General features: G+C 72.5%; 49 protein-coding genes, 3 tRNA genes and 2 riboswitches. Of the genes, 22 read left to right on the top strand and 30 right to left on the bottom strand.

Annotation, left to right across the window (positions count from 1 at the left end; all coding sequences use genetic code 11):
• Positions 1 to 526: 526 nt before the first annotated feature.
• Both RB146_09860 and RB146_09855 read right to left on the bottom strand, forming a co-directional pair.
• On the bottom strand, positions 527 to 1,069 hold the full coding sequence (locus RB146_09860) for a DinB family protein (GenBank protein MDQ7829281.1): 543 nt from the start codon (positions 1,067 to 1,069) through the stop codon (positions 527 to 529).
• Positions 1,070 to 1,226: 157 nt separating this feature from the next.
• A tRNA-His gene (locus RB146_09855) sits at positions 1,227 to 1,304 on the bottom strand.
• 63 nt (positions 1,305 to 1,367) lie between these two features.
• Here RB146_09855 and hisC point away from each other — a divergent pair.
• The 6 genes from hisC to RB146_09825 all read left to right on the top strand — a co-directional run bounded on the left by hisC (position 1,368) and on the right by RB146_09825 (position 8,378).
• Entirely contained in the window at positions 1,368 to 2,519 is a 1,152-nt protein-coding gene (gene hisC, locus RB146_09850) for a histidinol-phosphate transaminase (protein MDQ7829280.1), read from the top strand.
• A 79-nt stretch (positions 2,520 to 2,598) separates the two neighbouring features.
• Positions 2,599 to 3,831 carry an ABC transporter substrate-binding protein gene (locus tag RB146_09845; protein ID MDQ7829279.1) on the top strand — a complete coding sequence of 411 codons (1,233 nt, stop codon included), beginning with the start codon at positions 2,599 to 2,601 and terminating at the stop codon, positions 3,829 to 3,831.
• Between the two features lie 26 nt (positions 3,832 to 3,857).
• A complete protein-coding gene (locus RB146_09840; GenBank protein ID MDQ7829278.1) occupies positions 3,858 to 5,024 on the top strand; it encodes a hypothetical protein in 1,167 nt (388 codons plus the stop codon).
• Between the two features lie 33 nt (positions 5,025 to 5,057).
• Positions 5,058 to 5,948: a branched-chain amino acid ABC transporter permease gene (locus RB146_09835; GenBank protein ID MDQ7829277.1), complete on the top strand. Its 891-nt coding sequence runs from the start codon at positions 5,058 to 5,060 to the stop codon at positions 5,946 to 5,948.
• Complete coding sequence (locus RB146_09830) at positions 5,945 to 6,901, top strand: branched-chain amino acid ABC transporter permease (protein MDQ7829276.1); 957 nt, start codon at positions 5,945 to 5,947, stop codon at positions 6,899 to 6,901. The genes RB146_09835 and RB146_09830 overlap by 4 nt, the downstream gene beginning before the upstream one ends.
• Positions 6,894 to 8,378 (top strand): ATP-binding cassette domain-containing protein, encoded by a 1,485-nt coding sequence (locus RB146_09825; protein ID MDQ7829275.1) that lies wholly within the window; start codon positions 6,894 to 6,896, stop codon positions 8,376 to 8,378. The genes RB146_09830 and RB146_09825 overlap by 8 nt, the downstream gene beginning before the upstream one ends.
• A gap of 46 nt (positions 8,379 to 8,424) precedes the next feature.
• Here RB146_09825 and RB146_09820 read toward each other — a convergent pair whose 3' ends face one another.
• The 15 genes from RB146_09820 to RB146_09750 form a co-directional block, all read right to left on the bottom strand.
• Positions 8,425 to 9,672, bottom strand: coding sequence for a Zn-dependent hydrolase (locus RB146_09820; protein ID MDQ7829274.1), 1,248 nt, complete (start codon positions 9,670 to 9,672; stop codon positions 8,425 to 8,427).
• A gap of 148 nt (positions 9,673 to 9,820) precedes the next feature.
• Positions 9,821 to 9,897 (bottom strand) — tRNA-Arg (locus RB146_09815).
• A gap of 89 nt (positions 9,898 to 9,986) precedes the next feature.
• A complete protein-coding gene (locus RB146_09810) occupies positions 9,987 to 11,333 on the bottom strand; it encodes a S41 family peptidase (protein MDQ7829273.1) in 1,347 nt (448 codons plus the stop codon).
• A 3-nt stretch (positions 11,334 to 11,336) separates the two neighbouring features.
• Positions 11,337 to 12,320 (bottom strand): VWA domain-containing protein, encoded by a 984-nt coding sequence (locus RB146_09805; GenBank protein ID MDQ7829272.1) that lies wholly within the window; start codon positions 12,318 to 12,320, stop codon positions 11,337 to 11,339.
• Complete coding sequence (locus RB146_09800; protein ID MDQ7829271.1) at positions 12,317 to 13,417, bottom strand: VWA domain-containing protein; 1,101 nt, start codon at positions 13,415 to 13,417, stop codon at positions 12,317 to 12,319. The genes RB146_09805 and RB146_09800 overlap by 4 nt, the downstream gene beginning before the upstream one ends.
• Before the next feature lie 12 nt (positions 13,418 to 13,429).
• Positions 13,430 to 14,326: a DUF58 domain-containing protein gene (locus RB146_09795; protein ID MDQ7829270.1), complete on the bottom strand. Its 897-nt coding sequence runs from the start codon at positions 14,324 to 14,326 to the stop codon at positions 13,430 to 13,432.
• Positions 14,327 to 14,336: 10 nt separating this feature from the next.
• A complete protein-coding gene (locus tag RB146_09790) occupies positions 14,337 to 15,335 on the bottom strand; it encodes an AAA family ATPase (protein ID MDQ7829269.1) in 999 nt (332 codons plus the stop codon).
• 203 nt (positions 15,336 to 15,538) lie between these two features.
• Positions 15,539 to 15,985, bottom strand: coding sequence for a GspH/FimT family pseudopilin (locus tag RB146_09785; protein MDQ7829268.1), 447 nt, complete (start codon positions 15,983 to 15,985; stop codon positions 15,539 to 15,541).
• 1 nt (position 15,986) lies between these two features.
• Positions 15,987 to 18,077 carry a DUF4900 domain-containing protein gene (locus tag RB146_09780; GenBank protein ID MDQ7829267.1) on the bottom strand — a complete coding sequence of 697 codons (2,091 nt, stop codon included), beginning with the start codon at positions 18,075 to 18,077 and terminating at the stop codon, positions 15,987 to 15,989.
• Positions 18,077 to 18,694 carry a prepilin-type N-terminal cleavage/methylation domain-containing protein gene (locus RB146_09775; protein ID MDQ7829266.1) on the bottom strand — a complete coding sequence of 206 codons (618 nt, stop codon included), beginning with the start codon at positions 18,692 to 18,694 and terminating at the stop codon, positions 18,077 to 18,079. The genes RB146_09780 and RB146_09775 overlap by 1 nt, the downstream gene beginning before the upstream one ends.
• 15 nt (positions 18,695 to 18,709) lie before the next feature.
• The gene (locus RB146_09770) at positions 18,710 to 19,165 is read right to left on the bottom strand and encodes a prepilin-type N-terminal cleavage/methylation domain-containing protein (GenBank protein ID MDQ7829265.1); all 456 of its coding nucleotides are present in this window, start codon (positions 19,163 to 19,165) and stop codon (positions 18,710 to 18,712) included.
• Positions 19,166 to 19,291: 126 nt separating this feature from the next.
• Positions 19,292 to 19,624 carry a hypothetical protein gene (locus RB146_09765; GenBank protein MDQ7829264.1) on the bottom strand — a complete coding sequence of 111 codons (333 nt, stop codon included), beginning with the start codon at positions 19,622 to 19,624 and terminating at the stop codon, positions 19,292 to 19,294.
• A 57-nt stretch (positions 19,625 to 19,681) separates the two neighbouring features.
• On the bottom strand, positions 19,682 to 21,667 hold the full coding sequence (locus RB146_09760) for a DUF4900 domain-containing protein (GenBank protein MDQ7829263.1): 1,986 nt from the start codon (positions 21,665 to 21,667) through the stop codon (positions 19,682 to 19,684).
• Positions 21,668 to 21,716: 49 nt separating this feature from the next.
• Positions 21,717 to 22,331: a prepilin-type N-terminal cleavage/methylation domain-containing protein gene (locus RB146_09755; protein MDQ7829262.1), complete on the bottom strand. Its 615-nt coding sequence runs from the start codon at positions 22,329 to 22,331 to the stop codon at positions 21,717 to 21,719.
• A complete protein-coding gene (locus tag RB146_09750) occupies positions 22,321 to 22,749 on the bottom strand; it encodes a prepilin-type N-terminal cleavage/methylation domain-containing protein (GenBank protein ID MDQ7829261.1) in 429 nt (142 codons plus the stop codon). The genes RB146_09755 and RB146_09750 overlap by 11 nt, the downstream gene beginning before the upstream one ends.
• A 66-nt stretch (positions 22,750 to 22,815) precedes the next feature.
• Positions 22,816 to 22,908: riboswitch (cyclic di-GMP riboswitch) on the bottom strand.
• 191 nt (positions 22,909 to 23,099) lie between these two features.
• Here RB146_09750 and RB146_09745 point away from each other — a divergent pair.
• From RB146_09745 to RB146_09730, 4 genes are all read left to right on the top strand, one after another.
• Positions 23,100 to 24,341 (top strand): DUF1116 domain-containing protein, encoded by a 1,242-nt coding sequence (locus RB146_09745; GenBank protein ID MDQ7829260.1) that lies wholly within the window; start codon positions 23,100 to 23,102, stop codon positions 24,339 to 24,341.
• A gap of 32 nt (positions 24,342 to 24,373) precedes the next feature.
• Entirely contained in the window at positions 24,374 to 24,733 is a 360-nt protein-coding gene (locus RB146_09740; protein ID MDQ7829259.1) for a VOC family protein, read from the top strand.
• Between the two features lie 90 nt (positions 24,734 to 24,823).
• Positions 24,824 to 25,651, top strand: coding sequence for a cyclase family protein (locus RB146_09735; GenBank protein MDQ7829258.1), 828 nt, complete (start codon positions 24,824 to 24,826; stop codon positions 25,649 to 25,651).
• 147 nt (positions 25,652 to 25,798) lie between these two features.
• The gene (locus tag RB146_09730) at positions 25,799 to 27,589 is read left to right on the top strand and encodes an SLC13 family permease (protein MDQ7829257.1); all 1,791 of its coding nucleotides are present in this window, start codon (positions 25,799 to 25,801) and stop codon (positions 27,587 to 27,589) included.
• 19 nt (positions 27,590 to 27,608) lie between these two features.
• Here RB146_09730 and RB146_09725 read toward each other — a convergent pair whose 3' ends face one another.
• The 5 genes from RB146_09725 to RB146_09705 all read right to left on the bottom strand — a co-directional run bounded on the left by RB146_09725 (position 27,609) and on the right by RB146_09705 (position 31,441).
• A complete protein-coding gene (locus RB146_09725; GenBank protein ID MDQ7829256.1) occupies positions 27,609 to 28,049 on the bottom strand; it encodes a DUF86 domain-containing protein in 441 nt (146 codons plus the stop codon).
• Complete coding sequence (locus tag RB146_09720) at positions 28,039 to 28,479, bottom strand: nucleotidyltransferase domain-containing protein (GenBank protein ID MDQ7829255.1); 441 nt, start codon at positions 28,477 to 28,479, stop codon at positions 28,039 to 28,041. The genes RB146_09725 and RB146_09720 overlap by 11 nt, the downstream gene beginning before the upstream one ends.
• 56 nt (positions 28,480 to 28,535) lie before the next feature.
• The gene (locus RB146_09715) at positions 28,536 to 29,744 is read right to left on the bottom strand and encodes a VLRF1 family aeRF1-type release factor (GenBank protein MDQ7829254.1); all 1,209 of its coding nucleotides are present in this window, start codon (positions 29,742 to 29,744) and stop codon (positions 28,536 to 28,538) included.
• 227 nt (positions 29,745 to 29,971) lie between these two features.
• Positions 29,972 to 30,973, bottom strand: a complete 1,002-nt coding sequence (locus tag RB146_09710; protein MDQ7829253.1) for a plastocyanin/azurin family copper-binding protein — start codon at positions 30,971 to 30,973, stop codon at positions 29,972 to 29,974.
• A gap of 105 nt (positions 30,974 to 31,078) precedes the next feature.
• Positions 31,079 to 31,441, bottom strand: coding sequence for a cupredoxin domain-containing protein (locus RB146_09705; protein ID MDQ7829252.1), 363 nt, complete (start codon positions 31,439 to 31,441; stop codon positions 31,079 to 31,081).
• A gap of 341 nt (positions 31,442 to 31,782) precedes the next feature.
• On the opposite strand from RB146_09705, the gene RB146_09700 reads away from it, so the two are divergent.
• The 4 genes from RB146_09700 to RB146_09685 all read left to right on the top strand — a co-directional run bounded on the left by RB146_09700 (position 31,783) and on the right by RB146_09685 (position 35,814).
• Entirely contained in the window at positions 31,783 to 32,616 is an 834-nt protein-coding gene (locus RB146_09700) for a cyclase family protein (protein MDQ7829251.1), read from the top strand.
• Between the two features lie 85 nt (positions 32,617 to 32,701).
• The gene (locus RB146_09695) at positions 32,702 to 33,862 is read left to right on the top strand and encodes an NEW3 domain-containing protein (protein ID MDQ7829250.1); all 1,161 of its coding nucleotides are present in this window, start codon (positions 32,702 to 32,704) and stop codon (positions 33,860 to 33,862) included.
• A gap of 10 nt (positions 33,863 to 33,872) precedes the next feature.
• The gene (locus RB146_09690; protein MDQ7829249.1) at positions 33,873 to 34,832 is read left to right on the top strand and encodes an ABC transporter ATP-binding protein; all 960 of its coding nucleotides are present in this window, start codon (positions 33,873 to 33,875) and stop codon (positions 34,830 to 34,832) included.
• Positions 34,816 to 35,814, top strand: a complete 999-nt coding sequence (locus tag RB146_09685) for an ABC transporter permease (GenBank protein MDQ7829248.1) — start codon at positions 34,816 to 34,818, stop codon at positions 35,812 to 35,814. The genes RB146_09690 and RB146_09685 overlap by 17 nt, the downstream gene beginning before the upstream one ends.
• A 186-nt stretch (positions 35,815 to 36,000) precedes the next feature.
• Here the strand turns inward: RB146_09685 and thrC are convergent, their stop codons facing one another.
• The 6 genes from thrC to RB146_09655 form a co-directional block, all read right to left on the bottom strand.
• The gene (gene thrC / locus RB146_09680) at positions 36,001 to 37,056 is read right to left on the bottom strand and encodes a threonine synthase (GenBank protein MDQ7829247.1); all 1,056 of its coding nucleotides are present in this window, start codon (positions 37,054 to 37,056) and stop codon (positions 36,001 to 36,003) included.
• Between the two features lie 152 nt (positions 37,057 to 37,208).
• Positions 37,209 to 37,358: a hypothetical protein gene (locus RB146_09675; GenBank protein ID MDQ7829246.1), complete on the bottom strand. Its 150-nt coding sequence runs from the start codon at positions 37,356 to 37,358 to the stop codon at positions 37,209 to 37,211.
• Positions 37,359 to 37,395: 37 nt separating this feature from the next.
• Positions 37,396 to 37,474, bottom strand: a riboswitch (cyclic di-GMP riboswitch).
• 67 nt (positions 37,475 to 37,541) lie between these two features.
• Positions 37,542 to 38,177, bottom strand: coding sequence for a protein-L-isoaspartate(D-aspartate) O-methyltransferase (locus RB146_09670; protein MDQ7829245.1), 636 nt, complete (start codon positions 38,175 to 38,177; stop codon positions 37,542 to 37,544).
• A gap of 24 nt (positions 38,178 to 38,201) precedes the next feature.
• Positions 38,202 to 38,278 (bottom strand) — tRNA-Pro (locus tag RB146_09665).
• A gap of 91 nt (positions 38,279 to 38,369) precedes the next feature.
• Entirely contained in the window at positions 38,370 to 39,299 is a 930-nt protein-coding gene (locus tag RB146_09660) for a hypothetical protein (protein MDQ7829244.1), read from the bottom strand.
• 194 nt (positions 39,300 to 39,493) lie between these two features.
• A complete protein-coding gene (locus tag RB146_09655; GenBank protein ID MDQ7829243.1) occupies positions 39,494 to 40,051 on the bottom strand; it encodes a hypothetical protein in 558 nt (185 codons plus the stop codon).
• Between the two features lie 48 nt (positions 40,052 to 40,099).
• On the opposite strand from RB146_09655, the gene RB146_09650 reads away from it, so the two are divergent.
• The 3 genes from RB146_09650 to RB146_09640 all read left to right on the top strand — a co-directional run bounded on the left by RB146_09650 (position 40,100) and on the right by RB146_09640 (position 42,531).
• Positions 40,100 to 41,734, top strand: coding sequence for a DUF885 domain-containing protein (locus RB146_09650; protein ID MDQ7829242.1), 1,635 nt, complete (start codon positions 40,100 to 40,102; stop codon positions 41,732 to 41,734).
• A gap of 96 nt (positions 41,735 to 41,830) precedes the next feature.
• Positions 41,831 to 42,295 (top strand): LLM class flavin-dependent oxidoreductase, encoded by a 465-nt coding sequence (locus RB146_09645; GenBank protein MDQ7829241.1) that lies wholly within the window; start codon positions 41,831 to 41,833, stop codon positions 42,293 to 42,295.
• Between the two features lie 11 nt (positions 42,296 to 42,306).
• Positions 42,307 to 42,531: a hypothetical protein gene (locus RB146_09640; protein MDQ7829240.1), complete on the top strand. Its 225-nt coding sequence runs from the start codon at positions 42,307 to 42,309 to the stop codon at positions 42,529 to 42,531.
• Here the strand turns inward: RB146_09640 and RB146_09635 are convergent.
• The gene (locus tag RB146_09635) at positions 42,528 to 43,352 is read right to left on the bottom strand and encodes a hypothetical protein (GenBank protein ID MDQ7829239.1); all 825 of its coding nucleotides are present in this window, start codon (positions 43,350 to 43,352) and stop codon (positions 42,528 to 42,530) included. The two genes, RB146_09640 and RB146_09635, sit on opposite strands and share 4 nt — an antisense overlap.
• A 510-nt stretch (positions 43,353 to 43,862) precedes the next feature.
• On the opposite strand from RB146_09635, the gene RB146_09630 reads away from it, so the two are divergent.
• Complete coding sequence (locus RB146_09630; GenBank protein ID MDQ7829238.1) at positions 43,863 to 44,714, top strand: Ku protein; 852 nt, start codon at positions 43,863 to 43,865, stop codon at positions 44,712 to 44,714.
• Between the two features lie 111 nt (positions 44,715 to 44,825).
• Here RB146_09630 and RB146_09625 read toward each other — a convergent pair whose 3' ends face one another.
• Entirely contained in the window at positions 44,826 to 44,966 is a 141-nt protein-coding gene (locus RB146_09625) for a hypothetical protein (GenBank protein ID MDQ7829237.1), read from the bottom strand.
• 112 nt (positions 44,967 to 45,078) lie between these two features.
• Between RB146_09625 and RB146_09620 the strand changes: the two genes are divergently transcribed.
• The 4 genes from RB146_09620 to RB146_09605 form a co-directional block, all read left to right on the top strand.
• Complete coding sequence (locus tag RB146_09620) at positions 45,079 to 46,707, top strand: NAD(P)/FAD-dependent oxidoreductase (GenBank protein ID MDQ7829236.1); 1,629 nt, start codon at positions 45,079 to 45,081, stop codon at positions 46,705 to 46,707.
• A gap of 169 nt (positions 46,708 to 46,876) precedes the next feature.
• The gene (locus RB146_09615; GenBank protein MDQ7829235.1) at positions 46,877 to 48,124 is read left to right on the top strand and encodes a sulfite oxidase; all 1,248 of its coding nucleotides are present in this window, start codon (positions 46,877 to 46,879) and stop codon (positions 48,122 to 48,124) included.
• A complete protein-coding gene (locus RB146_09610; GenBank protein ID MDQ7829234.1) occupies positions 48,124 to 48,510 on the top strand; it encodes a plastocyanin/azurin family copper-binding protein in 387 nt (128 codons plus the stop codon). Before RB146_09615 ends, RB146_09610 begins: the two co-directional genes overlap by 1 nt.
• 6 nt (positions 48,511 to 48,516) lie before the next feature.
• The coding region (locus tag RB146_09605; GenBank protein ID MDQ7829233.1) for a DUF72 domain-containing protein at positions 48,517 to 49,073 on the top strand (557 nt) is incomplete at its 3' end.

Below are 49,073 nucleotides of genomic sequence, written 5' to 3'. Positions count from 1 at the left end.
GGCAGATGACCGGCCACGGGCCTCCGTGGTCGTGCAGGGTAGGTCGTGCCAGGGGATGAACCCTGCTGGCCGGGGCCTCTCCTGTCTAGGGTTCTCTATTGTCTATGGTTCTCTATCGTTCCGGGTACTTCTCTTGAATTCTGGACCGGGCCCCTGAACTCCTCTCCCCGCCTCCCCCGCTTCCGGCAGGCCCTCTGCCCTCCCGACTTCATGCCTCCTGCAGCTCCCGCCTGAGCTCCCCGAGCATCTCCTCCAGGACCTGGACGAGGCGGCGCCGCTGGGCTCTCTCGGTGGCGCGCTCCACTGCTCCTTGCCGGCGCGGCGTTTGTTCACCGCGCAGGTGAACTCCCGGCCACCATGGTGGCCGTGCGGATACGTATTTCCCCGCAGGGAGCGTCGGAACGGTGATGCGGGCGGAGATCGCTCCGCCACGGATCGTGCGGACAGGGGCCAGGGCCGTCGCCTGTCCTGGCCCGGGCTGAGTCCATGCCGGGACTGCCCGCGGTCTCCGACGCCGACGGGACGCTCAGGGACGCTCGCCCGGTGTCCCCTCACGCCATCCCGATCCCACCCATCGGACCCCCGTGCCCGTGTCGAGTCTCAACCGGAGTCCCAGTTGCGCGGCATGGTGGTGGATATGGCGGATGTTGTAGACATGCCGCTCCGCCCGGGTGAACGGCCCGCCCAAGCTGTCAGCGGCGCCGAGACTTTCCGCCGTCTCCGCGGCCAGGACCTCACCCACCTTGCACCGGCAGGCGTCCCAGTAGGTGAGGAGCACGGCCCGGCTGTACGGGCGCGGGGGGACCTCGAACGGCTCGACCTCTACGGGAAGGTCGGCGAAGAGGGGGGCGAGCTGGCGGTGAAAGGGCTGCCGTCGGAAGGCGGCCTCGTCGTCGCGCCCGAGGTAGAGGTCGGTGAAGTAGAGTGTGTGGAAGACCACCTGCGAGAAGGTATGGTTCACCACGGGCGCGTCCCAGGCGGTGTCGGGGCAGGCGTCCACGGCGGCCTTGAGCGTGCTCAGGGCCGCTCCGTACTGGTTGACCAGCAGGGTCCTGAGTACCTCGAGCACGTGGGTCTCCTCCCGCTGAGCGTGTTGACGTCCCGGTGGCGCAACCTCGCTCACCGTCGGTCGGCGAGGGTCTGGGGGCGCGGTGTGAGGGTTGGACCACTTCCCTAAACCGTTGGAGGCAGGACCGGATCCTGGTGGACCGCGAAAGGATGCGCTCTGGGGTGACCGACGGGATTCGAACCCGCGACCTCCTGGGCCACAGCCAGGCGCTCTAACCGGACTGAGCTACGGCCACCGCACTCGCCATCCATTCTAGCACGGCCTCTCGCACCCCCGCTGACGCCCCCACCGAAATTGCATGGCGACCCCACAAGGAAGCGGCCGGATCGGGGCGAACCCCATCTTCGCCGGGGCGGCGATGGATCCCCATGCCAGGGCCGTGCTCAAAGACATCCCCGCGTACGTGTCGGGGGAGCGTTTCCCTGTCCGCGCGGAGGGCTCAGCCTCCCTGGTGTACCTGGCGTCCAACGAGAACCCTCTGGGCCCTTCCCCGCTGGCCCTGGAGGCGTCAGCCCACGCGAGCTCGAAGTGGGCCCGCTACCCCGACGACGACTGTGCTGAGCTGCGGGAGGCGCTGGCCGCACGGCACGGAGTCTCTGCCGCGCACGTGGTCGTGGGGGCAGGCAGTGCTGCGTTGCTCAAGCTCCTGGCAGAGGCGTACCTGGACGCCGGCCGGACGGCGGTGTACGCGTGGCCCAGCTTCCCCATGTACCCGGCGACCGCACGGCTGCAGGAGGCGGTGGAGGTCCGGGTCCCCCTGGACGGCGGCGGCCGTCATGACCTGGCCCGGATGGCCGAGGCAGCCAGGGGCGCGAGCCTGGTGATGGTGTGCAATCCCAACAACCCCACCGGGACTTACGTGTCGGAGGCGGAGCTTGGGGCGTTCCTGGACCGAGTGCCGGAGGACGCCCTGGTGGTGCTGGACGAAGCGTACGCGGAGTTCGCCCGGGCTGCGGCACCGGACTACCCGGACGGCGTGCGCTGGGTCCGCGACGGTCGACGGGTGGCTGTGCTGCACAGCTTCTCCAAGGTGTACGGGCTCGCGGGCCTGCGGGTCGGGTACCTCGTGGCACCTCCGGAGGTCGTGGAGGCCGTGGTGCGGGTGCGGGAGCCCTTCCAGGTCTCCTCCCCTGCACAGGCGGCGGCCCTCGCGGCCCTGGGGGACCAGAACCACGTGGCGCGCACCCTGCAGGTGGTGGCGGAGGGACGGACCCGGCTGCACCAGCTGGCCGAACGGCTCCACCTGCGCACCTACCCGAGCGTGGCGAACTTCGTCTGGCTCGACGTGGGTCGGCCCGCGGATCAGGTGGGGCGCGACCTCCTGCGCCGTGGGGTCGTCGTCCGGCCGGGGCCCCCAGGGGCCACGTGGATCCGGGTCTCCGTGGGCACCCCTGTGGAGGTCGACCGGTTCGAGACGGCCCTGCGTGACGTGATACCCGCGGGGGGCTGAGGCCGGCAGGCCCGTGCTCCCTCCGTGCAGAACTACCGAGCACTGCAGAGAACGCAACGTCGAAAGGGGGCTGGGCGACATGCGCCGTAGGGCGTGGGTGCTGGTAACCGTGGGCGCGCTGGCGGCGGCAGCTGTAGCCGGTGCCAGCGCAGCCCCCGCAGTGCGCCTGGACCGCAACATCAAGGTGGGGATCGTGGACACCTACAGCGGCCCGGCCGCGGTGTTCGCTAACGACGCCCTCAACGGGTTCAAGCTGGCCCTGCAGGAGATCAACCGGGACGGGATCCACGGCGCCCGCATCGAGTTCGTCACCCGGGACGAGAAGTTCAGCCCGGAGATCGGGCTGAGCATGGCGCGGGAGCTGGTCCTGCAGGAGCGGGTGGACCTCCTCGCCGGGATTCTGAGCAGTTCCACCGCCCTCGCGGTGTCCGTCTTCGCACGGGAGCAACGCGTGCCCCTCTTCGTGTGGATCGCCAAGAGCGAGGACATCACGGGGGCCAAGGGCCACCGGTACGTGTTCAGCACCACGGAGAACACTGCCATGGCGGGCAAGGCCCTGGCGGAAGGTGTGGCCCGGAAGGGCTACACCAGATTCTGGATCGGTGCCGAGGACTACGAGTACGGCCAGCAGATCACGCGATCCTTCGTGCGCTTCATGAAGCGGAAGAACCCGGAGGTACAGCTCCTGGGCCAGACCTGGTGGAGGCTGGGCGAGCCAGACCTGGTTCCCTACCTGACCCAGATCCTGCAGGCGCGGCCGCAGGCGGTGTTCTTCGGGACGGGTGGAGGGGGCATGGCCAACGTGCTCCGCACCATGAAGGTGATCGGGTTCGCGGAGCGGATCCCCGCCGCCATCCACACCGCCATCGATGCCACGGTGCTGCGACCGCTGGGCGCCGCAGCCCCGGAAGGCGTGATGGGAACCACGGACTACCTGTTCTACTACCCGGACACCCCCGCGAACCGGAAGTTCGTGCAGGACTTCCAGGCTGCCTACGGTACCCCGCCCGGGTTCCCGGCCTTCCACGGCTACGTCACCGCTCACCTCATCGCGGAAGCCTACCGCCGGGCCCGGTCTCTGGACCGCGAACGGTTCGTGGACGCCCTGGAAAACTTGCGGATCCCCAGCCCCGTGGGAGAGGTGGAGATGCGCGCTTGTGATCACCAAGTGGTCCTCCCCATGATCTTCGGGGTGACCCGACGCGACCCCCGCTTTCCCTTTCTGGTGGGAGGTGACCTCGTCACGGTTCCGCCCAGCGACGTGATGCCCACCTGCGAGGACATCGAGCGATCGCGGCGGCAGGCACGCTAGCGCCCGCCCGTCCGGGGAAGTCCGGCATGGCAGACTGGGCGGAGGAGGCGCTGGAACGCTGTCTGGACCGGGTCGAGTCCACAGCGGCTGCGGTGGGAGATCGGTTTCCCTACTACGCCGACCCGGACACGGGCGAATGGCTCTCCACCGAGGAGAGCGAGTGGTGTGGGGGCCACTGGGTGTGCGCCCTGTGGTACGCCGCGCTCCACCGTGGGCGGGAGGACCTCCGGACGTTGGGCCTGCGGCTGACCGAAGAGCTGCTGACGTACCAGGACCAGGACGACATGTTCCGGTCTGCGCTGTACTACTTTTCCTGCGCGCGGGGGTACCAGCTGTTCGGCGACGAGGCCCTGCGTCAGCACGCCCTCCGGGTGGCCCCCAAGGTTGCGGGCATGTACAACCCCCGTGCCCGTCAGTCCCCGGTGGGCCACCAGGTGCGCGTGCGGGGCGCCTCCGACGCAGGAGGCGGGCAGACGCGCTGGGGTACACACGGGAGTTTCATCACGGCGGTGGACAACATCTACATCAACCTGCTGCTGCCCTGGTGGGCCTGGAGGGAAACCGGGGAGGCCTGGTACCGGGACCTGTGCGCGGCCCACGCGGACCGCACCGTGGAGTGGTTCATGCGTCCGGATGGATCCACGTGGGAATTCATCGACTTCCACCCGGAGACCGGCGCCCCCCAGGGCCGGTGGACCTTGCTCGGCTACAGTGCCGACTCCACGTGGGCCCGCGGGCAGGCTTGGTTCATCCATGGCCTCGTCCTGGCGTATCTGCACACGCGCTGGTCGCGCTACCTGGAGGCCCTGGAGCAGGCAGTGGGCTTCCTCATGGCCCACCGGGCCCCCACGGGCGTGCCCTGGTGGGACCTCACAGACCCCAACATTCCCGCGTGCCCGGTGGACACCTCGGCCGCTGTCGTGGCGGCCGCGGGATTGGTGGAACTGGCAAGGGTCCTGGACGAGGAGGCCCGGCTGCGCCCGCTGGCGCGGGCGGGGGTCGAGCTGGCGCGCTGTGTGGTCCAGGGCTACCTGACCCCCTTGGGACGCGGGGATCCCAGGCCACCCGGCATGGTGCTCGCCGGCTGCTTCAACCGGAACGCCGGGGTGGCCCCCGAGCACGAGCTGTTGTGGGGAGACTTCTACTTGCTCGAGACCCTGCTGAGTCTCAGGTCGACGGGATATAGAGGCTAGACCTTGCCGGGCTGAGGCGTCGGCGAGGGCGGGGTGGTTGCGGGCGTGGATCTGCCTGCTGTCCTTGGCCAGGTTCTCGTGGGTCTCAGCCGGGCGATGATCCTGTTCATCGTCTCGGCGGGGCTCACCCTGATCCTGGGCGTCCTGCGGGTGCCCAACGTGTTCCACGGGTCTCTGTACATGCTGGGCGCCTTCGTGGCGTGGACGGTGGCCGAGGCCGTCGGCGCCCACCCCGCGGGCCTGTGGCTGGCCCTGGCCGCCGCCCCCCTGGTCACCGCGGCCGTGGGCCTGGTCCTGGAGCGGCTCCTGCTCTCGCGGCTGTACCACCGCGAGCACCTCATGCTCATCCTGTTCACCTTCGGGGTGATGCTGATCCTCAATGACGCGGTGAAGCTGCTGTGGGGACCCACCTACCGGTCCCTGGTGCCGCCACCGTCGCTGCAGGGCGCGGTGACCGTCCTGGGGGTCGCCCTGCCCACGTTCAACCTGGTGCTGCTGGCTGCCGGGCCGCTGGTGGGTCTGGGCCTGTGGCTGTTCACCCACCGCACCCGGGCGGGCAGGGTTGCCAGGGCCGCCGCGACCGACCGGGACATGGTGGCGGTGCTGGGCGTGGACGTGAACCGGGTCTTCGGGATGGCCTTCGCCCTGGGCTGCTTCCTGGCCGGCCTGGGCGGGGCGTTGGTGGCGCCCACCACCAGCATCATGCTGGGCATGGACCACAGCTTGCTCATCGACAGCTTCCTCATCGTGATCGTGGGCGGCCTGGGCAACCTGTGGGGCGCCCTGGCGGGTTCCCTGCTATTCGGGGTCACCCAGTCTGTGGGCCTGCTGGTCTGGCCGCAGTTCGCCGTGGCGTTCCCCTACGCGGTCACCGCGGCGGTGCTGCTGGTGCGGCCCACAGGCCTGTTGCGGTCCGCGTGGTGAGCGGCCGGATCCTCCTGGGGCTCGCATTGGCCGCGTTGGCGGCGGCTCCCGCGATCCTGCCGCCCTTCTTCCTGTACCTGCTGGCCCTGGTGCTGGTGACGGGGTTGCTGGCCACCAGTCTGAACCTGGTGCTCGGTTACGGGGGGCTGTACCAGTTCCACCACGGCGTGTTCTACGGGATCGGCGCATACACCGCCGCGGTGGGGATCACGCGCCTGGGCTGGCCCGTATGGCTGGCCTTCCTTTCGGGTCCGCTGGCCGCAGGGGTAGCGGGGCTCGTGATCGGCTTCTTCTGCGTGCGGCTGTCGCGCCTGTACTTCGGCATGCTGCAGCTGTCCCTCGGGTCCTTCGTGTGGATCGTGGCCCTGCGGTGGTACCCCGTCACGGGCGGAGACAACGGGATCCACGGGATCCCCCTGCCGCCCGTCCTGCAGACCCTTCCGGGCGCGTACGCCCTGGTGGCCGGGGGCGTGGCCGCCTCCCTGGGCGCCCTGTGGGCTGTGGTGCGGTCGCCCTTCGGGCTCACCCTGCAGGCCATCCGCGACAACCCGCAGCGGTCCGAGGTGATGGGCGTGGACGTGCGAATCCACCAGCTGGCGGCCATCGTGCTGGCGGCCTTCTTCGCGGGCGTAGCGGGGGTGCTGTACGTGGCCCTGGAGCGGTCCGTGTTCCCCAGCATGCTGTTCTGGGTCCTGTCCCTGGAGATCCTGGTGATGTGCCTGCTGGGCGGGTGGTTCACCTTCTCCGGGCCCCTGGTGGGCGCGGCGGTGGTGGTGGGGCTGCGGACCCTGTTGGGACGCCACACGGAGTACTGGACGCTCGCGCTGGGCATGCTGCTCATCCTCCTCATCTTCTTCCTCCCCGAGGGCATCATGGGCCACCTGCAGCAACGGTGGACCGCGCACCGGACCCCCTCCGCCCGGCCGGCGACCGCGGGAAACGTCCGTGGCTGAACTGCTCCGCGTCGACGACCTGCACCGCTCCTTCCAGAGGTTTCCCGCGGTGCGCGGGGCCTCCCTGTCCGTGCACGCGGGCGAGGTGGTGGCGGTCATCGGGCCCAACGGCGCGGGCAAGACCACCCTCTTCAACCTCGTCACGGGAGTCCTGCGGCCGGATCGGGGCCGGGTGGTGTTCGGCGGGGTGGACGTGACCCGCTGGCCCGCCCACCGCCGGTGCCGCGCCGGTGTAGGGCGCACCTTTCAGATCGCCAACGTGTTCTCGCGGCTGTCGGTGTTCGAGAACGTGCACGCCGCGTGCCTGGCCCACGCCCGCAAGGGCTTTGAGCTGGTCCGGCCCGCGAGCCGGTTCGCGGTGGACCAGACCCGGGAAATCCTGGAGGTGACGGGCCTGCACGGCCAATCGCACCGGCTGGCGGGGACCCTGTCCCACGGGGACCAGCGCATCCTGGAAATCGCCCTGGCCCTGGCCAGCCGACCGCGGCTGCTGGTGCTGGACGAGCCCACCGCGGGGATGTCCCCTGAGGAGACCGCCTCCACCCTGCAGCTCATCACCCGCCTGAACCGGGAACGGGGGCTTTCGGTCCTGTTCTGCGAGCACGACATGGAGGTGGTGTTCTCCACCGCCCACCGCGTGGTGGTCATGCACCAGGGACGGACCATCGCTGCCGGGTCCCCCGACCAGGTCCGGGCCGACCCGGAGGTGCAGCGAGCCTACCTGGGTGGCGAGGAGGCCGAGGCCCCGGCGGTCCGCTCCGAGACCGCGGGCAGGGCAGGCAAACCCCTGCTCCAGGCGGAGGGGCTACACACCTACTACGGGTTGAGCCACGTGCTGTTCGACGTCTCGTTGCAGGTGCGGGAGGGCGAGGCGGTCTTCCTGCTGGGCCGCAACGGCGCGGGGAAGAGCACCACCCTGAAGAGCGTGGTGGGGCTGGTGCCGCCCCGGCGCGGGGCCGTCCGCTACCGGGACCGGGACGTGGTGGGGCTGCCGCCCCACACGGTGGCCCGCCTGGGCGCGGGGTACGTGCCCGACGACCGGCGCATCTTCCCCGACCTGACGGTGTGGGAGAACCTGGAGGTGGCCGCCCGCGGCCAGGGGTACTGGACTTTCGACCGCGTCTTCGAGCTGTTCCCGGTCCTGCGGGAGAAGCGGCACCACCGGGGCAGCCACCTCTCGGGGGGCGAGCAGAAGATGCTGGCCATCGCCCGTGCGCTGGTGGGCAATCCGGACCTCCTCCTGCTGGACGAGCCCATGGAGGGGCTTGCGCCGCGGCTGGTCCGGGTCCTGGAGGATCGCATCCGCCAGCTCAAAGCCACCGGCCTCACCGTGCTGCTGGCCGAACAGAACGTGGGGGCGGCGCTGCGGCTCGCGGACCGCGGCTACGTCATCGACGATGGCCGGATCCGGTTCGAGGGCACCGTGGAGGCCCTGCAGGCGAACCACGAGGTGCGACGGCGCTACCTGCTGTTGTGAGGCGCGCGTCCACCACAGCGATGTCCGCCACGATGTGGTCACCGCCCTACAGCCCGCTCCCGGCCAGGTCCAGCACCAGGTCCAGCAACACCTGCGCCCCCTGGGCCGCGCTCCTCCAGGTGACGAACTCGTCCTCAGCGTGGCTCACGCCGCCCCGACAGGGGACGAAGATCATGGCGGTGGGTCCGAGGTCCGCCATGTACTTGGCATCGTGGCCGGCACCGGAGGTCAGGCGCAGGACAGGGAGCCCGCGCCGCCGGGCCGCGGCCTCGACCCGTTCCACCACCGCGGAGGGAAACCGCGTCGGCTCGGTGAACTGGAGCCGCTCGTGGTGGACCGTGTATCCCCGCGCGGCCAGGGCCTCGGTGCCGGTGTGGAAGGCTGTGGCGGCCGCCTCCAGCGTCTCCCGGTCCGGCGCGCGCAGGTCCAGGGTGAAGGTGACCTGTTCGGGGATGACGTTCACCGCCCCGGGGAGGACCGTCAACGCCCCGACTGTCGCCCGCACGTCCCGACCGAACTCGTCGGGTAGCCGGGCGGCGGCGAGCACCCGCTCGGCTGCGGCCAGGAGCGCGTCGCACCGCCGGTCCATGGGCGTGGTCCCGGCGTGGCCGGCGCGGCCGGTGAGGGTGTAGCGGGACCAGACGATGCCGTCGATCCCCTCCACCGCGCCGATGGCCGCACCGGCGTCCTCCAGCCGGGGGCCCTGTTCGATGTGCAGCTCCAGGTAGGCGGCGAAGCGGCTCACCCGGGCCGCGGGCTCCCCGCGGTAGCCGATCCGCTCCAGGGCTTCGCCGAAGGTCACGCCGGTGGCGTCAGTGCGGCTGTCTGCGAAGGCCCGGTCGAACCGCCCGGCCACGACACCGCTGCCGAGCATGCCGGGCTGGAAGCGCACGCCCTCCTCGTTGGTCCAGTTGACCACCACCAGCGGGCGGGCGGTGCGCACGCCGGCGTCCTGGAGGCTACGGACCACCTCGAGCGCGGCCGCCACGCCGAGCGCCCCGTCGAACCGCCCGCCGCGGATCACCGTGTCGAGGTGGGAGCCGAAGAGGACCGGGTCGGCCTGCGGAGTGGTCCCGGGACGGTGGCCGTACAGGTTGCCCACGTCGTCGACGCGGACGGCCAGCCCGGCATCCGCCATCCAGGCGGCCAGCAGGTCGCGCGCGGCCCGGTCCTCGTCCGACAGTGCTAGGCGCGTGACGCCGCCCCCGGCTGTCGCCCCGATCTCGGCCAGGCGCTCCAGCGTCTGCCGCAGCCGGGCCTCGTTCACCTGGATGTCCCTGGCGTCTGCCCGCATCCGGTCCACGCCCCCTCCCTCCCACTTGGTCGGATGATCAGAACCCCGCCGCGCGGCGGCCGGGCCTTTGCTGGGGTCACAGGGCCGCCACGGGACGACCGACACGCGAAGGCCCCGACCCGGCGTCGCGGGTCAGGGCCTCGGCGCCTGGCGGGCCCGGAGGGACTCGAACCCCCACGTGACGACTTAGAAGGTCGTGGCTCTATCCGATTGAGCTACGGGCCCGCACCACTGCCTTCAGTATACCGGACGCGCCGACCACGTGGTCGGCACCCTGGACGTCCTGCCGGGCCCCGACGGCTCCGCCGGGTCCGTCAGGCCGCCGCCTGCATGCCCAAGGCTCGGGCGCCGAGCAGCTGCAGGGCGGCGAGCAGCGCCCGGTCATCGTCTGAGCCGATGGCCCCGCCCGCCGCCTCGGCCTCGATGCCCGGCTGGATCCCCATGCCATCCACCAGCGTGCCGTGGGGGGTGAGGTAGCGGGCCACGCTGAGGCGCAGCACGGAGCCGCCCGGGAGGCGACGCGTCACCTGCACCGTCCCTTTGCCGAACGTCCGCACCCCGACCACGGGCGCGCCCGCGTCCTGCAGCGCTCCCGCCACCATCTCTGCGGCGCTGGCGCTCTCCCGGTCCACCAGCACCACCACCGGCCCCGACCAGCGCACCGGCATGGGCACAGCCGGGTAGCGGGCGCGGTCGCCCCGCCGGTCCACCAGCGTCGTGACCAGCGCGCCGGGGGCGAGGAAGAGGCTGGCCACGCGGACCGCCTCCTCCACGTACCCGCCCGGGTTGCCGCGCAGGTCCAGGATCACGCCGGTGAGCGGGGCGCGCATGAGCTCGGCCAGGACCGCGGCGGCCTCCTCGCCGGCCCCCTGCTCGAACTCCCGCAGGCGCATGTACCCAACCGTCTCGATGCGCCGGTAGGTGGTGAGCGTCACCCCGATGAGCTCGCGCACCAGCGTGACCACGACATCGTGGCCGCCCCGGCGCAGGCGGATGGTCACGGTGGTCCCCGGCAGGCCCCGCAGCCGGCGCACCACGTCCTGGGGCGGCATGCCCACGGTGGAGCGCCCGTCCACCTCCATGACGATGTCCCCGCGGCGCACCCCTGCCCGCTGGGCCGGTCCGCCCTCGGTCACCTGCGTCACCACCGGCGGGTGGACGGTCAAGTCGAGCACAACCCCGACGCCACCGTAGCCCGCCGGCTGCACCTGGCGGCCGGTGGTGGGATGGAGTAGCCGGGTGAAGGGGTCCTCCAGAGCGCGGATCATCCCCTCGATGGCCGCATGGCCGGCGTCCAGCGCCAGCGCCGGCGTCCCGAGCCGCATCCCCACACGGGCGACCGCCTCGCGTACCGCGGGCAGGTCCCGGCTCTCCACCCCAGAGAGCGTGACGGCGATGTACGCCATCCCCCGGTCGCGCAGGAAGAGGTTGAGCCCGTTCACCGCCGCCTGGAGGAGGTCACGCGGGGGCAGGATCCGGAGGTGCTGGCGGCTCAGGATGAGGTAGGCGGCCTCGAAGGCCTGGGCCCCCAGGTCCAGCGTCTGTGCCCACGCCGGGGGGGCGGGCTCGACGGGCGTCTGGGCCCGGACCGCGGGAGCCGGTCCGGCGAGGGTCAGGGCGACCAGGAGGGCGAGCGCCTGAGCCAGGGCCCCGCCGGCCATGGGTCAGGCGACCCGGTGCACGCTGAGGAAGGAGAGCACGAGGGCGCCGAGCAGCAGCAGACCCGCTGCGGCCGCGCCCAGGCCCGTCACCTCGGTCGGCCGCCGCTCCCACCCGATGGACCGGCCCAGGCTGCGGTAGACGCGCCGCAACTCGCCGACCGTCGTGGTCCGGTAGTAGGCGCCGCCGGTGATCTCGGCCATCTCCTTCAGCGTCGCCTCGTCCAGCCGCACCCAGATGCTGCGCCCGCCCAGCGTGAGGAAGGTCCCCTCCGGCGTCCCCACGCCCACCGTGTAGACCTTCACCTGCTGGTCGCGGGCGATGCGGGCGGCCTCGTGGGGTAAGACTCCCCGGTTGCTCTGCCCGTCCGACAGGAGCACTACCGTGGCGGGCGGCAGGGGGCGCGCCGGCGGCGGCGGAGGCTGGGAGAGGTCGGCGGGGCGCTCGCGTCCCGGCAGCGCCCAGACCGCTTCGAGCAGCCCGTCCCCGATGGCGGTGGCGAATTCGGTGGCCAGCATGCCGATGGCGTCGAGCACGCGGCCGTGGTCGGTCGTGGGCGGGACGATCAGGGTGGCGTAGGAGCTGAACGTCACCAGTCCGACGCGCAGGCCGTGCGGCAGCGTCCGGACGAACTCCTGCGCCGCCGCCTTGGCCGCCTCCATGCGGTTGGGCGGCAGGTCCTGCGCCAGCATGGAGCGGCTGACGTCGATGGAGAGCATCACCACCGTCCGAGTGGAGGGGACCGGCATGGGGGCCACCGGCCGCGCCACAGCGAGGATGACCGCGGCCAGGGCGGCCAGGAAGAGGGCCGCCGGGAAGTGCCGGCGCCAGCGGACGCCGCGTGCCGCCGCGGCCGCCAGGGTCGCCCCGCCGGCGAAGGTCACCGGATGGCGGGGGGGACGTCGCAGCCACCACACGTACCCGGCCGCCAGCGCGGGGACGAGGCACAGCCCCCACAGCATGCTCGGCCACAGGAAGGTCACGGTCACGGCAGCCGCCGGAACCACCACAGCGAGAGGAGCCCGCCGGCCAGCATCAGCGCGCCCGCCGTCCCGCTGAGCAGGGAGGTGATCTCCGTGCGCCGACGCTCCCAGCCGATCGACCGTCCGAGCTGGCGGGCGATCCGGCGCAGCGCCTCCCGGTCGGTGGCGGCGAAGTATTCGCCTCCCGTGGCCTGGGCCACCTGCTGGAGCAGCGTCGGGTCGAAGGGGACGAAGACGAGCCGTCCCTGGTGGGTCATCACCGTGCCGCCGGGTTGGCCCATCCCCACGGCGAAGATCTTCACCCGCGCCTCACTGGCCAGGGCGGCGGCGGCGCGCGGATCGGCGCCCAGGTTGCTCACCCCGTCCGAGAAGATGACGATGGCCGCCGGGGGCAGCTCGCTCACGTCGGGTGGCGGGCCGGACGGCGTGGGCGCCGGCCCGGGGGCGCCGGGAGCGGGCGCGCCGGGGGCTGGGACGCCAAAGGGCCCGGGGGCGCCCGGCGCGCCGGGCGCCGACTGCGGTCCCGGGCCACGGAGCTGGCGCAGCCGGTCGCCCAGGAAGCGCTCGCGCAGGGGCAGGACGCGCAGAGCCTCGGCGATGGCCGACCCCACCGCCGTGGCCTGGCGGGGCCGCAGCTCGCGCAGCGCCTCCTCGAAGGCCTGCCGGTCGGTGGTCGGCGGGACCAGCACCGTGCCGTAGTCGCTGAAGGCCACCAGGCCCACGAGCGTGCTGCCGGGGATGGCGCGCACGAGCGTGCGGGCCGCCTCCCGCGCCGCCTCCAGGCGCGTCGGCTTGACATCCTCGGCCATCATACTCCCGCTGGTGTCGATGGCGATGACCAGCGCGGCGCGGTTCACCGGCAGCGGGATGGCGGCGCTGGGCCGCGCCATCGCCACCACGAGGAAGAGGACGGCCAGGAAGTAGCAGGCCATGGGCAGGTGGCGCCGCCACGCCGCAGCCGGCCGGAAGAGAGCCGGCAGCAGGTGGAGGTCGGCCAGGCGCTGCTGGACGGTGCGCTGGCGGCGACCCATCCAGGCGTAGCCCCACGCGAGGAGCGGCAGGGCCACCAGCCCCCACAGCATCATCGGCCAGCCGAAGTCCATGCGCCTCCCCCGCTAGCGGCGCGCCACCAGGCCGCGGCGCCGGCGCCGCGTCACGAAGCGCACCAGCGGCTCGACCAGGGAACCCGCCGTCGACAGTTCCAGCACGTCCACCCCCGCCCGTCGGAACGTCTCGCGAAGGCGGGCCTGCTGCGCCGCCACCAGCGCCTCGTAGGCGGCGCGCACCCGCCGGTCGGAGGTGTCCACCCAGAGCTGCTGCCCCGTCTCGGGGTCGCGCACCGGCAGCAGGCCCACGTCGGGCAGGACCTCTTCCGCGGGGTCGCGCACCCACACGGCGATGAGGTCGTGGCGGCGCGCGAGCTCGGCCAGGGCCCGTTCCCAGCCGGGGGCCGAGAGGAAGTCGCTGACGACGAAGACCAGGTGCCGCCGCCGCAGGAGGCGCCCGGCCTCCCGCAGCACGCGCCCCAGGTCGGTGAGCCCGCCGTCCCCCTCGGCGGCCCGTCGCAGCACGTGCAGGATGCGCAGGGCCTGCACCCGCCCGGTGCGCGGCGGGACGACCGGCAGCCGCCCCGGGAAGGCCATGGCGCCCACCTTGTCGCCGTGGCGCGTGATGATGTAGGCGGCCACGGCGGCAAACTCCACCGCGGTCTCCCGCTTCAGGTGGCGCCGCGTGCCGAAGCGCATCGAGGGCGAGAGGTCCACGAGCAGCCACGCCGTCAGCTCCCGCTCCTCGCGGTACTGGCGGACGAAGAGGCGGTGCATCCGGGCGGTGACGTTCCAGTCGATGCGCTTGACCTCGTCCCCCGGCTGGTACTCGCGCACCTCGGCCAGGTCGAGGCTGGGCCCGTAGAAGAGCCCCGTGTAGTCCCCGAAGAGGAAACCGTCCAGGCGCCGGACGACGGTGAACTCCAGCCGGCGCAGGACCCGCTCGGGGGCCTCCAGGACGCTCACGGCCGGGCCCTCAGGCGGGCGCGGCGGGCGGCGCCACCTCGCCGGGCCGGGCCTCGTAGGGGTCGCCGATGTGCACGCGAGGCGGCGCCACGGCGTCGAGGACGCGCTCCACCAGCCGGTCGGGCCCGACCTCGTCGGCCAGCGCCTCGTAGGAGAGGACGAAGCGGTGCCGCAGCACCTCGGGGGCCAGGTCGCGGACGTCCTCGGGCATGACGTACTCGCGCCCGCGCAGCAGCGCCAGGGCCCTGGCGCCCAGGATGAGGTTCACCGAGGCCCGCGGGCTGGCCCCGTAAGCGATGTAGCGCTCCAGGTCGCCCAGCCCGTACTCCTGCGGGCGCCGGGTGGCGTTGGCCAGGGTCACCGCGTACTCCATCACCTTGGGGTCGACGTAGATGCGGTCGCAGACCTGCTGCATCTGGAGCAGGTCTGCGGCGCGGACCACCGGGCTGATCTCCGGCAGGCTGGCCGTAACCCGCTCCACCACCCCCATCTCCTCGTGGAAGGACGGGTAGCTGATGACGACCTTGAACATGAAGCGGTCCACCTGCGCCTCGGGAAGCGGGTAGGTCCCCTCGCTCTCGATGGGGTTCTGGGTGGCCATGACCAGGAAGGGGTCGGGCAGGCGGAAGGTCTGCTTGCCGATGGTCACCTGCCGCTCCTGCATCGCCTCGAGCAGGGCCGACTGCACCTTGGCCGGGGCCCGGTTGATCTCGTCGGCCAGGACGAAGTTGGCGAAGACCGGGCCCAGCTCCACCTCGAAGGAGCCGGTGTGCTGGTTGTAGATCCGGGTCCCGATGAGGTCGGCGGGGACCAGGTCCGGGGTGAACTGGATCCGCTTGAACTGGCAATCGATGGCCGCCGCCGTCGTCTTGATGGCCAGCGTCTTGGCCAGCCCCGGGACCCCCTCGATGAGCACGTGCCCGCGCGCCAGCAGGGCGACGAGGATGCGCTCCAGCATGAGGTCCTGACCGACGATGACCCGCTTGATCTCGTAGAGCACCCGGCGCATCGTCGCCGAGGCCTGCTGCACCGTGCTGAGGGAGACGTCCACGGGAAGCCCTCCTGGAAGTTTGCCTACATCTAATCACTACCCCGAACGAGGGTCAACGACGCCCCTTGGACGGGGCGGCGCGGGTGGGAGTTCCGCGGCCCGATCCGGGAACCACCCGGGGTCGGCCCGGCCTCAGGAGGCCGTGCAGGGTCGGCCCGGCCTCAGGGGGTCGCGTAGGTGATGCCGCCGCGCAGGGTGACGGTGACCGTGCCGGTGCCGGTGCTGTTCTGGACGGTGAGGGTGTAGGCCGAGGCCGGCTGCCCAAACGGCTGGAAGACCACGGTGGTCGAGGCGGTGGGGGTCACCCCGTCGGGCAGGGTGGCGTTCTCGACGAAGGCGCCATCCGCCGAGGTGATCTGGTACGCCCGCGACCCCGCCGTGAGCGTGACGGTGTACTGCCGGCGTTCCATCTTCGCGCGCTCCTGGGCCTGCCGCAGGTCGGTGGCCAGCTGAGCCGTCCCGTAGCGCAGCCGCTGCTGGGCCCGGTAGCCGTTCCAGTGGGTCAGCGACAGGCCCAGCAGCACCGCCACGATGACGGTGGTGGCCACGAGCTCCAGAACCCCGAGCCCCGCCTCGTCCCACGTCTGCCGCCCGCGCGCCCTGGCCATCTCAGGGCTGGGCCTCGCGCCACACCGGCCGCACGCCCGCCAGCGGCTGGCCGCCGGGGAGGACCTCGAAGAGACTGGTCGTGGGGAAGTAGGGCGGCGCCAGGCCGCGGCTCATGCGCCGGTCGTACCGGAAGTCGCGGGCATAGCCGCTGACCTGCAGGCCGGTGCGAGGGTTGAAGGTACCGAAGGGCCCGTAGTACTCGGTGATGAAGCCGCCCAGGATGTGCGCCGTGCCGCGCGGCGTCCCCAGGTTGTAGTCCTCTACGAAGACCGAGCTGTTCCAGGCGTCGCCGGGGGTGCCGGCCATCATCACCCCGTGCAGCTCGATGTCCGGCGGGGCCGTCACCCGCACCTGGATGTCGCTGTTGGCGGTGTACAGCCCCAGGACGTTGAGGGGGTTGTCGGCGGGGTCGGTGGGGTTGGGCGGGTCCTCGTAGCGCAGGTGGTCGGTGATGTCGATGCGGCCGGCGGCCACGATGGTGGTCTGCTCCTTCTCCTCGAGCGTCCCACCGAGTCCGAGGATGTTCCCCTCCACGTAGATGATGGTCGCGTTGTTGTAGGCGCTGCCGCCTGCCTGCCACCCCCTGGGCACGCCGCTGAAGGTGCGGGTCTGGGGCGCGGGCCAGCTGGTGTTCGTCACTGTGGTGACGTTGGCGTCCCGGTCCACGGTCACCGTGACGGTCTGGCCGGGCGCCTGGAGGGTGTAGACGGCCAGGTTGTTCGACGGTCCCCCGATCCCCAGCGTCAGGCTGGTCAGGTCGCCCTGCACGTAGATCCCCCCGGCCAGCGACTCCCCGGGGTCGGAGACGCCGTCGCCGTCGGCGTCCGTCACGGGGACGTAGACCCCGGGCGGGATCGGCAGCGTGTTGTCCGCCAACTCGGGGACGGCGGCGCGGATCTGGGCGTTTGTCACCGGCGAGGTGTCGGTGGGGGCGCGGCCGATGGAGACCCCCTTCTGGCTGTAGGGGTTGGGAGGCATGGGGATGGCGGCGACCCCGCGGGTGAAGTTGGCGGCCGGGTTGTCGTTGTCGTCGGCGATGTTCCCCGGGGTGCAGTCGGGCAGGACCGGCGCGTCGCGGCGGTTGCCGCCCACGACGTTCTCGTTGGCCTGGAGCCGGCGCGGGCTCCCGTTGTTGTTGAACCAGGCGTAGGTGCTCACGCTCGTGAGCGTGGTCGAGGTGATGCGCGCCGGGTCACACGGGCTGCCGCTGTCGGGCGTTCCGAACTTGGGGAAGAAGGCGAACCGGAACTCACCGTTGGTGTGCACCGGGCCGTCGAAGCTCGTCTGGCTGGTGAACCAGATGTCCTGGCCCGCCGGGGTGGTGTGGATGTGGGTGAAGAGGGCGTAGCGGGCGAAGTTCTGCCGTCGGATGCGCATGCTGAAGTCCCCGGCCAGCGTCACCCGCCGCCGCGCCCGCGGCGGCACCATCCCGTCGCTGGTGATGGCGTAGGAGTAGATGAACTCGAACTCGTCGGCGGCCAGGCGGTGGACGTAGCAGCTCCCGCCGCCGCTGCAGGAGGGGTGCGGGGCCAGCCGGCGCGTCAGGGTGACGGTAGCGGTGTAGCTGCCGTTCCCCAGCGGGTTGGCCGGGGCCGGCACCCCCACCTGGAGCTTCCGATAGGTCTGGGGCACCCCCCAGTTCACCACGAAGGTCACGCTGTTCGTGCTGGGGGTGGCGTTCAGCGTGTAGCGCTGGCCGTCCAGCACCAGGTAGTCGAGGATGCGGAAACTGTTCTGGGCGGCGGGGTCCCCGGCAGCGTACCAGCTGTTGAGCAGAGGGACATCCACCGAGGGGTGGACCTGGACGACTCCCAGCGGGTCGGCGCCGGTGAGGACCATCAGCGCCGCCCGGGCGGCGAACCCGCCCCCCTCGGCCAGCGCCAGGGCCTGGGCACCCAGCGTGCGCGCCGCACTCAAGCCGACCTCTTTGCCGCTCAGGTAGAGGACCAGGGCGCTCAGCAGGGCGATGACCAGGATGACGGCCAGCACGGAGAGCATGGCCAGGCCGCGCTGGTCCCCGACCAGGGCGCGCCGGGCGCCGGCCGAACCGAGGCCGCAGCGGCGGGGCCCTGCGGGGCGGGCAGGGCGCATCAGCGCGCCCTCAGGGCGGCATCGCCGGCGAAGGTGCGCATCACCCCGTTGCGCGTCGTGCTGATGGTGATGCGCACGCGGCTGATGGCCGTCACGTCGGGCGGCGTCGAGCCCAGCGCGTCGCCGGCGGCGTTGAAGTACTCGAAGGTGACCCCGGCGCTGCCGTCCTCGCGCACGACCCCGTAGGCCAGGACCTCCGGGGCCCCGGGCACCGCCGGGCCCGAGGCGTCCGGGTCCTCCTGGCGGGTGAGCGTCCGGGCGGTGGCGTCGTAGGCGAAGGTCACCGTGTAGGGGCTGGAGGCGGAGAAGGGCGTGTTCTGGGGGACGAAGAGCGTCACCGCCGTCCCCGAGGCCGCAGTGACGGCCTGGGCCCAGCGGATCTCGTCGATCACGGAATCGAGCCCGCTGCGCACCTGCGACTGGACCTGCAGGAAGTCATTGGTGGTGCGGGCCGACCGGTGCCCGGAGGTCACGAACCCGTAGATGCCGGCCAGGGCGATCCCCAGGATCGCCATGGCGGCCACTGTCTCGAGCAGGGTGAACCCCCGCTCACTCCGGGGCCATCCCCCGGGCGTGGCGGGGTTCCCGGTCGTCGAGGGCCCGGTGCCGGACATCATGAGCCTTCCCCCCTCCTACTGGTCGTCGAGCACCGTCGTCAGGGTGACGAAGGGCGTGACGTCGGTCGGCCGGTAGACCTCCACCGTGGCGGTGATGAGCCGGAAGTTCGGGTTCTGGTTCACCACCACCGCGGCCTCGAAGGTGTGCGGCGTCGGGTTGACCACGCCCACGTACGGCGCCGGGAGCGGCAGCGGGGTCCGGGGGAGCGGGGCCATGTTCACCATCTCGTAGGGGTTCGCGCTGGCCCGAATCTGCTCCATGATCTGCATGGCCAGGGTCGTCGCCGCCACCCGCTCGTTGGAGCGACCGGCGTGGGCCAGGCCGGCCATGAAGGCCTGGAGGATGAAGATCGCCGCGGCCGCGAGGAGCGAGAGCGAGACCACGACTTCGACGAAGGTGAATCCCCGCTGGTCACTCCGGCCGCGCGCGGCCGTGGCGGCCACCTCCCATGACGCCGTCTGGTCAACCATCGGGGCATACCCGCCTCCGGTCGTCCTTAGACCTGGGCCTGAAGGGCAGGGCGTGGGCGGACAAGGTCCCGGGCGACCGCCGGGAGGTTGCCGGGCAGACCTGGAGAGGTTCGGGCCGAGCGGGGGTCAGGCGGCCGGGCGGGCCCGGGCCGGCGAGAAGCGCCACCGCCCGAGGACCCCGGCCAGGAGCATGATTCCGGCCATGACCAGGAGGCCGGGCTCCAGGCGCCCGCGATAGAGCGGCAGAGCCAGGAGGACCCCCAGCGCGAGGATGAGGCCGACCCGCCAGGCCAGGCGGGTGAGCTCGGCGGCGACGACGGCGGTCAGCTCCGCCTCCGTCTCCCGCCGGGGGCCCGGGGCGGTCTCCCGCCGCACGAGCAGCCGGCGCCGGCAGTTCCGGCAGACGAGCGCGCCCGGGGGGTTCTCGTAGCCACAGGCCTCGCAGGTGAGGACGGCCATCGGGGACGACTCTACCCACCGCGCCCGCGGGCGTCAACGGCCGATCCCAGGGCGAGCTCAGGGGGCGGCCTCGCGCCAGGCCGGCCGCACGTTGGCCAGCCGCTCGCTCCCCTCCCCGATCTCGAAGCGGCCGGTCGTGGGAAAGTAGGGCGGCGCGAACCCGCGCAGCATCCGGCGGTCGAAGCGGAAGTCCCGCCCGTAGCCGGTCACGGGGTTGCCGGTCACGGGGTCGAAGGTGCCGAACGCCCCGTAGTACTCCTCGATGATCCCCCCTAGCAGGCGCACGGTGCCGCGCGGCGACCCGGCGTTGTAGTTCTGGACGTGGACCGAGCTGTTGTACCCATCGGCCGGGTTGCCGGCCATGAAGACCCCGTGCAGCACCAGGTCGTCCGGGGCGGCCGTCGTGATGCGGATGTCACTGCCCGCCGAGTAGAGCCCAAGGACGTTCAGCGGGTTGTCGGCCGGATTGGCCGGATCGGGGGGGTCTTCGTAGCGCAGGTGGTCGGTGATGTCGATGCGCCCGGCTGCCACGATGGTCGTCTGCTCGTGCTCCTCCAGCGTGCCCGCCAGCGACTGGATGTTCCCTTCCACGTAGATGATGGTCCCGTGGGTGTTCCCGGGACCGCCCTGCCACCCGCGCGGGACCCCGGCGAAGGTGCGGGTCTGAGGCGACGGCCAGGCGGAGTTCGTCACGGTGGTCGTCTGCGCGGCGCGGTCCACCGTGACGGTGACGGTCTGCCCGCCGGCCGTGAAGGTGTAGACGGCCAGGTCGTTCCCGGCCCCGCCGGGAGCCAGCGTGAGACTGGTGAGATCCCCCTGGACGTAGATGCCGCCGGCCAGGGGCTCCCCGGGGTCGGAGCGCCCGTTCCCGTTCTGGTCCACCACCGGGACGTAGATCCCGTTCGGCACGGCAGCCGAGGTGTCGGCCAGCTCGGGGACGGCCTGGCGGACCTGCAGGTTCGTCACCGGCGAGGTGTCGGCGGGGTCGCGCCCCACCGCCACCCCCTTCTGGCTGTAGGGGTTTGTGGGCATGGGGATGACCGCCACGCCGCGGGTGAAGTTGGCCGGGGGGTTGTCCCCATCGTCCGTGACGTCCCCAGGGGTATTGTCGAAGGTCACCGGGGCGTCGCGGCGCACCCCGCCCACCACGTGCTCGTTGGCCTGCTGGCGGACAGGGCTCCCGCGGTTGTTGAACCAGGCGTAGGTGGAGACGCTGGTGAGCCGGTCGCTGAACTTGGGGAAGAAGGCGAAGCGGTACTCGCCGTTGGTGTGCACCGGGCCGTCGAAGCTCGTCCGGCTGGTGAACCAGATGGGCGACCCGCCCGGCGTGGTGTGGACGTGCGTGAAGAGGGCGAACTGGGCGAAGGTCTGCCGGCGCACCACCACGCTGAAGTCCTGGACGAGGACGACGCGGCGGCGCGCCCGCGGCGGGACCACGCCGTCGCTCGTCACCGTGTAGGTGTAGAGGTACTCGTACTCGTCCGGTCCCAGCCAGTGGATGTAGCAGGCCGAGTCGGGCGCGCAGCTGGAGTGGGGTGCGGCGCGCCGGGTCAGGGTCAGCGTGGCGGTGTAGCGCCCGTCGGCCAGCGGGTTGGCCGGCGGGGAGCCCGCCACCTCGAGCTTGCGGTGGGGACCGGGTAGCGCCCAGTTCACCTGGAAGGTCACGCTGTCCGTGGCGCTGGTCGCCCCCAGGGTGTAGCGGGCGCCGTCCAGGACCAGGTAGTCGAGGAGGGCGAAGCTGTTCTGCCGCGCACGGTCGCCCCCCGCGTACCAGGTGCTGAGCAGCGTCCCGGTGAGGGTGGGGTCGACGGTGACCCGCCCGCTGGGGCTGATCCCCATCAGCACCATCAGCGCGGCGCGGGCGGCAAACGCCCCGCCCTCGGCCACGTGCAGGCTCTGCAGGCCGTACAGGCGCACCGCGCTCAACGCCACCTCCTTCCCCACCAGGTGGAGGACCAGTCCGCCCACCAGGGTGAGGACGAGCACGGTGACGAGGACCCCCATGAGGGCCATGCCGTGCTCCGGCTCCACACTGCCTCGCATGCCCCTCCCCCCTCTCACCGGACCTGGCCCCCTGGCTCCCGCCCCCCGCTCACCGGGCCCGCAGGGCGGCATCACCGGTGAAGCTGCGGCTCACCCCCCGCCAGGTGGCCGTGAGGATGACGCGCACGCGTGCCACCGTGGCGGGATCGGCCGGCGCGCTCCCCAGACTGGTGCCGGTGTTGTCGAAGTAGACGAAGCGCAGGCCGTCGCTGCCGTCCCGCTGGACGATCCCCGACGCCACGGCCACCGCCGGCCCCGGGGGGAGCGGCCCGCCGGCATCCGGGTCCTCCTGCCGCGTGACCGCATCCGCAGCGGCGTCGTAAGCGAAGGTGACAGCGTAGGGACTGCCCGCGCTGAACGGCGTGCTCTGGGGGACGAAGAGCGTGACGCTGGTCGGCCCGGCTGCCACCACCCGCTGTGCCCAGCGGGCCTCGTCGACGATGGCGTCCAGGGCCGCCCGCACCTGGGATTGGGCCTGTACGAAGCTGTTGGTCGTCCGGGCGGAGCGGGTGCCGCTGACGACGAAGCGGTAGATCCCCCCGCCCAGGACGAGGGCCAGCAGGCTGAGGGCGACCAGCAGTTCGAGCAGGGTCAGGCCCCGCTCGCCCGACCGCGCGGGACCGGGCCAACCGACGCACGCTTGGCCGGGACGGTCAGTTGTCATCGAGCAGCGTCCCCAGCGTGACGAGCGGGGCGGTGTCCCCGACCCGGAAGACCTGGACGGTGACCGTCCGCAGCGTGAGGGCGTCGTCGGGGGCCACCAGCACCGCCACCTCGAGCGGGTAGGGCGAGGGGTTCTGCACGGCGTCGTAGGGCGCGGGCAACGGCAGGGGCGAGCGGGCCAGCCCGGTGAAGCCGACCATGGTATAGGGGTTCACGCTGGCGCGCACCTGCTCCATCACCTGGGAGGCGAGCATCGTCGCCGCCGCCCGCTCGTTGGCCCGGCCGGAGTGGAAGAGGCCCGCGATGAAGACCTGCAGGATGAACAGCGCGATGGCGGAGAGGAGGTAGAGGGAGACCAGAAGCTCGAGGAGGGTGAAGCCCCCCATGCCGCGATGCCCGCGGCCGGGGCCTGTGACCACCGCGTGCCGCCTCACCCGCGCCCCCTCGGAGGCAAGACGCCACGCGCCGGGTGGCTTGCGCTCCCGTTCGGCAGCCCGGCTGGGTGGGGGCCCGGCACCTGGGCGCCCACCCCCGTGGCTTTGCGAACCGTCCTCGCGGACGGCGTGCCTTTGTCGCGGGTCTTGCCCGGCTAGGCTTTCAGCCCTCTTGTGCCCGGATGGGGACGCCGGTAGACGGCACGAAGGCCGCGCGGGACCCAGCGCCCGGGCCGGTGGGGCGAACCGGACGCAGGCGGCCGGAGGGTTTCGCCGCCCGCGGGCGAAGTGACCCCAGGACCCCAGGAGGCGGACGGAGTGACCCCAGGAGGCGTATCGTGACCATCGACCAGGCCAACCAGGAGGTCGTCTCCCGCATCCTGGCCGGCCAGCCGGTGCTCGTCGACGTGCGCCCCGCGGCGGAGGCGATCCCCGGGATGCGCCCCACCCTCGTCCTGCACGCCGGGCCGCCCATCACCTGGGAGCGTATGTCCGGCCCGCTGCGCGGGGCGGTGATCGGCGCCCTCCTCTACGAGGGGCTGGCCCGGGACGAGGCCGAGGCCGCACGCCTGGCCGCCTCCGGCGAGATCACCTTCGCCCCCTGCCACCACCACGGCGCGGTGGGGCCGATGGCCGGGGTGACCACGGCCTCGATGCAGGTCTACGTGGTGGAGAACCGCGCCTTCGGGAACCGGGCCTGCTCCACCCTCAACGAAGGCTACGGGCGGGTGCTGCGCTACGGGGCGTACGGGCCCGAGGTCCTGGAGCGCCTGCGCTGGCTGAACGGAACGGTGGGACCGGCCCTGGGCGAGGCGCTGCGGCGGCTGGGCGGCCTGGACATGAAGAGCCTGATCGCCCAGCAGCTCACCATGGGGGACGAGGGGCACAACCGCAACAAGGCGGGCTCCGCGCTGCTGGCCCGCCTGCTCGCCCCCGCGCTGGCCGAGGGGAGGCTCGCCCGGGACGACCTGGCCCGCGTGCTGCGCTACCTGGCCGACAACGACCTGGCCGTGCTCAACCCCGTGATGGCCGCCTGCAAGGCCCTCCTCGACCCGGCCCACGGCGTGCCGCACAGCACGCTGGTCACCGCCATGGCCCGCAACGGCACCGACTTCGGCATCCGGGTGAGCGGCCTGGGGGACCGCTGGTTCACCGCACCGGCCGAGGTCCCGGTGGGCCTCTTCTTCCCGGGCTTCTCCCAGGCCGACGCCAACCCGGACATCGGGGACTCCACGATCACCGAGTCGGCGGGCATCGGCGCGTTCGCCATGGCGGCGGCACCGGCCATCGTGCAGTTCGTCGGCGGCACGCCCCAGATGGCCATGGAGGCCACCCTGGAGATGTACGAGATCACCGTGGCCGAGAACCCGGCCTGGGCCATCCCGGCGCTGGACTTCCGGGGCGTGCCGACGGGGATCGACATCCGCAAGGTCGTGCGCACCGGAATCACGCCCCGGGTGAACACCGGGATCGCCCACCGCGAGCCGGGCGTGGGGCAGGTGGGGGCGGGCCTGGTGCGCCCGCCGATGGCCTGCTTCGAGGCCGCGCTGGAGGCGGCGGCGGAGGTGTTCGCCTAGCGCCACGGCCGGCGCTCAGGGAGGTGGAGGGCATGCGGTTCGGCAACGCGCACTACTACGTGGGGGACATGGGTCGGGCGCGCGAGGTCTACCGGCAGCTGCTGGACCGCGAGCCGCGCTACAGCGACGACGACTGGACCGAGTTCGCGCTGGACGGGGGCGTGCTGGCGCTCCACCTGCACGCCCGCCGCCCGGAGGTCACGGACAAGACCGAAGTGCGCTACGGGGCGGTGGTCACCGTCGAGGTGGAGGACATCGGGCGCGCCCTGGAGCAGGCCGGGCGCGCCGGCTTCCTGCAGGTCTCGGACATCATGAGCGAGCCCTACGGCAAGCTCGTGAGGATCCAGGACCCGTGGGGGAACCAGGTGGTGCTGCACGAACCGTCGCGGTGACCGGCGGCACCGACCCGCCGCGGTGTCCGGCGGGGAGGCATCCGATGAGGGCTGGCGACAAGTGGGCCACGACAGGAGGTGAATGAGCCGATGGCCGTGGACCTGAGCGGCGTGCGTGTCCTGGACCTCTCGCAGAACTTCAGCGTGGACTCCCCGCCATTTGCCTACTACGACGGCCCCACCATCAAGTGGGTGAAGAAGCTGGCCTTCGAGGGCGTGAACGCCCAGTACATCGCCACCACCAACCACATCGCCACGCACCTGGACAGCCCGCTGCACTTCCACGACCCCGGGCCGGACGTGGCCGGCATCCCCATCGGCCAGCTGGTCGGGCCGGCCTGCATCGTCGACCTGCAGGCCTTCGGGGTCGGCGACTACGGCATCTACGGGCCCGAGCACTTCGAGCAGTGGGAGCGCAAGACGGGGATCACCATCGAGCGCGGGGACATCCTGGTCATCCACACCGGCTACCACGCCTACTACAACGAGGACTGGTCGCCCGCGACCCGGGAGCGCCACGCCGACGCCCGCGCCGACCTCCCGCGCGCCTTCCTGCGCCATCCCGGCCCGCGGGCGGAGTTCTGCCAGTGGGTGCTCGACCGCGGCATCCGCTGGCTGGCCGTGGACGCCATCTCCACCGACCACCCCTTCAACACCAACGTGCGCCGCGCCCGCCCCGACCTCATCCCGGAGGTGGAGCGCGTCATCGGCATGCCGCTCGAGGAGGCCTTCCCCTGGCCGCGGGACTACCAGGCCACCCACACCATGCTCTTCCCCCGCGGCGTCTACCACGTGGAGAACGTCGGCGGCGAGATCGACCGGGTGCTCGACCAGCGTGTGTGGGTGGGCTGCTTCCCCTTCCGGTTCAAGGGGGGTGAGGCGGCCTTCTGCCGGTTCGTGGCCTTCGTCCCGGCCTAGGCCCGTGGGGAGGATGCCCGCCGGGAGGGCCGGCCTGGCTCCACCGCGGCGTTGCCGGGGACGCCGTGCCGGGCCACGGGCGGGAGGCAGCGCGGAGACCTGATCACGGACCGCCCACGCCCGTAGTCCGGCGGGCGCTCCCGAGCCATGACGGCCGAGATCGCGCTGCTCCTCTCGCTCATCGCCGTCGCGCTGGTCCTCTTCTGGTTCGAGTGGATGCCGGCCGACGTCGTCGCGCTCGGCCTCCTCCTCGCTCTCGTCCTCACCGGCCTCCTGCCGCCCCAGGACGCCTTCGCCGGCTTCGGCAGCGAGACGGTGATGATGATCCTGGGGCTGCTCATCCTCACCGCGGCCCTGCTGCGTACCGGCGTCGTCGACCTGGCCGGGCGGACGATCCTGCGTCGCGCTGGCGAGGACCCCCACCGCCTCCTCCTCTTCGTCATGCTGGGGGCTGCAGGCTTGAGCGCCTTCATCAGCAACACCGCCGCCACCGCCTTCTTCCTGCCGGTGACGATGGGCATCGCGGCCCGCCTGCGCGCCAGTCCCTCGCGGCTGCTCATGCCGCTCGCCTTCGCCTCCATCCTGACCAGCTCGGTCACCCTGGTGAGCACCTCCACCAACCTGGTGGTGAGCGGGCTCATGACCCGCTACCGCATGGCCCCCCTGGGGATGTTCGAGCTGGCCCCGGTGGGCCTGCCCGTGGCGCTCGTCGGCCTGGCCTACATGTGGGTCCTGGGCCGCCGCCTCATCCCGGACCGCACGCCCCCCGACGAGCTGGAGGACTTCGGGCTGCGTCCCTACCTGACCGAGGTACTGGTCCTGCCGGACTCCCCGCTCGTCGGCAAGACGCTCGAGGAGGCGGGGTTGGGGCGCGACCTCGACCTCACCGTCCTCCGCGTCGTGCGGGGCCCCGAGGAGCAGTACCTGCGGGCGCAGGCCCGCACGCGGCTGCAGCCCAACGACATCCTGCTGGTCCAGGGGCGGCGCGAGGACATCCTCAAGGTGAAGGACCGGGCGGGGATCGAGATCAAGCCCGAGGTCCACCTGCCGCTCGCCGGCCAGAGCGAGAACGGCGTGGGGATCGCCGAGGTCATCCTCCTCCCGGGGTCGACACTGGTGGGCCGCACCCTCAAGACCTTCCGCTTCCGGGAGCGCTTCGGCCTGCAGGTGCTGGCGATCCACCGCCACGACGCCGTGCTCGTGCGGAAGCTCAGCGACGTGCGGCTGCGCGTGGGGGACGTCCTGCTGGTCCAGGGACGGCTGCGCGACGTGGCCGCCATCGCCGGCCGCCACACCTTCCGCATCCTGGGGCCCGTGGAGGACCGCCGGCCCCTCGTGCACCGGGCCCCTCACGCCGTCCTCATCTTCGTGGCCACGCTGGCCGCCGCGACCGCGGGGGTGCTGCCGCTCCCGGTGGCGGTACTGGCCGGGGCGCTGCTGGCCTTCCTCACCCGCTGCCTGACGCCGGAGGAAGCCTACCGCGAGGTGGAGTGGAAGGTGATCGTCCTCATCGGCAGCCTGCTGGCGGTGGGGCACGCCATGGAGACCACCGGCGCGGCGCGCTACCTGGCCGGCCTGATCACCTCGGCCGTCGGGCACGCCGACCCGCTGTGGCTGCTCGGCGGCTTCTTCGCCCTGACCGTACTGCTCACCCAGCCGATGTCGAACCAGGCCGCCGCCATCGTCGTCCTGCCGGTGGCGGTGCAGACGGCGGTGCAGCTCGGCCTGAACCCCCGGGCGTTCGCCGCGATGATCGCCGTGGCGGCGAGCACGTCGTACATCACCCCGCTGGAGCCCTCCTGCCTGATGGTCTACGGCCCCGGGCGCTACCGCTTCTCGGATTTCGTGCGGGTGGGCGGCCTGCTGACGATCCTGATCTTCGCCGTGGCCGTGCTCCTCGTCCCCCGGGTGTGGCCGCTGGTCCCGCCGCGGCCGTAGCCGGCCGCACTCCGGGTCGTCAGCCGGTGTTGTCCGGGAGGCGGTCCAGGAACTGCTGGATGTGCTCCAGGTAGCGGGGCACGTCGGTGAGGGCCTCCGCCGCTGCGGCGTGCACCTTCGCGGGGTCCACCTCGTTGTACTCGTGCGCCAGCCGGTTGCGCAGGCCGGCGGCCCGGGCGATCCGGCGTGCAAAGTCGGCGGGGAGGACGTCCAGCTCGGCGAGCTTCAGGAACGACTCGTGAAAGTCCTTCGGGGCCACCCCACGCAGCTCCACGGCCAGGTGGTAGTTGATGTCGAGCATCCTCCCGATCAGGCGCTCCAGCAGCCGCTCCGTGGCCAGCTGCGCCTCGAGGCGCGCCAGGTACTCCTGGAGCGTCAGGCGGGCGAGCGGCTGCAGGCGCACGAGGTCCTCGGCGATCAGCGTGATCTTCCGCTGGACGACGTCCCGGTCAACCGGCATGGGCGGCGAGCCGTCGGACCAGGGCCCGGGTGGCCTGCGCCTCCAGATGGAGGTAGGGCAGGTACTCGCTGAAGCGTCGAAAGGCGTAGACGCGGTACCAGCGGAAGGTCCGCTCGTCGCCGTAGAGCAGGACGGCCGTCTCGAAGATCCGGCAGAGGAAGAGCGGATCCGCCCGTGAGACGAGCGCGAGGTCCACGTCGGCGGTGGCGAAGACGTCGGCTAGGTCGGCCGTCAGGCGACCCAGGTCCTGCAGGGAGAGGTCCACGCCCGGTTCAGGCAGCACCGCCACGTCGAGATCGCTGCCCGCGTGGGTGCGGCCGGTCACCGCCGACCCGAAGGTCAGGATGAGACGGAGCCGGTGGCGCTGCGCCACCTGCGCCAGGCGCTCACGCTGGTCGGGCGTCAGGGCGAGAGTCGTGGCGTGCCGCATGGGACGGACCGGCTGGATGCTAGAGGAGGGTCGCACCCAGGGTCAAGGCGTGTCGCTCACGGCCTGGTCGGCCGCGGCGTGGTCGGTCCCGGCCTGGTCGGTCCCGGCACGTAGCGCAGGAGGGCGCCCACCCCTTCGTAGGGGCGCAGCGCTTCCGCCGCCGTCCCCGTGACGACCTCGAGCGCGGCGCCGCTCTGCTGGGCCAGGAGCGGGAGCACCTGCGGCACGGGCGCCACCTCGACCGGCCCGCCGCAGGTCGGGCAGCGGTCGTGGGGCGCGGCGGCCACGTAGCCGCACACCTGGCACCGCCACACCTCGCCGCCGACGTCGCGGTCCGCCACCACCACCATCGCCTGCTCCTGGACGAGGACCCCGACGGTGGGCGCGCGGCCCAGCACCCCGGACCCGGCGCCGGCGGCGTCGAGGAGCCGCCGTACCACCTCGGCCTCGTGCCGGTGTTCCGCCTCGACCGCTACCGGCAGGGTGCGCCCCACGATCTCCGGGACCCCGGCGTCGGGCGAGAGGTGGACCTGGGCGACGAGCCGCCCCCGCACGGGGTCGGGGAGCAGGTCCCGGACCGCGCCGACCGCCTCCGGGGGACCGGCCAGGACGAGCCGCTCGATGCCCAGGTCGCGCATCCACTGCGCCGTCGCGCCGGCCGCGCCGAGCCAGAAGCGGCGGACGTGGTCCTCGACCCGCGCGACGAACGTGTCCCGCTGGCTGCCCCGGGTGGCCGCCGTGCCCAGCCGCTGCGCGAAGGAGGGCGGGCGCCCGGCTTTGAAGCGCCAGTCGCTGGTGTCCAGTTCCAGCGTCTCCTCGGAGACGACCGCCGTGCGGCCCAGGTAGGCGACCAGCAACCGGGCCCGCTCCCGGTCCACGGCCAGGATGGCATAGGGGTTGTACTCCTCCAGGGCCCAGAGCAGGGGCACGACGTCCGGGCGGCCGTAGCTCAGGCGGTTGGCCAGCGGGAACGGCAGCACGCGCTCCTGCCACAGCCCGTCGGCGGCGAAGAGGGCGAGCCCGCGCCCTCCCGGCGGACGGGTCTCGACGTGGGCCAGGACCCGCTCGGTGAGCGGGGCCAGTACCTTCGCCGTCTCCCGGGGCTGGTGGTCCACCAGGTCGCGCAGGGCGTTGCGCAGCCAGATGCGGTAGGCGGGGTGCGTCGACTGGTGCTCGGGCTTGGTGGGGTCGACGTCGAGGTAGAGCGAGAGCACGTCCTGACGCTCGCTGCGGACCAGAGCGCGGAGCTCGGGAGGGAGGTCCATCCGTGGCCTCCTTTCATCGAACTGGGGAGTGGCCGTGGCACGGGCATGGGCGAGCGGCCCTCCCACCTCCGAACTTTCCCGTTGGACCCGGGCCTGGAGCGGCCGCGGGGCGCCATCTCCCCCTTCACCCTACTCCGCTGCGTCCGCCGGTGCCCACCCTGCCCCAGAACGCCCGAGGGGCCGGACCGCTCCGGCCCCTCGGGCTCTCCCGCGCCCCCCGCCCCGCGTCACTCCACCACGATCACGCCCTTCATGCCCTCGGGGACGTGCACGATGCACCAGTACTCGTACCGCCCCTTGCGAGTGAAGGTCAGGCTGAACCGCTTGGGGAGGCTCGCTGGCGCGGCCGGCGGGTAGAGGACGCCGGAGTTGGCGTAGCCGGTCCCGCTGTAGGTCTGGCTCCTGGTCGGCCGGGCCACCTTGGGGTTGAGCAGCAGCCGCGGCGGGCCCTGGGCCTGGGGCTGCGGCAGGACGAACTCCGGCGGCTGCTGGCCTCCCAGGAAGGTCACCGTGTGGATCTCAAAGTTGTCGGCCATCGTCCAGGTGACGGTGGTACCCACGCGGACCCGCAACGGCTGGGGGGTGAACCGCAGGATGGAGTAGCCCGCCCGGACGTCCCCGACCATGGGGACGGTCACGGTCCGCCCGGCGCGGGTCGGCCGGTACTTCGCCCAGGCGGCCTGGCCGGCGCGGATCGTGGCCGCCTGCTCGGCGCGGGCCTGCCGGAGCACCGCCTCCGGCGAGCCGGTGGCCCGCTCGCGCACGACCACCCGCCCCGACATGGCCGGACCGTGGAGGATGCACACGTACTCGTAGGTCCCGGCCTTGGTGAAGGTCAACTCGTAGGTGAAGGGCCGGGACGCCCCCGGACCCATCGGGGGCGTACCGGAGTTCCGGTAGCCCGTCCCGTCGTACGTGCGCGGGCCCACCGGGAAGAAAACCTCCGGGTTGAAGTAGGTCCGGCCGCCCTCGTGGACCTCGATGGCCGGCGGCCGCTGCCCGCTGGTGAACGCCACGTTGTGGAAGCCCTCGAACTGCCAGCGCACGGTGTCGCCCACGGCGACTTCGACCGTGCGCGGGAAGAAGGCGTTGGCCACGACCGCCCTGTCCTTCGTCCCCCCACCGGCGAGCACCGTCCAGGTTCGTGCACCGCCCTGCGTCGCCCGGGCCGCTGTGGACAGCGAGCCCACCAGCAGTACCAGGCTCACCACGATGAGCCATCGTCGCATTCCCACCACGCCTTTGGCGTCTGTTGATACCTCGTGTGCGCCACCTCGAACCCCATTCGGCCTCTTCAGGTATCGTGACAGCCACCCAACCGGCTGCCCGACCTCTCACCCCCTCCCGCCGACGACGACGGTGCCGTACATCCCCTGGAGGGGGTGGAGCAGGCACAGGTAGCGGTACGTCCCCGCCCGGCGGAAGAGGAAGGTGTAGCTCCCACCCGGGGCGAGGGTTTTCGAGTCCCAGACCCCGTCCAGGCTCGTGGCGGTATGCGGCACCTGCCCCCGGTTCACCCACCGCACCCGCTGGCCCGGACGGACGGTCAGCACCGCCGGGACGAAGTAGTTGTCCTTCGTCTCGACGACCTGCGCGTCGTCGCCGACCCCGACCGCCCGGCCGCCGTCGCTGCCCCCCACGCGGCCGCGGTCCACCACCCAGACGGCGAGGGCAAGGGCGAGCACACCCAGGGACACGACAAGGACCGGCAGAGCCCTTCGCACACCACGCGCTCTTCGATTGACGTCCTGGGGAACCTGTTGCGCCGCAGGGCCCAGCAGGTGCCTTCCCATCATACGCCCCGGGCGGCCAATCTCCTCCCTCGCCCGCTCCTGACGTCGCTCCCGCGCCGCCGATCCGACACCTCCCTCCGGCCCCTGAAGGTAGCGGCCGACCTTAGCACAATCCTTAGCACGGCCCTTTAGCGTGGACGGGGCAGCAGGGACGAGGAGCCAGCCGGGGCCGACCGCGAAACTCATCCCCGGCACCGGCATGCCGACGGGCGCCGTCAATCAGGCTGCACGGAGGTGATCTGGCGATGTGTGGACCCATCGTGATGGAGGCGGTGCAGCGGCAGGTAGACCGGCGCGGCTTCCTGCGGGCCGCCGGGACGGCCGTGGCCGCGGCCGCCGTCGCGCGCCTGGCCGCACCGGCCGAAGCCCTGGCGGCCCCGCGGACGCTGCGCATCACCCGCATGCAGGACCTCACCCACACCCTCAAGCCGACCTTCCCCACCTTCAGCGGCCAGCCTGCCCTGAAGGCCGACGTCGCCGTGACGGTAAAGAAGGACGGCTACTACGGGCTCAACCTCAGCTACTGGGAGCACGTGGGGACGCACATGGACGCCCCGGCCCACTTCGGTGAGGGGGCCCCGACGGTGGACCAGGTGGCGGTGGGCACGCTCTTCGCCCCGGTGGCCGTCGTGCACATCCACGAGCGGGCCGCCCGTGACCCCGACACGCGCCTGACGGTGGACGACCTCCGGGCCTGGGAGCGCCGCTACGGGCGGCTGCCCCGTGGGGCGGCGGTCTTCATGCACAGCGGGTGGGAGCGCCGCGCCGGCAGCGCGCAGGCCTTCCGCAACCCGGACGCGGCCGGGGTAATGCACTTCCCCGGCTTCCACCCGGACGCCGCCGCCTTCCTCCTGCACGAGCGCGACGTCGTGGGCATCGGCGTGGACACGCTCAGCCTGGACTTCGGGGCGTCGAAGGACTTCAAGACCCACACGACCTGGCTGCCGGCCGGGCGGTGGGGCCTGGAGAACCTGGCCAACCTCGCCGCCATCCCGCCGGCGGGGGCCTGGGTCTTCGTCGGGGCGCCCAAGGTCGTCGCCGGCTCGGGCGGGCCGACGCGGGTGGTGGCCATCTGGTAGATTGCTGTGTGGGGCGTCGTGGCCCGTCCACCAGTGACCACGCCATGGACGAGGGGACGATACCATGGACGAGGGGAGGAGAGGAATGTCGTTGCGGCTCGCCGCCGTCGTTGCCGTGCTGATCCTGCTGCTCGGAGGGAGCGCGCCCGGACCGGCCGGGGCACAGGCGTTTCGGGGGATCTCGCTCTCGACCCCGTACCCCAGCCAGACGGTGCGGGGAGACGAGCCCATCAGCCTGCCGCTCACCGTCCGCAATCACGGCCTGCCGCCGCAGACCGTGACGATCCGGGTGGAGCAGGCAGCGCCCGGCTGGAAGGCGACGATCCTCGGCGGAGGACGGCCCGTCGGGGCCGTGCACGTCCTGCCCGACGGTGAGGCCTCGCTCACTCTCCGGCTGGAGCCCCCGGCCCACGCGCGCGCCGGCACCTATCGCTTCCGCCTCGTCGCCCAGGGGGAGCGCGGTCAGGCGGTGCTGCTGCTGGCACTCACGCTGGGGCAGGTCTCGCCGGCGCGGCTGCGCCTGACGCCCGAGCTGCCCTCCCTCAGCGGCCCCGCCACAACCACCTTCCGCTACCGCGTCACGCTGGAGAACCAGAGCGCCCAGGACCTCCTGGTGAACCTGGAGGCCGAAGCGCCCCGCGCCTTCCAGGTGACGTTCCAGTCGGTGGGGCAGCAGGTGAGTAGCCTGCCGGTCAAGGCGGGGGAGTCGAAGGACCTCGACGTGGAGGTCTCCATGCCCCGGCGCACCCCGGCCGGACGCTACCAGGTACGGGTGCGGGCCGTGGCCGGCGACGCCCGGGCGGAGACGACGCTGGGCGTGGAGGTGACCGGCCGGCCCGACCTCTCCATCACCACCCCGGACGAGCGCCTCTCCGGACGGGCCACGGCGGGGCGCACGAACGCCATCAAGCTCGTGGTGAAGAACCAGGGCAGCGCCGTGGCGCGCAACGTCGAGCTCACCGCCAGCCCGCCCAGCGGGTGGGAGATCACCTTCGAGCCGGAGCGCATCGACCAGATCCCGCCGGACGGGGAACGCGAGGTGGTGATGAGCGTGCGCCCGGCCGCCAAGGCCGTCGCCGGTGACTACATGGTGACCCTCACCGCCAACACCGGTGGGGAGTCCAAGTCGGCGGACTTCCGCATCACGGTGTACACCTCCACCCTGTGGGGGCTCACCGGCATCCTCCTCGTGGCCGTGGCCCTCAGCGTGGTGGGGCTGGCCGTGGCTCGCTACGGGCGGCGGTGAGCCTCCGGCGGTGAGCACGCTACCTCACCCCGCTCCCGTCATCGAGGCGCGGGGGCTCAGCAAGCGTTACGGTGCGACGGTGGCGGTCGACCACCTCGACCTGGCCGTCCACGCCGGCGAGGTCTTCGGCATGCTCGGGCCCAACGGCTCGGGGAAGACGACGACGATCCTCATGCTCCTCGGGCTGACCGAGCCCACCGCCGGGGAGGCCCGCGTCCTCGGGCACGACCCGGTGCGGGAGCCGCTGGAGGTGAAGCGCCGGGTCGGCTACATGCCCGACTCGGTCGGCTTCTACGACGAGCTAACCGGTCGGGAGAACCTGCGCTACACCGCCCGCCTCAACGGCCTCCCCCGGGCGGAGGCCGAAGCGCGCATCGCCGAGGTGCTGGAGCGCATGGGCATCGCCGACGTCGCCGACCGACCGGTGGCCACCTACTCCCGCGGCATGCGCCAGCGCCTGGGATTGGCGGATGTCCTGCTCAAGCGCCCCCAGGTGGCCATCCTGGACGAGCCCACCATCGGCCTCGACCCGGAGGCCGCCCTGGAGTTCCTCGGCCTCATCCGCGGGCTGCGTGCGGACGGGATCACCATCCTCCTGAGCAGCCACCTCCTCCACCAGGTCCAGGCGGTCTGCGACCGGGTGGGCCTCTTCCACCGCGGCCGCATGGTGCTGGAGGGGCGGGTGGAGGAGCTCTCCGCCCGGGTCCTGGGGGGCGCCTACCGGGTGCGGCTGGCCACCGACGGCCCGGACCTGGAGGGCGTGCTGGCTCAGGTGCCCGGTGTCGTGCGCGTGCGCCGGGACGGGCCGGGCCGCTACCTCCTGGAGGCGCAGCGTGACTGCCGCGCCGAGGCCGCCCGCCGCGCGGTGGCCGCCGGGGCCCAGCTCCTGGAGCTGAGCCTGGAGCAACTGGGGCTCGACGAGGTCTACGCCCGCTACTTCGAGGAGGCCCGTGATGGCCGTCAGCACTGAGACCCCGCCCACCGTCGCCCCGCCCGTGGGGCGCCAGCGCGCCGGCTCCCCCTGGACAGGCCTCGGGGCGGTCGCCCTGAAGGAGCTGGCCGACCACCTCTCCAGCGTGCGGATGCAGCTGCTCGAGGGGCTGATGTTCCTCGTGGCGCTCGGGACGGTCTACTCCGCCATCCAGAACCTGCGCACCACCGTCGCCGAGGACCCTTTCCTCTTCCTCAAGCTCTTCACCGTGGCCCAGGAACCCCTCCCCTACTCCTTCGTCGCCTTCCTCGGCTTCCTCATCCCCCTCACCGCCATCGCGCTGGGCTTCGACGCGGTGAACGGCGAGCACAACCGCCGCACCCTCAGCCGCGTGCTGGCGCAGCCGATCTACCGGGACGCGCTGCTGTTCGGCAAGTTCCTGGCCGCGCTCGGCACCATCGCCCTGGTCGTGCTGGCGCTGTGGCTGCTTGTCACCGGGCTCGGCATCTTCCGCCTGGGCGTGGTACCGAGCGGTGAGGAGGTGGCCCGCGGCCTCCTCTACGTAGCGGCCACCGTCGCCTACGCCGGCATCTGGCTCGCGCTGGCGCAGCTCTGTTCGGTGACCTTCCGCCAGCCGGCCACGTCCGCCCTGGCCGCGATCGCGGTCTGGCTCTTCTTCGCCATCTTCTGGGACATCATCGCCGGGATCATCGCCTCGGTGCTCCGCCCGCCCCTCGACCCGCTCAGCGAGCTGGCCCACGCCCAGTGGCGGCTGTGGCTCTCCCGCCTCTCCCCCAACACCCTCTACGCCGAGGTGGTGGTCACGCTGCTCAACCCCGAAGTCCGCGCCCTGGGCCCCGTCCTCATCACCCAGCTCGAGCGGGCGCTGCTCGGCGCTCCCCTGCCGCTCGGCCAGAGCCTCCTCCTCTCCTGGCCGCAGTTCACCGGGCTGATCGCGGCGATGGTGCTCATCTTCGCGGCGACCTACGTGCAGTTCCAGCGGCAGGAGGTGCGAGCCTGACCGTCCCCTCTGCCTGACGTCCCCTCTGCCTGACCGTCCGCCGCCGCCCGGCCGTCGTCAGCCGTCGCCAGCATACCGAACGGAACTGGGTCCGGACCCAGTTGACGCACGAACGGCGTCAGGCGCGTACGAGCGGCCGCACACGCCCTCGGAGCGGCGGAACCTGCGCTCGGCCGACGACGTCTCCTACGCCAGGTGGCGGGTCAGGACCTGGCGCAGGGTGTCCAGGTCCGGCGCGACCGGCTCGGGCAGCGCGACGCCGCGCCGGAGGACGTCGGGGTCCTTGAGGCCGTGGCCGGTGAGGACGCAGACGACGAGGCTCCCGCGCGCCAGCCCGCTGACAGCCAGGCGCTCCACCCCCGCGTAGGCGGCGGCGGAGGCCGGTTCCACCAGCAGGCCTTCCTCCTCGGCCAAAGCGCGCTGCGCCTGCAGGATGGCCCCGTCGCTCACTGCGAGCACCTGCCCGCCGCTCTCGGCCACCGCCCGCCGCGCACCGTCCCAGCTGACGGGATGGCCGATCCGGATGGCGCTGGCCACCGTCTCCGGTTGCGGGACGGCCTCGCCCCGCACCAGGGGGGCGGCACCCTCGGCCTGCACGCCCACCATCCGCGGGAGCGTGGCGATACGGCCCGCCGCCTGAAAGGCCCGGAACCCCTGCCAGTAGGCGGTGATGTTCCCCGCGTTGCCCACCGGAAGGACGACGACGTCCGGGGCCCCCTCCAGGGCCTCGCAGAGCTCGAAGGCCGCTGTCTGCTGGCCCGCCAGCCGGTCGGGGTTGAGCGAGTTCACCACCGCAACGGCGAGCTCGGCGGCCAGGGCCCGCACGGCCGCCATCGCCGCGTCGAACCCCGCCTGCACCAGCACGAGGCGCGCCCCGTGCGCCGCGACCTGGGCCAGCTTGCCGACGGCGACCCCCTCGGCCGGCAGCAGGACCAGACAGGGCAGCCTCGCTCGGGCCGCGTAGGCGGCCGCCGAAGCGGCCGTATTTCCGGTGGAGGCGCAGAGGACTCCGCGGGCACCCCTTTCCAGCGCACGGGAGACAGCGACCGTCATCCCCCGGTCCTTGAAGGATCCGGTCGGGTTGGCGCCTTCCACTTTGAAGAAGAGGCGCAGGCCCAGATGCGGCCCCAGGCGGGTCGAGGGCACCAGCGGCGTATTCCCCTCCAGCAGCGTGATGACCGGGGTCCGGGATGAGACGGGGAGGAAGTCGCGGTAGGCTTCGATGACGCCCGGCCAGCCCATGGTGCTTCCCTTCGCCCGCCGACGCGGAAATCCCCGCAGAACGCGGAAGGGAGCGCCGCCGCCCCCTTCCCTCGCGCAGGTGCGACCTCCGGCCGGTGAGCGGGCGTGTGACCTCCGGCCGGTGAGCGGCCGGACGCTGGCCGGCCGGGCGCCTAGAGTCCCAGCAGCTTCATTCCCTGCAGCGCCGCCCATAGCGCGGCCACGCTGCCCACCGCCACCCCCACGGCCTTGAGTCCGAACTCGAGCTCCTCGCGCAGCGAGGCGGCGTCGGCCTGGACCTCGGACCGGGATCGTTCCAGCACGGCGTCACCCTCCCCTGGGACGCCTCCCGGTGGCCTCTTCGGCAGCCCGGCCATCTCGTGATGCGAGACCCGCGGCTTTGCGCGCTCGAATCGCTTCGAGGTTGCCCTTGTCGGAGGCTGGTCCCACCCTCCCTATGCCCGCTGGCCGAGGTCGCGTAGACGAGACCCCAGGCGCCGAGCTCATCAGCCGGGGAAGCCGTGTCTCCCGTAGAGCCTGACGAAGTAGGCCAGCGTGATCTCGCGGCGCTTCACCAACCCCTCGGGCGTGCGCTCGAAGAGGGTGACTACCTCGTCGCCGCCCGAGCCAATGGGCTGCACCAGCCGCCCACCGAGGGCCAGCTGTTCGGCGAGGGGCTGGGGCACACGGGGGAAGGCGGCCGAGACCAGGATCGCCTCGAAGGGCGCCTCCCCAGGCAGTCCCTCGGTACCGTCGCCGACGATTACCACGGCGTTGCGGATACCCTGGCGCGCCAGGTTCGCCCGGGCAGTGGCGGCGATGTCGGGCCAGCGCTCCACGCTCCACACCATGCGGCTGAGCCGGGCCAGCAGCGCGGTCTGGAAGCCATACCCGGTCCCGATCTCCAGGACTTTCTCTGACCCGGTGAGCTGGAGCGCCTCGATCATCCTGGCGATCAGGGAGGGCTGGGTGGTGACCTGGCCGTGCGGGATGGGCAGCGGCTGGTCGGTGTAGGCGAGGTGGACCAGTTCCGGAGGGACGAACGCGGCCCGCGGGATCTCCCTGAAGGCCTGGAGTAGCGCCGTGTCGCGCACCCCTTCGGCCGTGAGCACCCGAACAAGATCTTCGGGCGTGCCGGTCACGCCTCAAGCGTACCGGGTGCGCACTGGTCGGGGCGCCCGGATTCGAACCGGGGACCTTCTGCTCCCAAAGCAGACGCGCTTCCAGGCTGCGCTACGCCCCGACCCCGCCGCGAGTATAGCACGACCGCCGCGGCACGGAGGGGAGCGGACCGGAGGCGGGAGGCGCATCCGGGCCCGGCAAGGCCGACGGCGCTAGTACGCCAGGCGCCAGCGGACGCCGAGGACGCGCGCCAGGACCGTCAGCGTGAACGGGTGCGGGTGCGCGACCGGCACGACCGCCGTCCACGCTGGCGGGCGGAGCCGCACCACCCGCCCGTCGCGCGGCGCCGGCAGCCCGGCGTCCCGTCCGAGCACTGTCCAGCGCACCTCCACCTCCACGCCGGTGATGCGCGCGTAGGCCGGGCAGTGGGGCACGACCCGGAGCGTGATCGCCCGCCGGAACTCACCGCGCGGTAACGCCTCAGGCTCGGACACCTCCGTCCGCACCTGGACGCAGTAGACCATCGCCTCCTCCTCCCACGCCCGATACGCCGTCGGTGGGAGATGCCGGCGGACGGCCGGCGACGCCCACGATGACGGCGGGCCCTGCGCTTCCACGTGCAGCGCGTAGCCGCGGACGACCCTCCGGCCTAGGTCGACGGTGAACGCGGCCTCGCCCCCCGATGGGAGCCGGGCCGCGACCGCCACCCGCAGGGGGGCCGGGAGGTCAGGCAGCGCGCCACCACCGGCGGCGCTGCGCCACGTCTCGCTCGGGCCACCACCCCACGCGGGGGCAGGGCGTCCTCGAGGCGTGACCACGACGACGACCTCGGACGCCGGCTGGGCCCCCAGGTTGCGCACCGTTCCCCGGAGGCGGATGGTCTGGCCCACCTCCTCGCGCAGGTTCACCACCGCGAGCTCGAGACCGCAGCGCGTGCCCACCGGGGGTCCGGTGGGTGGAGGGTCCAGCGACCCAGCCGTCGCCACCGCGATCGACGAGTCCGGGGTGGACGCCGGGGCCGGCGCCGAGACGAGCCCGGGCTGGCCGGGGGCCAGCGCCGGTCCAGAGGGAGGGGCCACTCCACCGAGGACCAGTACCAGGCCCGAGACGAACCCGAGCACGCACAGGACCGGCGCCGGCACCCCTCGGGTCCGTCGCGCACCCGCCACGCAGGCCTTGCCTCCGCGGCCGGCCCTGTCTGCCGCGCCGACGCGCGTGTGGACGCCCGTCAGGAAACTCACATCCCAGAGATCGGCAAGGGACGCTGAGATTTCGGGGGTGAACGGAGCCAGCGCTGTCCTCGGACGCTGTCGCCGAGGGGCGGCTTGGTCGTTCTTCAGGTCGTCCCTGCGGTGGCCATCGCCGCCAGGAACTCGGCCTCGGCACGGCGCGCTCGCTGCGCCAGGCCGGTCGCGCGCGTCTTGGCCGCGGCCCGCTCCAGAGGATCTCCCACCTGTTCGAGGTGGACCAGGGCCACCTGCACCGCCGCGTCCGCCGCCGCCCGTGCGAGCGCGATCCCGCCGACCAGTCCGGCCAGCGCGGCCGGTGGCCGTGCGGTGAGGCGGCCGTAGGCCTGGAGCGCCAGGTCGATCGTCCGGGCGGCCCCTTCAGCGGTCTGCAGGAGCGTCTCGACGCTCCCCGGCGCGGCGGCCAGCTGCTCGAAGCGGCGGCGCTCCTCCTCGACCCGGCCCGCCAGCGCGGGTAACTCTCCCTCCGGCCCGGGCCGTTCGCCCCGCCGGCGCCCCTCGGCCTCCTGGACCGGGCCCACTGCCCGAATCCCCATGGCGACGAGCGCCGCGGCGAGTGCTGCCGCGACGGCCGTCGCACTCTCCGCTCCCGGCGCTCCGGGCGGAGTGGCCAGGGCCTCCAGGTAGGCACGCAACGGGAGGTCCACCGTCACATCAGGACTTTACCCTGCGGGTGCCGAACTCTCTGGTGGCCCATGCCCACCGACCTTCAGGCCCTCCTCGACGCCGTCATCGACGCCTTCCTGGCCTTCTATCCGGCCTATGCCGCCGGGTTGGGGCTGCACCAGCACGACGGCCAGCCCGGCGACCTCTCCCCGGAAGCCGTGGACGCCCGGGTGCGGGACCTCCGCACCTTCGACCGCCGGCTGGCGGAGGTCGCCCTGGACGCCCTGAGCCCGCAGCAGCGTCATGAGCTGGCGCTGGTCCACGCCGCCGTGCGCTACGAGCTCTTCGAGTGGACGGAGTGGCGGCAGCACACCTCCAGCCCCATCGTGGCCAGCTACCCGCTGGACGTGACCCTCTACCTCAAGCGCGACTACGCCCCGCTTGCCGAGCGCGTGCGCGCGCTCACCCGTCACCTGGAGGGGGTGGGGCCGTACCTGGAGGGGGCGCGTCGCCACCTCACCGAGCCCGTGCCCCGACCACACCTGGAGACCGCGCGGGAGATCTACCGCGGCCACCTCGCCTTCTTCGAGGAGACGGTGCCGACCGCGGTGCGGGACGTCCCCGAGGAGGTGCGCGGGGCCTGCCTGCGCGCCGCCGCCTCTGCCGCCGCGGCCGTCCGGCGGTTCCTGGCGTGGCTCGACGAGGTGGCCGCGCCGCGGGCGGTGGACGCCTTCGCCATCGGCGAGACCACCTACCGCCGCATGCTCGAGACCGGAGAGCTGCTCGACCTGCCCCTCGACCGCCTGGTGGCGGTCGGGGAAGCGGAGCTGGAGCGGCTCAGCGAGGCGGTGGCGCGCACCGCTGCCGAGCTCGACCCGCACGCCACGCCGCACGAGGTGCTGCGCCGGCTGGCCCGGGACCACCCGCCGGAGGCGGAGCTGCTGGAGGCCACGCGCCGCACCCTGGAGGAGCTGCGGGCTTTCCTGGCGGCGCGGGGGATCGTCACGCTCCCGGACGCCCACCCGCGCGTGGAGGAAACGCCGCCCTTCGCCCGCTGGGCCTTCGCCATGATGGACACGGCGGGGCCCTTCGAGGAGCGGGCCACCGAGTCGTACTACTACGTCACGCCGCCCGACCCGGCCTGGCCGCCCGAGCAGCGGGAGGAGTGGCTCTCGGAGTTCGCCTACCATTCGCTGCGGGCCACGAGCATCCACGAGGCCTACCCCGGGCACTTCGTCCACTTCATGCACGTCCGCCGGATCCCCTCGCGCGCGCCCCGCATCTTCACCAGCTACGCCTTCGTCGAGGGGTGGGCCCACTACTGCGAGGAGATGATGGCCGAGGTCGGGGTGGATCCCGACCCGCGCTTCCGGCTGGGCGTGCTGACCGGAGCGCTCGTGCGGGTGGTCCGCTTCCTGGTCTCCATCGGCATGCACACCCGCGGGATGACCCTGGAGGAGGCCCGCCGCCTCTTTATGGAGCGCGCGTTCCTGGAGGCGCTGCCGGCGTCCAAGGAAGCGCAGCGCGGCACCTTCGACCCCGGGTACCTGTACTACACGCTGGGGAAGCTCGCGCTGCGCAAGCTGCGCGAGGACGTGCAGCGGGAGCAGGGGGCGGCCTTCTCGCTGCGTGCCTTCCACGACCGCCTGCTGGCGCTGGGCGCGCCGCCGCTGGCGCTGGCGCGCCGGGCGCTGCTGGCGCACGACGACGGCCGCCTCCTCTGAGGAGGGGGCCCGGGCGACGGTCGGAGCGCGCGGGCCGGAGCGTATGCCCTGCGGGACGCGACGTGCTGAGACCAGAGCCCGCCCGAGGTGGGACGGATGGAGTTCGGCGTGCAGATCGAGCCGCAGTTCGGGTTCACCTACGAGGCGGTCACCACCATCGCCCGGGAGGCGGAGCAGGCCGGCTACACCCACCTGTGGGTGACCGACCACTTCTTCCTCACCCCCGCCGAGCCGGACCGCCCGTGCCTGGAGGCCTGGACGCTGCTGGCCGCCCTCTCCCAGCGCACCACCCGGGTGCGCCTGGGGCCGCTGGTCACCGCCCAGTCCTACCGCCAGCCCAGCCTGCTGGCGGAGATGGCGGCCACCGTGGACGTCATGAGCGGCGGCCGGCTGGAGTTCGGGATCGGCACCGGGTGGAAAGAGGCGGAGTACCTGGCCTATGGCTACCCGTTCCCGCCGGCGCCGGTGCGGGTGGAGCAACTGCAGGACGCGCTGGAGATCGTGCGGGCGATGTGGACGCAGGAGCGCGCCACAGTCCGCGGCCGCCACTACCAGGTGTAGTCGAAGCGCTGGTGGACGAGCTGCTGCGGGGCCGGGGCCTGTCGCCGGAGGAGACGGCCCGCCGCCTGCGCGGGGGGACGGTGGGCACGCCGGACGCGGTGCGGGAGCGCCTTGCAGCCTACCAGGCGCTCGGCATCGCCCAGGTCATCTTCCTCTTCCCCTACGGACGGGAGTGGGAGATGCTGGGCCTGCTCGCCGAGGAAGTCCTGCCCGCCTTCACCACCGCCCGCGCCTAACCGGAGGCTTCGCCCCCGTCCGATCCTTCTCCATAGGCCGGAGCCGGAGCCGCCGGGGCAGGCGCCGCCGACCCCTGTGTGGACTCGCCGGCGGGTCGGGGGGCCGAAGCCCGGCCAGCGGCCGAAGCCCGGGCGGCCGGAGGCCGGGCCGGCGCGCCCGAGGGGGACGCCGCCGCAGGGGCCGGAGCGGTCCCCCCGCCGGCCGCCCGTGCCGCCGGCGCCGGCTTCGCCGCCGCCTCGCGCTGGAGTTCGGTCACCCGCGGGGGCCGCTCCTCCTCCCGGCCCAGGAAGTCCGCCGCCAGCTGGCGACGCAGGAAGGTCTTGATCTCCTCGATCCGCGCCGGCTCCCCGGCCATGGCCTGCTCCACGGCCTCCCGGTTGACCCGGTAGCTGACCAGGCGCTGCCCGTCCGAGAGCTGCACGAAGGGATGGTGCTTGGAGTCCTCCAGGACGAGGACTTTGACGTGCAGCCCCAGGTCGCGTACCACGGGCAGCGCGACGTGCTCGTACACCCAGCGCCGCTTCCCCTCCAGCGCCTGGCCCGGGCTGTCGATGGTGGAGGCCACGGTCTTGCCGGGCATGGGCGGCACCGGCGCGGGGCGCTTGCCGGTGGCGGCGGCCCGGCGCTTGGCGATCTGCTCGTTCACCTCGATGGCGAAGTCGACCAGGGCGGCCAGGAACATGAAGGCGTAGATGATGAACACGGCCAGGGTGAGCGACCAGTAGCGCAGGAAGCCGCTGAGGTCCACGTCCGCCTCCTCTCGATCCCGGCCGGGCAGGGCCACCGGCCGGCCGACGCCCGCCGCGGTGGCCTCACGCACGACGGGTGTCCCATCAGTACGCCATTGTAACATCGTCCTGACGGTCCTCCTGGCCGTTCAGACGACATCTCAAACCGCCCTCGTCTACGGAGGGCCGGCGGATCGCCGGTCGGATACCTCCAGCGGTTCTACGCGCTGGTCCGAGCGGAGCTCCGCCGGTTCCGCGGGCGCGGGTGGCGGGCATGGCCGGGTCCGGCGAGGTCCTGGTGTCCAGCACGGTCGGAGACCTGGTCTCGAGCTCAGGCATCGCCTTCGAGGAGCGGCTGTTCACCGACCTCCGCGTTTGAACGACCGCCGTCAGCCCCCGGCCGGCCGGGCCGCCCGGCCCGCAGCCACCTGCTCTCTGATCCAGCCGGGGGCCCGCACGGGCACAAGCAGCGGGATGAGGGGCACAGCTCTGTAGAGGCTATATCTGTAGAAGCCATAGAGGCTATAATGGAAAATTAGTCTGTGCAGTGGACCGCGACGCCACGCGGGCTCGATCCGGTGTCGCAGGAAGGGGGCTCGAGCATGCCTCGGCCCATCTGGAAAGGCTACCTGACCTTCGGGCTGGTCACCATCCCGGTGAAGCTCTACACAGCGGAGGATCCCAAGGACCTCCACTTCCGCCTGCTCCACAAGACCTGTGGGACCCCTATTCAGAACCGCCGCTGGTGCCCCTACCACGAAGCCATCGTCCCCTACGAGGACATCGTGCGGGGTTACGAGTACGCGCGCGGCAAGTTCGTCACCCTCACCGACGAGGAGCTGGAGCGGGTGCCCCTCGAGACCGCCCAGACGGTGAACATCGCCGAGTTCGTCAACCTGGAGGAGATCGACCCCATCTTCTACGAGAAGTCCTACTACCTGGCCCCGGGCGACGGCGGCGCCAAAGCCTACGTCCTGCTGCAGGAGGCCCTGCGCGAGGCCAACAAGGTGGCGGTGGGCAAGGTGGTGCTGCGGGAGAAGGAGCACCTCGTGGTCGTCCGCCCCTACCGCGACGGGCTCGTCCTGTCGATCCTCTTCTACGCCGACGAGATCCGCAAGATGGAGGACCTGGAGGAGTTCCCGGTCCAGGCGAAGGTCCATCCCAACGAGCGCAAGATGGCCGTCCAGCTCATCGAGGGCATGACCGACGCGTTCACTCCGGAGGAGTACCGGGACGAGTACCGCGAGAAGCTGCTGGCCCTCATCAAGGCGAAGGTCGAGGGCGAGGCCGTGGTCGTCCCCGAGGCGCCCAAGCCGGAGAAGGTGGTCGACCTGATGGAGGCGCTGCGGCGCAGCCTGGAGCTGGCGCGCAAGGAGAAGGAGAAGCCGGGACCGGCGCGGCGGGGAGCGTCCCGGGCCCAGGCCGCCGCGGCCATGCGGGAGCGGCACCGCTAGCGCCCGCTCCGGGGCTCCGGGCAGGCCGCCTCCGGGACTCCGGGCTCCGGGCAGACCGGCGCGCCGTCTGGGGGGCGCGCCGGTCGTCTCACCGTCGGGTCAGCCTCCCCCCTACCCCCACCGGTCCTCCCGGACCTGACGGGCGATGGCGTCGCGCAGGAGCGCCACCCCCTGCACGTCCTGCTCCTCCACCCCGTCTCCATCGACATGGCGCTCACCTCGCCAGAGGAGGTTACCCGCCGCCCGCGTCACGGAAACGGCGGCGGAAAGGTCCGGCGGGGTCCTGTCGAAATACTCCCGCAACGTCAGGCGCCCACGGGTGCGTGGCGTGATGCCTTCCAGGGCTCCCGAGGAGGGATCTCCCATGGCCCAGACGCGACGTGCCCGGGGTGGCGCCCACTCGCCGCTCCTGGCGGCCCTCCGCCGTGCCGTACGCCTGGCCGCGGCATCCGACCGGCCGGGGGCTCCTCCCGTCGACGAGCTGCCGGAGCTGGCCCGCGAGGGCCTCACCCGCCGCCGCTTCCTGCGGTCGGCCGCAGCGACGGCCGCCCTGCTCGGGGCCGGCGCCGCCGCGGGGCCGCTCGCCCCTGCCCTCCTCGGCGCGCCACGCCGCACCGACGTCCGCGTGGTCATCGTGGGCGCCGGCATCGCCGGCCTGACCGCCGCCTACCACCTCCGCCGGGCGGGGGTGCAGGCCCAGGTCTACGAGGCGGCCGGGCGGACCGGCGGGCGGATGTTCTCGCGGCGGGACGTGCTGGCCCCGGGGCTCGTCACCGAGTTCGGCGGAGAGTTCATCAACAGCGACCACACCGACCTGCTCGCCCTCGTCCGGGCCTTCGGGCTGGAGCTGATGGACATGGAGGGCCCGGGCGAAGCGGCGCTGCGCGACGCCTACGTCTTCGACGGCCGGCACCGCCGGGAGGCGGAGGTGATCGAGGCCTTCCGCCCCCTGGCCCGGCGCATCGCCGCCGACGCCGACCGCCTCCCCGACGAGATCGACTTCCGGCAGAGCCGCAGCCCGGAGGCGGCAACGGCCGTAGCGCTGGACCGCCTGTCGCTCGCCGAGTACCTGGGCCGCATCGGCGCGACCGGATGGATCCGGGAGCTCCTCGAGGTGGCCTACGTCACCGAGTTCGGCCTCGATGCCGGGGAGCAGTCGGCGCTCAACTTCATCGACATGATCGGCACCGACCTGCGCGAGGGGTTCAAGATCGTGGGCGACAGCGACGAGCGGTACAAGGTACGCGGGGGCAACCAGCAGGTGGTGGACACCCTGGCGCGCCGGCTGGCGGCGCAGGTCCACCTCAGCCACCGGCTCGTGGCGGTCCGCCCCCGCGGGCGCGGCTTCACCCTGACCTTCGAGCGCCGGGGTGCGGGACTGGTGGAGGTGCGCGCCGACCTGGCGGTGCTGGCGATCCCCTTCACCGTGCTGCGCGAGGTCGATCTGGGCGTGGACCTGCCGGCGTGGAAGTGGCGGACGATCCGGGAGCTGGGCTACGGGACCAACGCGAAGCTGATGTTCGGGCTCCTGGAGCGGCCCTGGCGCCGGCAGGGATACTCGGGAGCGGCCTACAGCGACGAGGGCTTCCAGCTGTGCTGGGACAACAGCCGGGGGCAGCCCGGCCCGGTGGGTGGGGTGACGCTCTTCTCCGGGGGGACGCCAGGGCTGGCGGTGGGGCGTGGCACGGTCGAGGCGCAGGAGGTCCGCCTGCTGCCGGGGGTGGAGCGCGTCTTCCCGGGGACCGTCCGGGCGCGCACGGGCCGCGGCGCGCGCTGGCACTGGCCCACCTACCCCTTCACGAAGGGCTCCTACGCCTGCTGGAAGCCCGGGCAGTGGACGAGCGTGCGGGGCGCCGAGCGCCTCCCCGTCGGGAACCTCTTCTTCGCAGGCGAGCACTGCAGCCTGGACTTCCAGGGATTCATGAACGGCGGGGCCGAGACGGGCCGAATGGCGGCCCAGGCGGTGCTCCGCCGCGTAGGGGTGCGTCCTTGAGGGCACTTCCCGGTCTTCCCGCGGCACCGTGGGCGCGAGGGCTACCGGTCGCCGGGAGCGGTTGCGCGAGCGTCTCGCCAGGAGGACGGCCGCGGGACGGGGAAAAGGCCACCTCGGGAGTCTGTCTCACTCCGACCGTGAGCGTCCGGGAAGCACTGGAGGCGTGACCATGGACGACCAGGATCTCCGTGAAGAAGGTCTCTACCTGCAGGCCCGGCGGGAGGAGCGGGTGTGGCAGGAGAGCCGACAGCGCGGCATCTCCCGCCGCCGGCTGCTGCAGGTGCTGGCCGCCGGCACGGCCGCGACCGCCCTCGCCGGCGTGGCCGGCGGGCGGGGACGGACCCGTGCCGCCCCCGCTCCGGCTGAGCTGGTCGTGAAGCCCACCCCGCCGGAGTGGTTCTACGACTTCGGCAGCAACAAGGAGATGCGCTGGGAGAACCTCTACGGCCGCGGCTACCTCGTCCCCAACGAGCTGTTCTTCATCCGCAACCACACCCGCACGCCGCGCATCGACGTGGCCACGTGGCGCCTCAGGGTGGAAGGCTCGGGTGTCGCCCGCCCGCTCGAGCTCACCTATGACGACATCCTGGCCATGCCGGCGGTCTCGGTCATCCGCTACATCGAGTGCGCGGGCAACGGGCGCAGCTTCTTCGAGGCCACGTACGGCCGGCGGGCCTCCGGGACGCAGTGGCGCCTCGGGGCCGTCGGCGTGGCGGAGTGGACCGGGGTGCCGCTGCGCGAGGTCCTGGACCGGGCCGGCCTGAAGCGCACCGCCCGGGACGTGATGCCGGAGGGCCTCGACGAGCTGCGGGTGCGGCGGCCGATGTCCATCGCCAAGGCGCTCGAGGAGGACACGCTGCTGGTCTACGCGATGAACGGCCAGCCCCTGCCCCCCGACCACGGGTTCCCGGTGCGCGTCCTCGTGCCCGGCTGGATCGGGATCGCGAACATCAAGTGGGTGGGGCGCATCGAGGTTTCCGAGCAACCGCTCTACTCCGCCTGGAACACGGACAGCTACGTCATGATCGGCCCGGACTACCAGCCCCAGCCCCCGGCTCGCGGCCCCATTCTCACGCTGCAGAACCTGAAGAGCGCCTTCGAGCTCCCCTGGGAGGGAGAGGTCGCGGCGGGGCGGCGTCTCGTCCGCGGACGCTCCTGGTCGCCCGTGGGACGCATCGCCCGGGTGGAGTACAGCCTCGACCGCGGCATCACGTGGCACCAGGCCCAGCTACGCGAGCCCAACATCGCCCGGGCCTGGGCCCGCTGGGACTTCGTCTGGGAGGCCCGGCCGGGGACCTACAGCCTGCGGGTGCGGGCCACGGACGAGCGCGGCAACACCCAGCCGGCCATCGTCCCCTTCAACGAACAGGGCTACCTGTTCAACGCGGTGATCGGCCATCCCCTCACGGTGAGGTGATGACTCGAGGCGGTCGCGCCGTTGGGGCGGGCCTGGCCCTGAGTGTCGCCCTGGCGGCTTCCCTTCCTGCACGTAGCCCATCGCAGGTCGCCGCCGCCCCCTCCCAGGTCGTCGAAGTGCGCGCGCGCGAGTTCGCCTTCGAGCCCAAAGAGCTCACGGTGCGGCCGGGCGAGACCACCTTCGTGGTCCGCAATGTCGGCTCCATCGAGCACAACTTCGTCATCCAGGACGGGGCGCGGCGCACCGTCGGCGAGATCGCGGTGATCCCGCCGGGCACCGCCGAGGAGGTGCGGGTAATCCTGCGGGCCGGGACCTTCCAGATGGTCTGTACCCTGCCGGGCCACAAGGACGCCGGGATGGTGGGGACGCTCAAGGTCGCGCCGTAGCGGGTCGTGGCCCGCCTCTACGCCGGGACGTCGGGGTTCAGCTATCCGGAGTGGCGCGGGGACTTCTACCCGCCGGACCTGCCGGCGGCGCGCATGCTCCACCACTACAGCCGCCGCCTGCCCACCGTCGAGCTGAACCACACCTTCTACCGCTTCCCCTCCATCCACCAGGTGGAGGCGTGGCGCGAGGCCACCCCGCCGGGGTTTCGCTTCGCGCTGAAAGCCCACCGCGTCATCACCCACCAGAGGCGCCTGCGCGACGTCGAGGCGCCGCTGCGGCTCCTGCTCGAGCGGGTCGACCCTCTCCGGGACCGGCGGGGGCCGCTGCTCTTCCAGCTCCCGCCGAGCCTGCGGCGCGACGTGGGCTTGCTGCGCGACTTCCTCCACCTGCTGCCGCCGGGGCCGCGCACAGTGGAGGTGCGCCACCCCTCCTGGCACGACGACGCTGTCTACGCGCTGCTGGAGGAGCACGCCACGCCGCTGGCGGTGATGGAGTCGGACGAGGACGAGCCGGTGCTGCGCTTCCTCGGCCCCTTCGCCTACCTGCGCCTGCACCGCTCGAC

This window comes from Armatimonadota bacterium, from assembly GCA_031081585.1.
GTDB classification, from domain to species: domain Bacteria; phylum Sysuimicrobiota; class Sysuimicrobiia; order Sysuimicrobiales; family Humicultoraceae; genus Geohabitans; species Geohabitans tengchongensis.
The sequence above is the reverse complement of the archived record's forward strand: the minus strand, read 5'-3'. Positions and strand labels throughout refer to the sequence as shown.

Bases quoted from the DNA above. Each gene is read 5' to 3' on its own strand.
- RB146_09620 (MDQ7829236.1), top strand. From the start codon at position 45,079: ATGGCCCAGACGCGACGTGCCCGGGGTGGCGCCCACTCGCCGCTCCTG.
- RB146_09695 (MDQ7829250.1), top strand. From the start codon at position 32,702: ATGTCGTTGCGGCTCGCCGCCGTCGTTGCCGTGCTGATCCTGCTGCTC.
- RB146_09725 (MDQ7829256.1), bottom strand. From the start codon at position 28,049: ATGCCGGTTGACCGGGACGTCGTCCAGCGGAAGATCACGCTGATCGCC.
- hisC (MDQ7829280.1), top strand. From the start codon at position 1,368: ATGGCGACCCCACAAGGAAGCGGCCGGATCGGGGCGAACCCCATCTTC.
- RB146_09615 (MDQ7829235.1), top strand. From the start codon at position 46,877: ATGGACGACCAGGATCTCCGTGAAGAAGGTCTCTACCTGCAGGCCCGG.
- RB146_09810 (MDQ7829273.1), bottom strand. From the start codon at position 11,333: ATGGCCGGCGGGGCCCTGGCTCAGGCGCTCGCCCTCCTGGTCGCCCTG.
- RB146_09790 (MDQ7829269.1), bottom strand. From the start codon at position 15,335: ATGCGCCGGGTGCTCTACGAGATCAAGCGGGTCATCGTCGGTCAGGAC.
- RB146_09785 (MDQ7829268.1), bottom strand. From the start codon at position 15,985: ATGGCCAGGGCGCGCGGGCGGCAGACGTGGGACGAGGCGGGGCTCGGG.
- RB146_09735 (MDQ7829258.1), top strand. From the start codon at position 24,824: ATGGCCGTGGACCTGAGCGGCGTGCGTGTCCTGGACCTCTCGCAGAAC.
- RB146_09710 (MDQ7829253.1), bottom strand. From the start codon at position 30,973: ATGCGACGATGGCTCATCGTGGTGAGCCTGGTACTGCTGGTGGGCTCG.
- RB146_09765 (MDQ7829264.1), bottom strand. From the start codon at position 19,624: ATGGCCGTCCTCACCTGCGAGGCCTGTGGCTACGAGAACCCCCCGGGC.
- RB146_09760 (MDQ7829263.1), bottom strand. From the start codon at position 21,667: ATGCGAGGCAGTGTGGAGCCGGAGCACGGCATGGCCCTCATGGGGGTC.
- RB146_09715 (MDQ7829254.1), bottom strand. From the start codon at position 29,744: ATGGACCTCCCTCCCGAGCTCCGCGCTCTGGTCCGCAGCGAGCGTCAG.
- RB146_09820 (MDQ7829274.1), bottom strand. From the start codon at position 9,672: ATGCGGGCAGACGCCAGGGACATCCAGGTGAACGAGGCCCGGCTGCGG.
- RB146_09845 (MDQ7829279.1), top strand. From the start codon at position 2,599: ATGCGCCGTAGGGCGTGGGTGCTGGTAACCGTGGGCGCGCTGGCGGCG.
- thrC (MDQ7829247.1), bottom strand. From the start codon at position 37,056: ATGGGCTGGCCGGGCGTCATCGAAGCCTACCGCGACTTCCTCCCCGTC.
- RB146_09755 (MDQ7829262.1), bottom strand. From the start codon at position 22,331: ATGACAACTGACCGTCCCGGCCAAGCGTGCGTCGGTTGGCCCGGTCCC.
- RB146_09610 (MDQ7829234.1), top strand. From the start codon at position 48,124: ATGACTCGAGGCGGTCGCGCCGTTGGGGCGGGCCTGGCCCTGAGTGTC.
- RB146_09720 (MDQ7829255.1), bottom strand. From the start codon at position 28,479: ATGCGGCACGCCACGACTCTCGCCCTGACGCCCGACCAGCGTGAGCGC.
- RB146_09685 (MDQ7829248.1), top strand. From the start codon at position 34,816: ATGGCCGTCAGCACTGAGACCCCGCCCACCGTCGCCCCGCCCGTGGGG.
- RB146_09800 (MDQ7829271.1), bottom strand. From the start codon at position 13,417: ATGGACTTCGGCTGGCCGATGATGCTGTGGGGGCTGGTGGCCCTGCCG.
- RB146_09650 (MDQ7829242.1), top strand. From the start codon at position 40,100: ATGCCCACCGACCTTCAGGCCCTCCTCGACGCCGTCATCGACGCCTTC.
- RB146_09770 (MDQ7829265.1), bottom strand. From the start codon at position 19,165: ATGGTTGACCAGACGGCGTCATGGGAGGTGGCCGCCACGGCCGCGCGC.
- RB146_09700 (MDQ7829251.1), top strand. From the start codon at position 31,783: ATGTGTGGACCCATCGTGATGGAGGCGGTGCAGCGGCAGGTAGACCGG.
- RB146_09630 (MDQ7829238.1), top strand. From the start codon at position 43,863: ATGCCTCGGCCCATCTGGAAAGGCTACCTGACCTTCGGGCTGGTCACC.
- RB146_09730 (MDQ7829257.1), top strand. From the start codon at position 25,799: ATGACGGCCGAGATCGCGCTGCTCCTCTCGCTCATCGCCGTCGCGCTG.
- RB146_09840 (MDQ7829278.1), top strand. From the start codon at position 3,858: ATGGCAGACTGGGCGGAGGAGGCGCTGGAACGCTGTCTGGACCGGGTC.
- RB146_09645 (MDQ7829241.1), top strand. From the start codon at position 41,831: ATGGAGTTCGGCGTGCAGATCGAGCCGCAGTTCGGGTTCACCTACGAG.
- RB146_09780 (MDQ7829267.1), bottom strand. From the start codon at position 18,077: ATGCGCCCTGCCCGCCCCGCAGGGCCCCGCCGCTGCGGCCTCGGTTCG.
- RB146_09740 (MDQ7829259.1), top strand. From the start codon at position 24,374: ATGCGGTTCGGCAACGCGCACTACTACGTGGGGGACATGGGTCGGGCG.
- RB146_09775 (MDQ7829266.1), bottom strand. From the start codon at position 18,694: ATGATGTCCGGCACCGGGCCCTCGACGACCGGGAACCCCGCCACGCCC.